The following is a 56,240-nucleotide window of genomic DNA, read 5'->3' as shown; positions in this document are numbered from 1 at the left end:
CGCAGCCGCACCGGATGGCCACCGGTCCGGCGCGCGGCACGCAACGTGGCGCGCAGGTCGACCGGCCCGTGGTGGCCGACCTGCGTGCGCCGGGTGCGGCGCGGTGGGCTGGCCAGCTTCAGCCGCCGCATGGCGACGGTGAGCTCCGCGAGCTCGTGGGGCGAGAGCTTCGCGAAGTCACGCCCGCCGAGTCGTTCGGTCGCCGTCGCTATCAGGGGATACGGGCTACGCGTGCCGGGTGCCGAAGGAGGCGGACCCGGTGGCCGGTCGCCGATCCCGGGCTGGCCGCCGGCCGCGGAGCCCGACCGGGGCGGCACGCCGCTGGAGCCCGGCTCCGGCTCACCGCCACGGGCCGTGGCGTCGTCGACGAGCCCGCCGAACACCAGGTCGAACGCCCGGTCGAAGGCGGGCCGGTCGCCCGGGTCGGCGAGCAGCGTGGCGGCGGCGCAGAAGTAGAGCGCCCGCGTCGTGGCCGGCCGGGTCAGCAGCACGGCACGCGCGAACCGCTCGCTGCGGTCGGGTCCGACCGTCACCCCGGCGTCGTGGAGCACCGCGCCGAACCGGGCCACCACGGTGGCGAGGTCGGGGGCAGCCAGATCAGTCATCGAACAAACCGCTGGCCCGTACCGTGGCCAGGTCCTCGTCGTATTTGACCACCGCCGCGACCGTCTGCCCGGCGGTGGCGGGCGACAGGGCTTGCACGCCCAGCACCCGCAGCGCCGTCGCCCAGTCGATCGCCTCGGCCACGCCGGGCGGCTTGTAGAGCTCGAGCCCGCGCAGCCGCCGCACCGCCTCGGCGACCTGGTCGGCGAGCGGGTCGCCGATGCCGGGCACCCGCCGGCGCACGATCGCCGCCACCCGTTGCGCCGAGGGGTACGGGATCCAGTGGTAGAGGCAGCGCCGCTTGAGCGCGTCGTGCAGGTCGCGGGTGCGGTTGGAGGTGAGCACCACGATCGGCGGCAGCAACGCGCGCCGGGTGCCCAGCTCGGGGATCGTCACCGTGTTCTCGGCGAGCAGTTCCAGCAGGAACGCCTCGAACTCGTCGTCGGCCCGGTCGACCTCGTCGAGCAGCAGCACCGCCGGGCGCGGCCCGGGATGCTCCAGCGCGGCGAGCAGCGGCCGGCGCAACAGGAACTCCGGTGTGAACAGGTCGGCCGAGGCGACCGTCTCGCCGGATGCCTCGGCCAGCCGGATCGCCAGCAGCTGCCGCGGGTAGTTCCACTCGTAGAGCGCCTCCGAGACGGTCAGCCCCTCGTAGCACTGCAACCGCACCAGCGGCGTGTCCAGCGCGGTCGCCAGCGCCTTGGCCGCCTCGGTCTTGCCGACGCCGGGCTCGCCTTCGAGCAGGATCGGCGCCGGCATCGCCGTTGCCAGGAACAGGGCCGTCGAGAGCGCGTCGTCGGCGAGGTAGCCGGTGCGGTCCAGCGCCGCCGTCAGCCCGCCGACGTCGCCGGGCAGGTCGCTGCTCATCCGCCCCACCGGGCGGGGTCGGCCGCGAACGCCTTGCGGCACCCGGCGGCGCAGAAGTACCAGGTGTGTCCATTGTGCTCGTAGGACAGCGCGCCCGGCTCGACGACCACGTCCATGCCGCAGACCGGGTCGACGGCGATCTCCGGGGCGCCGATCTTGACCAGCTCCGGTGTCGTCCTCGGTGTCGGAGCCGGCTTGGCCGCGGCCCGGGCCGCGACGACCTCGGCCAGGATCGAGACCGCGACATCACCGGGGGTACGCGCACCGAGGTCGAGCCCCGCCGGCGTCTTGACCCGCCCGGCCGGCACGCCCGCCTCGGCCAGCACCCCGGCGCCCCGCTTGGGCGAGGCCACCAGCGCCACGTAGGGCACGCCGGCCGCGACCGCCTCCCCCAGCACCCCGATCTCGTCGTGCCCGTGCGACGCCACCACCACGGCCAACGCGTCGGCCGGCACGGCACCGGGCAGGGCGGCGAGGCGGACCTCGTAGCCGGCCGCCTCACCGACCGCGACCAGCGCCCGCGCGATCGGGGTGTCGCCGTAGACCTGCAGCAGCGGTGCCGGCATGACCACCTCCAGGAACACATCGATGGTGCCACCGGACAGGCACGTGTTGTCGGCCACCACGAGCCCGGGTGTGTCGGAGGCGAAGCCCACCGGCCGCGTCGCGTCGCCGCCGGGCGTGATCCGCAGCAGCGTCGACTCGCCGGCCGCGAGCTGGCGCAGGCTCTGGATCCGCACGGTCGACTCGGCGCAGGAGCCGCCGACGAAGCCCTCGATCGTGCCGTCGGGACGGATCACCGCGCGGTCGCCCGGCTTCGCGGACGTGGGCCGCTCGGCGCGGACCACGACCGCGAGGACGAACGGGCTGCGCGCGGCGCGCAGCTCGTCCGCCCTCCGCTGCGTCGTGGAGGTCACGGGATCGCCAGGTCCGTCCGGATCGGCCGGCCCTGCATGGCTTCCCACACCGCGGCCGGTGTCAGCGGCATGTCCGCGTGCCGCACCCCGTAGGGCTTCAGCGCGTCCATGACGGCGTTGACCACCGCGCACGGCGAGCCGACGGTCGCCGACTCACCGACGCCCTTGGCGCCGATCGGGTGGTGCGGCGACGGGGTCACGGTCTCGCCGAGCTCCCAGGACGGGCACTCCAGCGCGGTCGGCAACAGGTAGTCCATGAAGGACGCGCCGAGGTGGTTGCCCTCCTCGTCGAACGCCATCACCTGCATCAGCGCCATGCCCACGCCGTCGGCGAGGCCGCCGTGCACCTGCCCCTCGACGATCATCGGGTTGATCCGCACGCCGCAGTCGTCGACCGCGATGAACCGCCGCACCTTGACCGCGCCGGTGCCGGGGTCGACGTCGACCACGCAGATGTACGCACCGAACGGGTAGGTCAGGTTGGGCGGGTTGTAGACGGTCGTCGCGTCGAGGTGGCCCTCGACGCCCTCGGGCAGCTCCAGCGTGGAGTGCGCGGCCAGGGCGATCTCCTGGATCGTCTTGCCCTGCTCCGGGTCGCCCTTGACGTGCCAGCGGTCGCCCGCCCACTCGAGGTCGTCGGGCGACACCTCGAGCATCGCGGACGCGACGATCCGCGCCTTGTCACGGATCTTGCGGGCCACCAGCGCGGTCGCGGCACCGGACACCGGCGTCGACCGGGAACCGTAGGTGCCCAGCCCGAACGGCGTCTGGTCGGTGTCGCCGTGCACGACCTCGATGTCGGCCGTGGGCAGGCCCAACTCGTTGCCGACGATCTGCGCGAACGTCGTCTCGTGGCCCTGGCCCTGTGTCTTCACCGAGATGCGCAGGACCGCCTTGCCGGTCGGGTGGATCCGCAGCTCGGCACCGTCGGCCATGCCCAGCCCGAGGATGTCCATGTGCTTGCGCGGGCCCGCGCCGACCGCCTCGGTGAAGAACGCGACGCCGATGCCCATCAGCTCGCCCCGCTCGCGCTTCTCCGCCTGCTCCTTGCGCAGCGCGTCGTAGCCGGCCATGTCCATCGCGAGCTGGAGCGCCTTCGGGTAGTTGCCGGAGTCGTACTCCCAGCCGGTCTGGGTCGTGTAGGGGAACTGGTCGGGTTTGAGCAGGTTCTTCATCCGCAGCTCGGCGGGGTCGGCCTTGAGCTCGTAGGCGAGCACGTCGACCATGCGCTCCACCAGGTAGACCGCCTCGGTGATGCGGAACGAGCAGGCGTACGCGACACCGCCGGGCGCCTTGTTGGTGTAGACGCCGGTCACCGTGCAGTGCGCCGCCTCAAGGTCGTAGGAGCCGGTGAACACGTGGAAGAAGCCGGCCGGGAACTTGGTCGGCTGCGCGGTCGCGTTGAACGCGCCGTGGTCGGCGATCACCTTGACCCGCAGGCCCAGGATCTTGCCGTCCTTGGTCGCCGCGATCTCGCCACGCATGTGGTAGTCGCGGGCGAACGCGGTGCTCATCAGGTGCTCGGCGCGGTCCTCGACCCACTTGACCGGCTTGCCCGTGACGATCGAGCCGACAATCGACATGACGTAGCCCGGGTAGATGCCGACCTTGTTGCCGAAGCCGCCGCCGATGTCCGGTGAGATGACCCGGATCTTGTGCTCGGGCAGGCCCGCGACCAGCGCGTACACCGTGCGGTGTGCGTGTGGTGCCTGGCTGGTCGTGTAGAGGGTCAGCTTGCCGGTGACCGGGTCCATGTCGGCGACCGAACCGCAGGTCTCCAGCGGCGCCGGGTGCACCCGCGGGTAGAGGACGTCCTGCTCGACCACGACCTCGGCGTTGGCGAACACCTCGTCGGTCTTCGCCGCGTCGCCGGCTTCCCAGTCGAAGATGTGGTTGGTGGTCTGGTCCTCCTTGTCGTCCCGGATCACCGGTGCGTCCGCTTCGAGGGCCTTCTTCGCGTCGACCACCGCGGGCAGCGGCTCGTAGTCGACGTCGATCAGCTCGACCGCGTCGCGCGCCGCGTAGTGGTCCTCGGCGATCACGAAGGCGACCTCCTGGCCCTGGAAGCGCACCTTGTCGGTGGCCAGCACCGCCTGCGTGTCGTAGGACAACGTGGGCATCCAGGCCAGGCCCAGGCCCTTGAGGGTCTCGCCGGTGATGACCGCCTTGACACCCGGGGCCGCCTCGGCCGCCGACGTGTCGATGGACAGGATCTTGGCGTGGGCGTACGGGCTGCGCAGCAGCGCGCCGTGCAGCATGCCGGGCAGGCGCACGTCGTCGACGTAGTTGCCCTTGCCCCGGACCAGCCGGACGTCCTCCTTGCGCAGCGTGCGACCGAAGCCGGTGTGCGGCCGCTCCTCCACCGTCGTCATGCCGTCACCTCCTCCGCCTCAGTGGCCTCCTTCTCCGCGGCCCAGCGCACCGAGCGCACGATGTTCTCGTAGCCCGTGCACCGGCAGAGCTGGCCCGAGATCGCCTCGCGGATCTCCGGCTCCGATGGGTCCGGGTTGCGGTCGAGCAGCGCCCGGGCGGTCATCAACATGCCCGGGGTGCAGAACCCGCACTGCAGGCCGTGGCACTCCATGAAGCCCTGCTGCACGGGGTCGAGCTGGCCGCCCTGCTCCAGGCCCTCGACCGTGCGCACCTCGCGCCCGTCAGCCATCGCGGCCAGGACCGTGCACGACTTGACCGGCTTGCCGTCGAGCCAGACCACGCACGTGCCGCAGTTGGACGTGTCGCAGCCCCAGTGGGTGCCGCGCAACCCTGCCTTCTCGCGGATGAAGTGGACCAGCAGCAGCCGAGGCTCGACGTCGTGTGTCTCGGGCGTGCCGTTCAGGTTGATCGTGACTTCCATGGGCTATGCCTCCTGGCCTCGGGCGCGGGCGGCCGCCCGGCGCAGCGCGCGGGTGGTCAGCTCGGCGGCGAGGTGACGCTTGTAGTCGACGGGACCGCGCTGGTCGGCGCTCGGGTTGCAGTGCTCGGCGGCGACCCGGCCGGCCGCCTGGAACGACTCCTCGGTCGCCGGCTGGCCGCGCAGCGCGGCCTCGGCCTCGGGTGCGGCGAAGTGCTCGGCGCCGACCGCGGTCAGCCCGATGCCGACCTCCCGCACGGTGTCGCCGTCGAGCCAGACCGCCGCGCCGGCCGCGGCCACCGGGTAGTCGCCGACCCGGCGCTCGACCTTCTCGTAGGCGCTGCCGCCGCCGGGCCGGATCGGCACCCGCAGCTCCAGCATCAGCTCGTCGGGCTCGAGCACCGTCTCGTAGGGACCGACGTGCAGCTCGCGGACCCGCACCTGGCGGACGCCGTCAGGGCCGCGCAGCACCGCCACGCCGTCGACGGCGGCGAACACGGCGGACAGGTCCTCCGCCGGGTCGGCCTGGCAGAGCGAACCGCCGACGGTGCCGAAGTTGCGCACCACCGGGTCCGCGATCACCTTCTCGGCGTCGTGGAAAATCTTGAAATGCTCACCGGCGACGGCGGACGCGAGCAGGTCGGCGTGCCGGGCCAGGGCGCCGATGACGAGCATGTCGGCGTCGACCCGGATCTGCGACAGCTCGCCGCCGAGGTCGTTGATGTCGACCAGCGCCTCGGGGCGCGCCAGCCGGAGCTTCATCATCGGAATCAGGCTGTGACCACCGGCGACGACCCGGGCCTCGGGGCCCAGTTGGCCGAGCAACGCGATCGCGTGCTCGACACTGGTCGCGCGTTCGTAGGTGAACGGAGCAGGGACTTGCATTAGCACCTCCGGGGAACGCTCGGGCGGGTTGTGGTGCGTTGGGGACCGGACGACAGGGTGTCGCCGGTAGCCTTGTCGGCGTGACCGGACGCCGTCTCGCGGAGACCCGACGTGCCTTGCACGGTGTCGCGGAGCTTTTGCTGGCGGGGCCGCAGTTTCGCCGCAGCGGCACGATCCGGCTGCGGGTTGTGCCCGGGGGGTTCGCCACCGTGAAGGCGCCGGATCTGCAGGTCGAGGGTGCCGAGCTGGTCGTGGGTGGGCAACGGATCGCGCTGGCGGGCAACACGCCGGCCGGGCTCGCCGCGGCGGTCGACGTCGACGCCGGCGTGCCGGACATCTACCACGACCATGCGGGGGTACGCGAGGACGAGGCGCTGGTCGTCGACGGCGAGATCGCGGCCTATCTGGGCGCCTGGTTCACGGCCGGCGACGAGGCGCTGCGGCGGGTGGTGCCCGATCAGCAGCCGGTGCTGTGGCCCGAGCACTTCGACGTCTCGGTCACCGAGCACGAGGTCAACTACGGCATCTCGCCCGGCGACACCTGGCACAACGAGCCGTACGCCTATGTCGGACCGTGGACGCCGCGCCAGGGCGAGTTCTGGAACGCCCCGTTCGGCGCGGCCCGGTCGATCGCCGATCTCCCTGACGCGGCGGCGATCGCGGCGTTCTTCGACGAGGGCCGCGCGAAGCTCTGACGGGCGCGCGGTGACCCACCGTCGGCGGCGTCTGCCGTCGGGCCGCCTCCACGCCGTGCCCGCCATATATCAACTATCCCTCGGATATGTTCTTGATCACTGCATTCCCCGGAAAACCTTTGCTCGCGATCCGTCTGGTGTTCCCTGTCCGGAATTCCGGTCATGTTGCCAAGATCCACCACGACCGAGCCGGTACGCGCGGGTTATGGCAGGGTGGTGGGCGTGTCGCTGACGCCCGTAGCCCCTGCCCTGCACCGGGCCGCCCGCGCCGAGGACGCCGTCCGCGGCATGATCGAACGCCGGATGCGCCGCCGAGGCTGGCGGGCGACGATCGTGCCGTACACCGGTTATGGAGCGCCGGGCTGGGTCCGGGTGATGGGCCGGGTGCTGCTGAGCCGCCCGGGTGAGGGCGAGACGCCGCCACCGGGCCCGGAGAGCACGGCCGAGCGTCCGAAGAAGGCGAAGATCGTGCGCGGCTGGCGCAGCTTCGCCACGGTGGCCGTCAACGACGCCGAAGTGGAGATCGAGGTCGGCGACCAGCGCCGGGTGCTGCGCACCGACCGGGGCGGCTTCGTCGACGCGCGGGTCGAGGCCGACCTGCCGCCGGGGTGGCAGACGGTGCGGATCCACACGGCGGGCGCCGAGCCGGTCGACGCTCCCGTTCGGATCGTCGACCCGTCGGTAACCTTCGGCGTCGTCTCGGACATCGACGACACGGTGATGGTCACGGCGCTGCCGCGCCCTCTGTTGGCGGCGTGGAACACATTCGTCCTGGACGAACACGCCCGCGCGGCGGTCCCGGGAATGGCGGTCCTCTACGAGCGCCTGTCCACGGCCCACCCCGGCGCCCCGGTCCTCTACCTGTCGACCGGCGCGTGGAACGTGGCCCCGACGCTGACCCGTTTCCTCTCGCGCCACCTCTACCCGGCGGGCCCGCTGCTGCTCACGGACTGGGGCCCGCAGAAGGACCGCTGGTTCCGCAGCGGCCAGGAACACAAACGCGCGACCCTGCACCGCCTGGCAACGGAGTTCCCGACAATCAAGTGGCTCCTGATCGGCGACGACGGCCAACACGACCCGGAAATCTACGCGGACTTCGCGAGCACCCACCCCAACAACGTCGCGGCGGTAGCGATCCGCCGCCTATCCCCGGCGCAGGCGGTCCTGGCCGGCGCCCTCCCGATCCACGACAACAGCCCCCGCGCCCGCGACACAGGCGCCCAACGCTGGCTCTGGGCCCCAGACGGCGCGGGCTTGTCCCGCCTGATGCGCGAGGCCGGCCTGCTGTAGCTCATTCATCGCGCATCCGGAATTCCACGACGGCGGGTTCCCTTTGTTCGTCACGTCGGGTCGGTCAGTCACTCGCCTTGTTCCACTCCGCAGCTATTTCACCCGAAGCCTGTCTCCACCCGCGGCGTGAGTGATTGCTTCAACGGGACTCGCTCTGACCGGGCAGCGCCCGAACGCCACGCCGAGGCGGCTGCGGCCGAGGTCTGTGACGGGCCGGGACGCCCATTGCCTGCTTGCCGAGCTGTCCCAGATGAGGCCGCCGCAGGACTTTCTCGCCGCAATTAATATGGCATGATCAAATGGCGATAAATGGATAGCGCGGGAGGACCATCGAGCGAGATAATTCTTTTATGCGGCAGCTCCAGTTGTTCACCTCTGGTGAACTCGCCGGAATGCGTGACCGGTCAGCGGCCCGCAACTATTCACCGGCGGGCGACCAGTTCCGCCACGAGCGTGCCCGCCACCGCACGTGGGGCTTGGCCCAACGCCACGCCGCCCGGCTGCGCCGAGCCCACGCAACAGCCGCAGAACCTCGCACGCCGGTCCCCAACGCGGATGGCGTTGCCAGCCAAATCCGCAATCCACCCCCGCCTGGTTCCCCCAAGGCCGTTCAAACACAGAACACGTCGGACGTCCGTCCGGACGACGCTCCCGGCGGACCCACCGCCGCCCGACGCAACGCGCCCGCGGCCCGGCCCGACGTGGTCCTGCTGGTCGGCGGCACCGACGGCGGCGACGCGGGCGGACCCGTCGCGCCGAGCGGCACGTTCGGTTCCCTCAATGGCCGCACCTCCATGACAAGACGTCCCTCGCCCTGCGAGCCCAACATGGCGTTGGGTCGCACCCGCGGATCGGTGCGAACCGACCGCGGGGCGTCTTTCCAACGCATGAGCCGCGTCGGCCTCACTCAACGGCCCGATCGGAACGAAGCGATCAACGCCGGACACGACCTCGTGGCACCGCGGACCGCTCCGATGGGCACCCCTGCCGGTCGCTTCGTCGCATTAGGCATGACGTCGCGACCCGCACGTCGGTTCGCCAGCGATTCGGCCGCGACCCAACGCATCGCGAGGACGCACCCCCGGCGACAACCACTGCAGGTGCCTCAGTGCGGCGGCGTCCACCAGGGCGACGTCGAGACCACGACGGCGCCCGCGGCAACACTCAACCCGGCGACGTCCACCTGCCCGACGACACCATCCGCTGCCCCGACCCGCCGACAACCCCAACCACAACATCCACCACCACGCCCGCGGCAACGGCCGAGCGACGGGGGTGACCGCCACCGCGACCGTCCCCACCGCCGCTCCCACCACAACCACCAGTGCAACGGACTTTGAGCGTGACGGACATCGAGGCGTCCCACTGGGGGCGGTGGTCTCGGTGGTGTCGAGATTTCGCGGCAGTGCGGAAGGCGGCGTCAGCGCTGGGTTCAGAGGTGGGGAATGCGGGCCTGGACCTTGGCCGCGGTGGTCTCGAGGGTTTCGCGGGCGTTCAGGCCGAGGCTTTCGATCGCTACCAGGGCCGTGATGACCACGTCGGCCAACTCGGCCGCCACGTCCTCTTTCGTGTGGGTGACGCCTTTGCGTGGGTTCTGGCCACGCAGGCCGATCCAGGCGCTGGCGGCCTCGCCGGCCTCCTCGGTCACCTTCAGCATCCGGCAACCGAGTTCCGCGTCGTCGCGGCCGTTGGCGGCGTCGAGCCAGCGGGTCGCGGCCGGGACCAGCGCCCAAATCGTGTCCGTCACGCAGAGAGTGTCGCGCATCGGCGATTGCCCATCGGGCAAAGGTTCTCGAAGCGACACCCGCGTTCGGGCGCGCCGGTAGCGTCGCTCGAAAGCGGCCGCCGGCACGAGGAGTCTCCATGTCTTCGACCACCGCCGCACGCTCGACCGAAGTTACCGTCGAGCTGCGGGTCAACGGGCGCACGTATCCCGCCCGGCTCGACAGCACCACCACCCTGCTCGACGCGTTGCGCGACGAGTTGCACCTGACCGGCACCAAGAAGGGTTGCGACCAAGGTGCCTGCGGCGCGTGCACCGTGCTGCGCGACGGCAAGCGGATCGTCTCGTGCCTCACGCTCGCCGCGCAGTGCGACGGGAGCGAGATCACCACCATCGAGGGGCTCGCCGACGACGGCGTGCCGCACCCGGTGCAGGAGGCGTTCGTCCGCCACGACGCCCTGCAGTGCGGCTACTGCACCGCGGGACAGGTGATGTCCGCGGTGGCCCTCCTGCGCGAAGGGCGGGCGCACACCGACGACGAGATCCGCGAGTTCATGAGCGGCAACCTGTGCCGCTGCGCGGCCTACCCGAACATCGTCGCCGCCATCCGCGAGGTGGCCGACTCATGACGAGGACGGGCATCGAGTATCTCCGCGCCAAAGACCAGGACAGCGCCGTCGCGCTCGTCGCCGAGGATCCCGACGCGGCGTTCCTCGCCGGTGGAACCACCGAGCTGGACCTGGCACTCAAGGACCGGGTCGTGCACCCGAGCCGGTTCGTCGACATCGGACGGTTGCCGCTGCGCGGCGTCACCCGCGACGGCGACCGGCTGCGGGTCGCCGCACTGACCACGATGGAGGAGCTGGCCGCCGACCCGACGGTGCGGGCCCGCCTGCCACTCGTCCGCGAGGCCCTCCTCCTCGGCGCCTCCACCCAGCTGCGCAACATGGCCACGATCGGCGGCAACCTGTTGCAGCGCACCCGTTGCCGCTACTTCCGCGACCCCGACGTGGCCGCCTGCAACAAGCGCGAGCCCGGCTCGGGCTGCGCGGCGATCGAAGGCGTCGCCCGGATGCACGCGATCCTCGGCGCCGGACCGTCCTGCATCGCCCTGCACGCCTCGGACCTCTGCGTGCCGCTGGTCGCGCTGGACGCCGTGGTCGAGCTGCTCGACGCCGACGGCCCACGCCGGGTGCCGCTGACCGACTTCTACCTGACGCCCGGCGACCGGCCCGACGTGGAGACCGTCCTGCGCCACGGCGAGCTGCTCACCCACGTCGAGATCCCGCTGCTGCCCGCCGGCACCCGGTCCGCCTACATCAAGGTCCGCGACCGCACGTCGTACGAGTTCGGGCTCACCACGGCCGGCGCCGCCGTCCAGGTCGACGACGGCACGATCACCATGGCCCGGGTCGGGCTCGGCGGGGTCGGCACGGTGCCCTGGCGGTCCTGGGAGGCGGAGCGCGTGCTGGTCGGCTCGCCGGCCAACGAGCGCACGTTCGCCGCCGCGGCGCAGGCCGCGATCCGGGACCCCTTCACGGTGCCCGGCACCGAGTTCAAGGTGGAGCTGGCCAAGCGCACGATCGTCCGGATCCTGCGGACGGTGACGTCATGACGACGACGCTCACGAAGCAGAGCCTGCTCGGCCGGCCCATCGACCGGATCGACGGTCGGCGCAAGGTGGCGGGCGCGGCGCCGTACCCGTCCGACTTCGACCTGCCCGGCCAGGCGCACGCGGCGCTGGTCTCGTCGACGATCGCCAACGGTCGGATCACCCGGATCGACCGGTCCGCGGCCGAGGCCGCGCCCGGCGTGCTGCTCGTGCTGACCCGGGACAACGCGCCGGCGGTGGCCGACCCGCCGATGAGCAACCTCGGCTCGACCATGCGCTGGTACTTCCGGGACGACCGGATCCTGCACTACGGGCAGCACATCGGCATCGTGGTGGCCGGCACCCGGGCACAGGCGCAGGCCGCCGCGCGGCTGGTCGAGGTCGAGTACGCGGCCGAGGAGCCGGTGCTCGACCTCGACGACCCGCGCGCGACGATCGAGGAGAACCCGTACGGGTTGGACAGCAGCCGCGGCGACGCGGCCGCCGCGCTCGACGCGGCCGACGTGACCGTGGACTCCACGTACACGATCGGGGCCGAGATCAACAGCCCGATGGGCCTGTTCACCACCGTGGCGAGCTGGCAGGGCGGACGCCTGGTCGTACACGACACCACGCAGTTCCCGTCGATGGTGCGCGCCTCGCTCGCGGCCATGTTCGGCGTGCCGGAGCGGGACGTCCGCGTGCTGATCCCGTTCCTCGGCGGCGGCTTCGGCGCCGGGCTGCGGCTGTGGAGCCACACCGTGCTGACCACGATGGCCGCCCGGGAGCTGGACCGACCGGTCAAGCTGGTGCTCACCCGGCCGCAGATGTTCAGCTCGACCGGCCACCGGGCCGCCAGCCGCCAACGGATGCGGCTGGGCGCGACCCAGGACGGCCGGCTCGTCGCGATCGACCACGACGCCGTGGCGGCCAACGGCATCGGCGACATGCTGCCAGCGCCCATCGAGATGGGCACACCGATGGCGTACGCCTGCGACAACGTGGCCACCCACGAACGCCGCGCCCATCTCAACATCGCGTTCACGGGATTCATGCGGGCGCCGGGTTCGGTCGAGCTGCACTTCGCCCTGGAGTCGGCGCTCGACGAGCTGGCCGGCAAGCTCGGGATCGACCCGGTCGAGCTGCGGCTGCGCAACTACGCCGAGGTGCACCCGGAGTCCGGGAAGCCGTGGTCGAGCAAGGCGCTGCGGGAGTGCCTGACGGTCGGCGCGGACCGGTTCGGCTGGTCCGGCCGCGACCCGTCGCCCCGGTCGACGCGCGACGGCGACCTGCTGGTCGGCCAGGGCATGGCGGAGGCGTCGTTCGACTTCTACGCCCAACCCTGCACGGTGCGGCTGTCCGTCGACCGGGGCGGGAACGCCCTCGTGCGCACCGGCGCGACCGACATCGGCACGGGCACCTACACGATCACGGCCCAGCTCACGGCGGACCTGCTCGGCATCGAGGTCGACCAGGTGCGGGTCGAGCTCGGCGACACCGACCTCCCACCGGCACCGCAGTCGGGCGGTTCGGGTCTGGCCGGCGCGCTGGGCGCCGCGGTCAAGGACGCCGCCGCCGCGTTGGGTGAACGGCTCGCGCGCCTGGACGGCCGACCCGGCGAGACGATCGCGTCCCTGCTGGACCGGCACGGTCTGGACGAGCTGTCGGCGACCGGCCACTCGGACCTGCCCGCCGCCGCGGCCACCACCGACCTGGCCGTGGCCGGCCCATTCGCCGCGACGTTCGCCGAGGTGGGCGTCGACGAGGAGCTAGGCGTGGTACGCGTCCGCCGGCTGGTCTCCGTGATCGACGGCGGCCGGCTATACAACGAGAAGACGGCCCGGAGCCAGATCATCGGCGGCACCGTCATGGGCATCGGCGCGGCGCTGCTGGAGGAGGCGGCCTACGACCCGCACACCGGCCGGGTCGCCAACGGCACGTTCGGCGACTACCTGATGGCCGTCAACGCCGACGTGCCCGACCTCGACATCACGTTCGTCGGCGGTCCGGACGCCTTCAACCCGGTCGGCACCAAGGGACTCGGCGAGATCGGCATCGTCGCCGTCGCACCGGCCATCGCCAACGCGGTGCACCACGCGACCGGCCGCCGGATCCGCGACCTGCCGATCACCCTCGACAAGCTGTTGTGACCGACGGGGGCTTGACGCACACTATTCGCTGAATGAATAGTGTGCGTCATGTCGACCGCGCACGTGCTCCTCGGGCTGCTCGCCGGCGGCCCGCTGCACGGCTACGAGCTGAAGCGGTCGCACGACCAGCGCCTGCCGCTGGCCAAGCCGGTCGCGTTCGGCCAGGTCTACGCGACCCTCGGCCGGCTGCAGCGCGACGGCCTGGTGACCACCGCCGGCCAGGGCCAGGACGGCGGGCCGGAGCGCACGAGCTTCGCCATCACCGACGCGGGCCGCGCGCGGCTCGACGGTTGGCTCGCCGAGATCGAGCCGCCGGCGCCGCACGTGACCAGCACGCTGTTCGCCAAGGTCGCGGTCGCGGTGCTGGTCGACGGCGCCGAACGGGCCCGCGACTACCTGATCGCGCAGCGGACCGCGCACATGGACCGCCTGCGCGAGCTGACCTCGGTCAAGACCGACCCGGCCAGCACGCTCGGCGACGTGATCGCCGCCGACTTCGCGATTCTCCACCTCGACGCCGACCTGCGCTGGGTGACCAACACCCTGGAGCGCGTCGCCGACCTGCATCGGGAGGTGCATCCATGACGATCCTGCGCGCCCGGGGCGTGGTGAAGTCCTACGGCCCGACGCCCGCCCTGCGCGGCGTCACCGTCGACGTGGCCGAGGGCGAGATCCTCGCCGTCACCGGCCCGAGCGGCTGCGGCAAGTCCACGCTGCTGCACTGCCTCGCCGGCATCCTGCGGCCCGACGCCGGCGAGGTGAGCTACGGCGAGCACCGGCTCGACACCTGGTCGGAGCGCATGCGGGCGCGGCTGCGCCGCACCGAGTTCGGTGTGCTGTTCCAGTTCGGGCAGCTCGTCGCCGAGCTGACCGCGGCGGAGAACGTCGCACTGCCACTGCTTCTCGCCGGCACGGGGCGGCGAGAGGCACGGACCGCGGCGGTGGGGTGGCTCGACCGGCTGGGTGTCGCGGAGCTCGCCGACACCCGGCCGGGCGAGATGTCCGGCGGCCAGCAGCAGCGCTGCGCCGCGGCCCGCGCGCTGGTCACCGAGCCGCGGGTGCTGTTCGCCGACGAGCCGACCGGCGCGCTCGACTCGCGCACGAGCGAGCAACTCCTCGGCGAGCTGGTCCGGGTGGTCCGCGACCAGCGCACCACGGTGCTGCTGGTCACCCACGACGTCCAGGTCGCCGCGTACGCCGACCGCGAGGTGGCCCTCCGCGACGGCGCGGTCGACGCGTCGGGGCTGGGCCTGACGGCGGTCAGCGGGAAGCACGTGCGGTGAAGCCCACCACGCTCCTGCGCCTGGCCCTGGCCGGCAGCCGCACCGACGGGATCCGCGTGGCGCTCACGGCGTTCAGCGCGCTGCTGGCCACGCTCGCGATCCTGGCCGCGCTCACCGTGATCGCCATCCCCGAGATCGGCAACCGGGTCAACGACCACTACGTCAACCCACTGCTCGACGAGCACGGCCTGCGCGGCGGCACGGCGTTCACCCTCGTGCTGCTGTGCATCCCGATCCTCGCGCTGGCGGGACAGTGCGCGCGGCTGGGCGCGCCGGCCCGCGACCGGCGGTTGGCCGGGTTCCGGCTCGCCGGCGCCACCCCTGGCCAGGCGACGCTGGTCGCGGTGGCCGAGACCGGCGTCGCCGCGCTGCTCGGGGTCGCGGCGGGCCTCGGTGCGTACTTCGCCGCCCGCCCGTTGCTGGACCGCCCGGACGCGCGCGGTCTCCGTCCACTCCCGACGGACGTCCTGCCCGAGCCGTGGCAGATCGCCGCCGTCGCCGTCGCGCTGCCCCTGCTGGCCGCCCTGACCGCGGCCATCATGCTGCGGCGCGTCGTGGTCGGCCCCCTCGGCGTCGTGCGCCGGGCCCGCCGCGACCGGGCGCCCAGGCCCTGGCCCGGCGCGCTGATCGTGCTCGGCCTCGCCGGCTTCGCCGGCGTCGTCCCGTTGGCCCGGTCCTACGAAGCGCGGGCTCAGGAGCCGCCGTTCTGGCTGGTCACCCTCCTGGGTGCCGGTGGCGCCATCGCGGCGACGATCGGCGTCATCCTCGGCACCGGCTGGATCTCGTACCGGATGGGCGGGCTCCTGAACCGGCTGTCGCACCGACCCGCCGCCCTGCTGGCCGCCCGCCGGCTGACGACCGACCCGTGGCAGGGCGCCCGCACGTTCGCCGCACTGCTCGCGTGCGTCATCGTCGGCGCCGGGGCGGCGGAGATGCGCGGATATTTCCGGATCCTCCGTGACCTCGAGGCGCGCGCCGCGGCCCGGGGCGGCTACGAGCCACAGCGGAACAGCTTCTATCTCAGCTCCATGAACCTGGTCGACGTCGCGATCGTGGTGGCCGTGGTGATCGCCGCCGCCGGGCTGATCGTCGCGGTGGGCGAGGGCATCGCGTCGCGCCGCCGGACGTACGCGGCCCTGGTCGCCTCCGGTGTGTCGCGCGGCGTGCTGGCCCGCTCGATCCTGCTGCAGGCGCTGGTGCCGATCGTGCCCTCGGTCGTGCTGGCGTTGTTCGTCGGCATGCGGCTGGTCGGCCCGCTCACCGGCGACGAGGTGTTCAACTACGGCGAGTCGGCGCCGTTCGTGCACCCCTGGGACACGATCGGCGCCTACGGAGCGCTGGCGGTCGGCGCGGTGCTCGTGACCGTCACCATCGGCCTGCTGTTCCTGCGCGGCAGCACGGCGGTGGAAGAGCTGCGCACCGGCTGATTGACTGAACGGATGCGCCCGGCCGACCACGAGGTGTTGCACTTCTCCGAGGACCCGACGATCACCCGGTTCGTCCCGCACGTCGCGCCCACCGCGGCGGAACCGCAGGCATACGTCTGGGCCGTCGGCTTCGACCGGGCGCCCGACTACTGGTTCCCCCGCGACACCCCACGCGCGATGGCCTGGGTCGAGCCGGACACGACGGCCGACGACCGCGACCGGATCATCGGCGCGGGCTCGGGCGCCAGGGTGCACGCCGTGGAATACCGCGCGCTCGAAGCGATGCGCACGGTCCGGCTGTACGGCTATCGCCTACCGGCCGGGCCCTTCCGGCTGATCGGCGAGCACGGCCACGCGCTGGTCGCCACCGTGCCCGTCGAACCGCTCGGCCCGCCCGAGCCCGTCGGCGACCTGTTCGCGTTGCACGAGGCCGCCGGCATCCAGCTCCGCGTGCTGCCCAACCTGTGGCCGTTCTGGGCCGAGGTCGTGCGCAGCTCGCTCGGTTTCAGCGGCATCAGGCTGCGGCACGCCGCTGCGCCCGCAGCTCCTCCAGCAGATAGAGCCAGATCTCGCTGATCGTCGGGAAGCTCGCGACCGCGTGCCGCAGCGCGCTGGTCGGTACCTTGCCGATCACCGCGACCGTGGCGGCGTGCAGCAGCTCGCTGACGCCCGACCCGACGAACGTGGCGCCGACCAGCGTGTCGCGGGCGTTGTCCACGACCAGCTTGGCCCGGCCGACGTAGTGCTCCCGCGCCAGCCGCGCGCCGTCGATCCCGACGAAGTCACGCTCCACGACCTCGACCGGGAGCTCCCGGTCGAGCGCCTCCGCCTCGGTGAGCCCGACCGAGGCCACCTCCGGGTCGCAGAACACCACCTGCGGCGCGCCGTCCTGGTCGGCGATGTCGGTGAAGGGGTTGTACGGCCGCTCGTCCAGCGGTCGCCCGGCCGCCCGCGCCGCGATCACCTCGCCGGCGACCCGCGCGTGGTACTTGCCCATGTGCGTGAGCAGTGCCCGGCCGTTCAGGTCGCCGAGCACGTAGAGCCAGTCCGTGCCGGGCACGGTCAAATGGTCGTCGACCTCGACGAAACCGCGGCTCGTCGGCTCCACACCGACGGTCTCCAGCCCGATCTCCCGGCTGTTGGGCACCCGGCCGGTGGCGACCAGCACCTCGTCGGCCACGATCTGCTCGCCCTCGCCGACCGTCACGGTGACCTCGCCACCGTGCACCCGCCCGATGCCCCGGTCGTCGACCCGCTCCCGGCTGACCCCGGTGACCGGCGTGCCGGTGCGCACCTTGATCCCGTCGGCCGTGAACGCGTCGTACACCAGCTCGCCGGCGAACGGCTCCTTCATGCCCAGCAGCCGCTCGCCCGGGAACACCAGCGTCAACTCCTCGACGCCCAGGCCGCGCAGCCAGGTCGCCGCCTCGCAGGCGACCACGCCGCCGCCGATCACCACGACCCGCTGCGGCACCTCGTGCATGTTGGTGACGTCCCGCGACCGCCACGGCTTCGCCTCGGCCAGGCCGGGGATCGGCGGCACGGCCGCGTCCGTGCCGGGCGAGAGCACGACGGCCCTGCGGGCGGTGATCTCCCGCGTCCGGCCGTTGTCGGAGACCTCGACGGTGCGCGGGCCGACCAGCCGGGCGCGCCCCCGGATGACGTCGACGTCGTGGCTCAGCATGAGGTCGACGGACTGTTTGTCGTCGTGGTTGTAGGTGATCTCGTCACGCCGCATCAACACCGCCTCGGCGTCGACCCGGCGGTCGTTCACGAGCTGCTTCATGCCCGGCGTGTCGACCGCGAGGTTGCGCACCTGCACCGGCAGCAGCATCGCCTTGCTCGGCATGCACGCCCAGAACAGGCACTCGCCGCCGACCCGGTCCTGCTCGACCAGCGCGACCGAGAGCCCGGCCTGGCTGCTGTAGAGAGAGATCGTCTCGCCGGGTGGCGCTCCCCCGACGACGACGACGTCCCATTCCGATCGGGCCGGGTTGATCGATCCGGTCATCGCTGCCTCCTCGGGTTCACCACCACCCAGCGAAGCACGGAGACTCGCGGCTACTGGCCGGTAATCGGGCTCCTGCGCAGTGCGCAAACCTCAAGCGGCCACCGGCACCGGCTCGGCGGGCATCCGGTGCGGGCGGGCGACCAGGAGCAGCGCGGACGTCGCGGCGACCATGCCGCCCGCGACCACGACCGCCATCGCCACGCTGTCGTTGCCGAGGACACCGACCAGCGGCGCCGCGAGGGCACCCGTGCCGAACTGCACCGCGCCCAGCAACGCGGCCGCGGTGCCGGCGGCCTCGCCGTGCCGGGTCATCGCGACCGCCGACGCGTTCGGCATCGCCAGGCCGCCGGCGAACAGCACCAGCCAGAGCGCGGCCAGCAGCGTCGCCAGGCCGCCGAAGCCGGTGGCGGCGAACGCGATCAGCAGGGCGCCCGCGGCGGTGCCGCCGGCCAGCGCGACGACCAGCACGCGCTGCGGCGTGTGGCGGCGGAGCAGGCGGACGTTGAGCTGCGTGGCCGCGATCAGCCCGACCGCGCCGGCGCCGAACGCGATGCCGAACTGCCGCTCGTCGAGGCCGTACTGGTCCTGGAAGACGAACGACGACCCGGCCACGTACGAGAAGACGGCCGCCATCCCGAACCCGGCGACCAGCACCATGCCGACGAACACCCGGTCGGTCAGCAGGCTGCCGTAGGTGCGCACGGTGTCGACCACGCCACCGACCCGGCGCCGCGACGGCGGCAGCGTCTCGCGCAGGGCCACCAGCGCGGTGATGGTGAGCAGCACCCCGAAGGCGCCGAGCACGACGAAGACGCCGCGCCAGTTGGTCGCCTCGAGCACCGCGCTGCCGACCGTCGGCGCGAGGATCGGCGCGAGACCCATCACCAGCATCAGCCGGGAGAACAGCCGGGCGAACGCGGTGCCGCTGAACAGGTCGCGGACCACCGCCATCGCCACGACGGTGGTCGCCGCGACGCCCAGGCCCTGGATCACCCGCAGCACACCGAGGACGCCGATCGACGGCGCCACGACGCACAGGGCCGAGGCCACCACGTGCAGCGCGAGGCCGGCGAGCAGCGGGCGGCGGCGGCCGTACGCGTCGGCAAGCGGTCCGATCACGAGTTGCCCCAGCGCCAGCCCGACCAGCGTGCCGGTCAGCGTGAGCTGCACGGCGGTCGACGTGGTCTCGAGGTCGTCGGTGAGTGCGGGCAGCGCCGGCAGGTACATGTCGATGGTCAGCGGACCGACGGCGATCAGCGAGCCGAGCACCACCACCAGGCGGACGCGTTGGCGGAGGGTCATCAGCTCACCGGGCAGAACGGCGGGGGACTCGATCACACCACCCGCAAATCCGCCGGCGCACGGGCCATTCCCGGGATCCGTGGTGTTTCAGCTCACAGGTCACTTTCGGCGTACGTCTCAAAGAAATCCATCGATGTCTTGTTCGCACCGAAGTGGATGGCGACCATACGCGCCATGCGGATTTCCCGAACCATCCCGATCCTGCTGACCGCGGCGATCACCGTCGCCATGACCGCCACCACCTTCGCGAGTCCGGCCGCGGCCGCCGTCCCCGGGCCCAACATCTCGCTGGCCAACGTGAAGGCACACCTGACACAGCTGCAGAGCATCGCCACCGCCAACGGCGGCAACCGGGCGCACGGCCAGCCCGGCTACCTCGCCTCGGTCAACTGGGTGCGCGGCCGGCTCGACGCGGTCGGCTACACCACGGCCGTGCAGTCGTTCAGCTACGGGGGCGCGACCGGCTACAACCTGATCGCCGACTGGCCGGGCGGCGACACCACCAACACCGTGATGGTCGGCTCCCACCTCGACAGCGTGACCGCGGGTCCCGGCATCAACGACAACGGCTCCGGTTCCGCGGCGATCCTGGAGGTCGCGCTCGAGGTCGCCCGGCAGGGCATCACACCGAGCCGGCACCTGCGGTTCGCCTGGTGGGGCGCCGAGGAGCGCGGCCTGATCGGTTCGGACTTCTACGTCGACAGCCTGAGCGCCGCGGCCCGCGCCAACATCGAGGCGTACTACAACTTCGACATGGTCGGCTCACCCAACGCCGGCTATTTCGTCTACGACGGCGACAACTCCGACGGTACGGGCGCCGGGCCCGGCCCCGCCGGCTCGGCCGCGCTCGAGGCCACGCTGATCGAGTACTTCACCAGCATCGGCGTGCCGACCGAGGGCACCGACTTCGACGGCCGCAGCGACTACGGCCCGTTCATCGCGGCCGGCATCCCGGCCGGCGGCACGTTCACCGGCGCCGAGGGGCGCAAGACGGCGGCGCAGGCGACCAAGTGGGGCGGCACGTCCGGCACGGCGTTCGACGTCTGCTACCACCGGTCCTGCGACACCACGGCGAACATCAACGACACCGCGCTGGACCGCAACGCCGACGCGATCGCGTACGCGGTCTGGAACGTCGCCGTCAGCCCGCCCGCGCCGCCTGCCACGGTCTACAGCGACACGTTCGAGACCGCGACCGGCTGGACCACCAACCCGGCCGGCACCGACACCGCGACCCTCGGGCTCTGGGAGCGCGGTGACCCGGCCGCCACCACGTCCAGCGGCGCCAAGCAGCTCGGCACCACCGTCAGCGGCGTCAACGACCTCGTCACGGGCCGGCTGGCCGGCGCGTCCGCGGGCGACTACGACGTCGACGGCGGCACGACCACGATCCAGTCGCCGGCGATCACCCTGCCCGCGAGCGGCTCGCTGACGCTGTCGTTCTCCTGGTACCTCGCGCACGGCAGCAACTCGAGCAGCGCCGACTCGTTCTCCGCGGCCGTCGTCCACAGCGGCGGCACGACGACGCTGTTCACGCAGGCGGGCGCGGCCAGCAACCGCAACGGCGCCTGGGCGACCCGCACGGCGAGCCTGACGCCGTACGCGGGACAGTCGGTCCGGATCCTGTTCCGGGCGGTCGACGCGAGCACCGCGAGCCTCGTCGAGGCCGGCGTCGACGACGTGCGCATCACGCAGGGCTGACGCCCCGCGCGGCCGGCACCCTAGCCTGGAACGCTGACGACCTTGATGTTCCTCAGGTCGCTGTAGGCGAGGTGCCGGCCGTCGGGCGCGAACGTCGGCTCGGCCAGACCCTTCTCCGACGAGAGCAGCTCCCGCGACTCGCCGTCCTTCAGGTCGACCAGCAGGAGCCGCGAGCGGCCGAACCGGGTGGCCGTCACCGCGGCCTGGTGCTCGTCCGGCGAGAGGTCGAGGTCGGGCAGCCCTTGGAAGGTCGGCCCGATGCCCTTGAACGGCACACCCGCGAAACCCGCCAGGTGTACGGACCACCGCCGGGTATCCGTCCCCTCGGTGCGCTCCCGGTCCCGCGTGGCCGCGAAGACCAGCCCGCCCCAGCGCGTGAGCACGGGCGAGCGGGCCGACGCGCCGGCGGCGCAGGTGAGCTCGGGCAGCGTCGGCGCGAGCTCGCCCTGCGGCAGGCCGATCGTCGACAGCGACCAGCAGCGGTCGCTGACGCCGGCGCTGTAGCCGCGGGACAGGTCGCCGCTCAGCGTCACCTGGGCCACCCGCGAGCGCAGGTCGCCGAGCCGGTCGAAGGTCCGCGCCGCGGGGTCGAAGGCGAGCAGCCGGGTGGAGTCGCAGTCGAGCGCCACGCCGAGCCGGCCGTCGGGCAGGCGGAACAGCTCGTCCATGCCGCCGCAGGGATCCGGGAGATCCTCGTGCGAGGCCACGTAGCGCTCGCGCGCGGCGCCTTCGGGGTCGCGGGCCCACAGCTCGATCGGGTCCGAGCCGCTCTGCCGCAGGAAGTAGATCGCGTCGTCGGCCAGCCAGACCGGTGAGGTGCGCAGCACGGGGTCGGCGCGCGGCACGGCGCACCCGCCCAGTGCCATCACGAGCCACGCCACCAGCAGGCTCGCCGCAGGCTTCCCTCGGTTCACTCCGGCCCCAGTCTTGTCGCGACGAGGCACGACAGTACAGCCCCCGGGCGATGCGGTATATCAGGGCCGCGCCCGGGTATGTGCCCACGCATGAATGATGAACGGCGGGAGCCGACCTGGCAGCCGCGCACCGGAGCCGAGCAGCCCTGGGACCCGGAGGACCTCGCCGCGGCCGAGGGCAAGGACCCCACACCCCGCAACGTCGCGCGCGCCAAGGAGGAGCTCGACGAGGACGGCCCGGCCGCGATCGACCGGACCGTCCCCTAGCGTCAGACCGCGTTGCGGCGGATGACGTCGCGGAACCAGAGTGCGCTGTCCTTGGGCACCCGGGCCTGGGTGGCGTAGTCGACGTAGACCAGGCCGAAGCGCTTGTCGTAGCCGTACGCCCACTCGAAGTTGTCGAGCAGCGACCACGCGAGGTAGCCGCGCATGTCGGCGCCCCGGCGGATCGCGTCGTGCACCGCGCGCACGTGGCCGTCGAAGTACTCGATCCGGGCCGCGTCGGCCACCCGCCCGTCGACCAGAGTGTCCACGTAGGACGCACCGTTCTCCGTGACGATCAGCGGCGTGCCCGGATAGTCGACCGACAGCCGGACCAGCAGGTCGCCCAGTCCGGTCGGGTCGACCGGCCAGTCCATCGCGGTCACCGGGGTGTCCTGCGCCGGGTAGATCACGCCTTCGCTGCCCGGGTAGCAGGGGTTGGGCGGCGCACCGACCTGGGCGGCCACCAGTGACGGCTGGTAGTAGTTGACGCCCAGCAGGTCGATCGGCGCGGCGATGGCGGCCTGGTCGCCGTCGTGGATGACCCCGGCGGCCCCGAACCGGTCGAACAGCGCCCGCATGTCGTCGGGGTAGCCACCCTTGAGCACCGGGTCCAGGAAGATCCGGTTCTGCAGCCCGTCCACCAGCTCGGCCGCCGCCACGTCGTGCCGGTCGGCCGGGTCGCGTGGCGTCACCCGGGTCAGGTTGAGCGTGAGCGCCACCTCCCGCGCTCCACCGGCCCGCAGCGCCGTGACGCCGAGGCCGTGTGCCAGCAGCAGGTGGTGGGTGGCCTCGAAGGCCGACCGCGGGTCGCGCCGGCCGGGCGCGTGCGCGCCGCTGGCGTAGCCCAGGAACGCCGAGCACCACGGCTCGTTGAGCGTGGTCCACGTGCCGACCCGGTCGCCGAGCCGGGCCACCGTCGCGGCGGCCAGCTCGGCGAAGTGGTAGGCGGTGTCGCGGTTGGTCCAGCCGCCCCGGTCCTCCAGCACCTGCGGCAGGTCCCAGTGGTAGAGCGTGGCCATCGGCTCGATGCCGGCGGCCAGCAGGGCGTCCACGAGCCGGTCGTAGAAGTCGAGGCCGCGGGGGTTGACCGGGCCGCTGCCGTCCGGCTTGATCCGCGGCCACGCGACCGAGAACCGGTAGGTGCCCAGGCCCAGCTCGGCCATCAGCGCGACGTCGTCGGCGAACCGGTGGTAGTGGTCGCAGGCGACGTCCCCGCTGTGTCCGGCGTCGACCTTGCCGGGCGTACGCGCGAAGGTGTCCCAGATGGACGGTGAGCGCCCGTCGGCCTGTGCCGCGCCCTCGATCTGGTAGGCCGCGGTGGCCGCACCCCACCGGAACCCCTCCGGGAACCGCAGCAGATGGGCGTCGGTGGCTTCCTCGACGATGGTCATCCCTTGACGGCTCCTTGCATGATGCCTCCGATGATCTGTTTGCCGAGCAGGACGAAGACGACGAGCAGCGGCAGGATCGCGATCAGGGCGCCGGTCAGCGACAGCGAGTAGTCCGTGATCCGGCCGGCGGACAGCGTGGAGAGCACGACCTGGACGGTCGGATCCTCCGGCGTCAGCACGACCAGTGGCCAGAAGAAGTCGTTCCAGGCGGTGAGGAACGTCAGCATGCCGAGCACCGCCGCCGCCGGCCGTGCCGCCGGCAGCACCACGTGCCAGAACAGCCGGATCGTCGAGCAACCGTCGACGCGGCCGGCCTCCAGCAGCTCGGTGGGTACGGCTTCGGACAGGTACTGCGTCATGAAGAAGACGCCGAAGCCGTTGACCATCGCCGGGACGATGACCGCGTAGATCGTGCCCGTCCACTCGATCTTCGCCATCAGCATGTAGAGCGGGATGATGCCGAGGGTGGTCGGGACCATCATCGTCGCGATGATGCTCAGCAGCAGGATGTTGCGGCCGCGGAAGCGCAGCTTGGCGAACGCGAAGCCGGCCAGCGTCGAGAAGAGCACCACGCTGATCGTGATGGCGCCGGAGACGATGAACGAGTTGATCAGCGCCTGCTCGAACGGGACCATCGTGAACGCCCGCTTGAGGTTGAACCAGAGGTTGCCGCCGAGCAGCATCGGCGGCGGCACCTTGCCGAGCGCGCTGTTGTCCTGTGAGGCGACGACCACCGACCAGTAGAGCGGGAAGAACGAGAAGAACGCGATCGCCGTCAGCATCAGGTAGGTGAGCTTGCCCGGCCGGCGGCGGAACGAGCGGCGCAGCCGCCGCCGGCGGGGGCTCGACGTGTGGCTGACCCGGTGGGGCGGCGGTGCGAGGGTAGTGGCCATCAGCTCCTCCGAAGCCGGCTGGTCAGCGCGAAGTTGATCGCCGCGACGATGACGATGATCAGGAACATGACCCAGGAGCTGGCGGACGCGTAGCCGAAGTCGAACCGGCCGAACGCGACCTCGTAGAGGTAGAGCGCGAGGGTCTGGAACTGGCGGTCGGAGCCGCCGGTCAACCCGTTGCCGCCGAACAGCAGCGGTTCGGCGAGCACCTGCATGCCGCCGATCGACGAGATGATGACCGTGAAGATGATCGTCGGCCGGATCGCCGGCACCGTGATCTTGCGGAGCTGCTGGAAGCTGGTCGCGCCGTCGAGGGACGCCGAGTCGTAGAGCTCCTTGGGCACCGCCTGCATCGCGGCCAGGTAGATCAGCGCGTTGTAGCCGGTCCACCGCCAGATGATCATCAGCGACACGGCGAGGTGCGAGCTCCACGAGTTCGCGGTCCAGTCCACCTTGTCGATGCCGAACACACCGAGCACCCAGTTGATCAGCCCGTAGTCGCGGCCGAAGAGCTGGCTGAAGATGATGGCCACGGCCGCGACGCTGGTGATGTTGGGAACCAGCGCGCTCATCCGCCAGAACGTCTGCCCGCGCAGCCGCTGGTTGAGGATGTGCGCCAGGACCAGCGCCATCAGCAGCTGCGGCACCGTGGAGAGCACCCAGATCGACGCGGTGTTCCAGAGTGCGTTCCAGAACGCCGGGTCCGCCCAGAGCGCGGTGTAGTTGCCGAAGCCGATCCACGGGTGCTCGTCGGAGAGCAGGCTCCACTCGTGCAGCGAGACCCAGGCCGTGAAGATCAGCGGGAAGACGCCGAACCCCAGGAAGAGCAGGAAGAACGGCGCGATGTACAGGTAGGGCGAGCCCTTGACGTCGAGGCGGTGCAGCAGGCTCCGGCGCGGCGACAACCGCTCACCCGCCGACCCGTCCGTCACCAGCTGGGTCATCCCCGTCACCTCCGATTTGCTTGGGTGCGCGCCGTGGTCCCGGGCGCGGGAGCGCACCGGGACCAGGCGAGCGGGGATCTGGTTTACAGGAGCGCCTTGACGTCGGTCAGGACCTGCTGCCAGGACTGGTCAGGGTTCTGCTTGCCCTGCTCGATCCGGGTCAGGCCGTTGATGATCTGGGTGTTGATGTCGCCGGCCTTCGGGCCCAGGTACTGCGGCTTCATCGTCGACACCGACTTGGAGAAGATCTGGCCGACCGGAGCGTTGTTGAAGTACGGGTTCACGAAGTCCTTGATCACCGCGTCCTCGTAGAGGGTCACGGTCGACGGGAAGTTGCCGTACTTCTGGAAGACCTTGGCCTGCTGCTCGGGCGCGGTCAGCCACTTGGCCAGCTCGTACGCCTGCTTCTGGTGCTTGCTCTGCTTGGGCACGGTCAGCCAGGAGCCGCCCCAGTTGCCGCCACCACCGGGAACGTCGGCGATGTCCCACTTGCCCGAGGCGTCCTTCGCCTGGGTCTGGATGTAGGCCATCATCCACGAGGGGCAGCCCAGCGTGGCGAACGTGCCCTTGGCGAAGCCGGCGTTCCAGGCCGGGGTCCACGCCTCGGCGCGGGCCGACAGGCCGGAGGTCACGGCCAGCGCGGAAAGGTCGAACGCCTTCTTCACCTCGGGGTTGCTGTCGACCACGACGTTGTCGCCGTCGTAGAGGCCGACCGGCGCCTGGCCGAGGATCGACCGGTACATGACCGTCGGGCCGTCGAAGAAGTGCGCGCCCGGCACCTTGGCCGCCTCGAACTTCTTGCCGGTCTCGATGTACTGGTCCCACGTGGGCCAGAGCTTCGAGACCTCGGCGCGGTCGGTGGGCAGGCCGGCCTTCTTGAACAGGTCGACGCGGTAGCACATGGCCATGCCGCCGACGTCGGTGCCGAGACCGATCGTCTTGCCGTCCTTGGACGTCGCGACGTTCCACTTCCACTCGGGCCACTGCGACTTGATGTCGCCGGCGCCGAGCTCGTTGAGGTCGACGAACTTGGACGCGTTGGCGGTGAACTGCCCGATCCAGCCCTCTTCCAGCGCCTCGATGTCGGCGGCGCCGGTGTTGGTGGCGAGGTGGGCGGCCAGGTTCTTGTGATGGTCCTCGGTCTTGGTGATCCGCTCGGTGATCTTCACGTTCGGGTGGAGCTTCTGGTACTCGTCGTAGAGCTCCTTGTATCCGAACTCGCCGAACGTCGCGATGGTCAGACTGACCGGACCGTCGTCGGCAGCTTGGTTGTCGCCGTCATCGCTCCCGCACGCCGCCGCCGCAAGGGCGACAACCATGATCGGAACGATCGCGGTGAACCTGCGCATGGACTCCTCCAGGCGATCGGTTGTGAGGGCAGGGCTTGGAGAGCGCTCTCCACGGCAGGTGTCGCGATCGGCGGCCACGGGGTGGATCTGAGTCTGGGACGTGGTGTGGTGATGGGGGTGCGGGTCGCCGGATGAGAGAGAGCGCTCTCACTTGGTTCCCGACCATCGAGGAACGTGAGCGCCATGTCAAGGATCCGTTGCGGTTTCGTTACATGCTGCAAGACCCGGTTCGGAGAGCGCTTCCCTAACCGTGCCCGGGTCGGCGGACACAGTCAATAGATCGAGGTTCGCGAATCAGCCCAGGTTCGCCGCCATACGCCATCGACGTTCGTCAGCCATTGACACGCTCTGGGTGACCCGTCAGAGTGTCCGGCCAAGAGAGCGCTTTCTTTACGTCCCGTCCCACGTAAAGGAGACCTACATGAGTCGGGTCCTGCCCGGCCGACGATGGCGCCTGGCCGCAGCCGGCGGCGCCGCCCTCGCGCTGTTAGCCGGATTCCTGGTGGTCACCGGGGTGACCGCGGCGGCCGCCGATCCCCTGATCTCGCAGGGTGCGCCGGCGACCGCCTCCTCGACCGAGAACGCCGGCACCCCGGCGTCCGCCGCCGTCGACGGCAACACCGGCACCCGCTGGTCGAGCACGTTCAACGTGCCGCAGTGGGTGCAGGTCGACCTCGGCGCCACCGCCACGATCAGCCGGGTCGTGCTCAACTGGGAGGCCGCGTACGCGACCGCGTTCACGGTGCAGACCTCCGCCAACGGCACGACCTGGACCGTCGTACACACCACGACCAACGGCACGGGTGGCGTGCAGGACCTCACGGTCAGCGGCAGCGGCCGCTACGTGCGGGTCAACGCCACCGCCAAGGCCACCGGATACGGTGTCTCGCTCTGGGAGTTCCAGGTGTACGGCAGCACCGGCGCGACCGGCGGCTGCGGCACCGCGAACGCCGCACTCGGCCGGCCCGCCACCGCCTCGTCCACACAGAGCGCGACGTTCCCGGCCAGCTCCGCGGTCGACGGCAACGCCGGCACCCGCTGGTCCAGCGCCGCCTCCGACCCGCAGTGGCTGTCGGTCGACCTCGGCTCCACCCAGTCGATCTGCGGTGTCACGCTGCAGTGGGAGGCCGCCTACGGGCGGGCGTTCCAGGTGCAGACCTCGGTCGACGGCACCACCTGGACCTCGGTCTACTCCACGACCACGGGCGCCGGTGGCACGCAGACGCTGACGGTTTCCGGCTCCGGGCGCTACGTGCGGGTCTACGGCACCGCGCGGGGCACCGCCTGGGGCTACTCGCTCTGGGAGTTCCAGGTCCGTACCGGTAGCGGCGGACCGACCAACCCGCCAACGGACCCGCCGCCCACCGACCCGCCGCCGAGCGGTGACGTGCGGCTGCTGTCCTACAACAAGCCCGCGGTCGCCAGCACCTACCAGAACGACGGCGCCTGCTGGGAGTGCACGCCGGCGCGGGCGTTCGACAACGACCCGGCCAGCCGCTGGGCCACCAGCGCACCCGCGGGGTGGGTCGACCCCGGCTGGATCTACGTCGACCTGGGCGCCACGGCCGGCATCACGCAGGTCGTGCTGCAGTGGGATCCCGCGTTCGCGCGGGCGTACCAGATCCAGGTCTCGCCGAACGCCACCACCTGGACCACCATCTACTCGACCACCACCGGCGCCGGCTTCAAGGAGACGCTCAACGTCACCGGCACCGGCCGCTACGTCCGGATGTACGGCACCGCCCGGTCCAGCACCTACGGCTACTCGCTGTGGGAGTTCAAGGTGTACGGCACCGGCGGCAACCCGACCGCGCCGCCCGCCATGCCGCCGGACCCGACGTTCCCCGCCAACCGTCTGGTGTGGAGCGACGAGTTCAACGGCGCGGCCGGCACCAAGCCCGATCCTGCCAAGTGGACGATCGACCCGGGTACCGGGCAGAACAACGAGATCCAGTACTACACGAACAACAACAACGCCAACATGGACGGTGCCGGGTCGCTGGTCATCGAGGCGCGGCGGGAGACCGCCGGCGGCCGCGACTACACCTCGCACCGGATGAACACCGGCAACAAGTTCCACGTCCAGTACGGCCGGATCGAGGCCCGGGTCAAGGTGCCCAAGGGCAACGGCCTGTGGCCGGCGTTCTGGATGATGGGCGCCGACTTCCTCACCGGGCGCCCGTGGCCCTACAACGGCGAGATCGACATCATGGAGGTCCTCGGCCGCAACACGCTCGAGGGCTACTCGACCCTGCACGCGCCGGCCTACAACGGCGGCGCCGGCTACGGCCAGAAGTACACCGCGCCCGGCGGTGTCGACCTGGCCAACGACTTCCACGTCTGGGCGGTCGAGTGGGACAGCAAGGGCATGACGTTCAAGCTCGACGGGACCACGGTGTTCGTGGCCAGCAAGGCGACCGTCGAGGCGACCCGCGGACCGTGGGTCTTCGACCACCCCTTCTACGTGATCCTCAACCTCGCGGTCGGCGGCGACTTCCCTGGTCCCGTCGACGGCACGACCCCGTTCCCGTCCCGGATGCTCGTCGACTACGTCCGGGTCTACCAGAACTAGGAGCTGCCATGCGACGAACAGGAAGCTTCGCCGCCGTGCTCGTGCTGCTGCTCGGTGGCTACCTGGTGGCCGCCGCGGGCGACGCGGTCGCGGCCGACCCGCTCATCTCACAGGGCCGCGCGGCCAGCGCGTCCTCGACCGAGAACGGCGGCACGCCCGCCGCCAACGCGGTCGACGGCAACAACGGCACCCGCTGGGCGAGCGCGTTCAGCGACCCGCAGTGGCTGCAGGTCGACCTCGGTGCCAGCGCCACGATCAGCCGGGTGGTGCTGCGCTGGGAGGCCGCATACGCCACGGCGTACACCATCGCGACCTCGGCCACCGGCACGAGCTGGACGACCGTCTACAGCACCACCACCGCCACCGGCGGCAACCAGGACCTGACGGTCTCGGGCAGCGGCCGCTACGTGCGGATCAACACCACCCGGCGGGCCACCCAGTGGGGCGTCTCGCTCTGGGAGTTCCAGGTGTACGGGGTCGGCGGCGCGGCACCACCGCCGCCACCGACCGGGCCGATCGTCCGGGTGTCCGAGTTCCTCGCGGACTGCCCGTTCTCGCACCGGCTCCCCGACGACCCGATCGTCTTCCCGGGCCTGCCGGGCGCCTCGCACATGCACAGCTTCTTCGGCGCCCGCAACGTCAACGCCTACACCAACCTCGGCGACCTGCAGTCCGGCACCAGCAACTGCAACCCGAGCATCGACCTGTCGTCCTACTGGGTGCCCACGCTCTACTGGGACAACCAGCCGGTCGAGCCGGTCACCGGCATCTTCTACTACCTCGGCGAGGGCGTGCGGCCCGACGTGACCGCCCGCATCCAGTCGTTGCCGCTGGGCCTGCGGATCGTCGCGGGCAACGCGCAGGCGACCGCGCCGGACGCGACCACCATCTCCCGGTGGTCGTGCCTGCACCACAACGAGGTGGGTGCCGGCAAGGACTTCGTCACCTGCCCGGCCGGCAGCATGCTGGAGTCCTATCTGGACTTCCCGCAGTGCTGGAACGGCGTCGACCTGGACTCGCCGAACCACAAGAGCCACATGGCGTACCCGGTCAACGGCGACTGCCCGAGCACCCACCCGGTGCCCGTGCCGAAGCTGCGGCAGGTGCTGCGGTACCCGGTCAACGGTGACCCGGCCCGGATCCGGCTCGCGTCCGGTCGCGGGTTCACCATGCACGGCGACTTCTTCAACGCCTGGCCCGTTGAGGAGATGGAGCGCCGCGTGCGGGACTGCATCCGGCCCATCATCAAGTGCGGCGTCAACGGAACGCCGTGACCCGAACCCACCGACCCCGCCGGCCCGGACGACCCGAGCCGGCGGGGTCACCCGCCAGCCGCCGGATAAACGGAACTTCCGGAAATCCTTCCGGTGCTATAACTGGTGCCGTGACGCCCCGCCACGCCGAACCGGCGCGCCCGCCGACCTTGGACGAGGTGGCGGTCGCGGCCGGGGTCTCGCGGGCCACCGTGTCCCGGGTGATCAACGACGTCCCGACCGTCGACCCCCGGATGCGGGCCGCGGTCGAGCGGGCCATCCAGGAGACCGGATACGTGCCCAACCTGGCCGCGCGCTCCCTGGTGACCCGGCGCACCGACTCGGTCGCCCTGGTGATCAGCGAGCCGCCGAACCATTTGGAATACGCGGCGCCGTTCCTCAACCGGGTGTTCACCGATCCCTACTTCGGCCGGATCACCGCCGGCGCGCAGGAGGTGCTGCGCCCCGAGGGCATCCACCTGGTGATCATCCCGGCCGACCCGCCGGCCCGCGACCAGGTGCTGCGCTACCTGCGCCAGGGTCACGTCGACGGCGTTCTGCTGATCTCCAGCCACGCGGCCGACCCGTTCCCCGGCCAGCTCGCCGAGATGTCCGTGGCCACCGTGCTCTCCGCCCGGCCCGGGCGGCCCGTGCCGCTCAGCTACGTCGACGTCGACCAGCCCGCGGGCGTGCGGCTGGCCGCCGACCACCTGGTCGCCCGCGGCCGGCGGCGGCTCGCCACGATCGCGGGCCCGCAGGACATGCCGGCCGGTCAGGACCGGCTCTCCGGCTTCCGGGACGCGCTCGCCCGCCAGGGTCTGCCGGCGCCGCCCGTGGTCGAGGGCGACTTCACCCGGGCCAGCGGCGAGGCGGCCGCGCGGGCCCTGCTCGACGCCCACCCCGACCTCGACGGCCTGTTCGTCGCCAACGACCTGATGGCCGAGGGCGCCGTGCGGGCGCTGCAGGAGGCCGGCCGGGACGTGCCCGGCGACGTCTCGGTGGTCGGCTTCGACGACAGCAGCGCCGCCCTCGAGGCCCGGCCACAGCTCACCACGGTCCGCCAGCCGGTCGAGGAGATGGCCGGCGAGATGGCCCGCCTGCTGCTCGCCGGCCTCCGCGAGCCCGGCCGCTCCCCGCGCACGGTCATCTTCAGCCCGACGCTGGTGGTGCGGGACTCGACCTAGTGCTCCGGCTCAGGGTCACGCAGACCGACCGTGTCGGTGATCCAGAACGCCTCGGGATAGATCAGCCGGCCGACCATCCACGGCTGGTGCGACGACAGCAGCGCCACCTGGAACCCCGGGTCCGGGATGCGGGTCGAGGGCCGGTCGAACCCAAGAGCGGAGGCGGAACTGAACCCGCGGCGTCCGTAGTAGCTCGGGCTGCCCTCGAGGAAAACGGCCGGCGCGCCACGATCTTCGGCGGTCTCCAGCGCCGCCGTGACCAACGCGGTGCCGACGCTGCGGCGCTGGAGGTCCGGACGCACCGACAGCGGCGAGAGCACCATCACCTCGACCAGCTCCCGTCGAGCGTCCACCCAGCCGCGCGAGAGACCGACGTGCCCGACCAACTCCTCGTCGACGACGGCGACCAGACTCGCCCGAGCTGCTCCGCTGGCCCGCAACGCTCGCATCATCCGCACGACGCGCCCGTCCGGTGGCTCGCCGAATGCCGCCGCGACGACCCCCTCGGCGGCCAACTCTTCGGCCGGCAGCACACCACGGATCTCCATGCCGCGACCCTAGTGTCAGTGGCCGGCCGGCGCACCGGAGTATCAGATGGGCGAGTGGGCCGGTGGTGGACCGTCCGCGTTGGACAGTGGGAGCCAGAGGACGAACGTGCTGCCCTGGCCCGGTGTCGAGTGCAGCGCCACCTGGCCGCCGTGTGACTCGGCGATCTGGCGGACGATCGCGAGACCCAGGCCGGTGCGCCGGTCGCGGCCGCCGCCGTTGCCGGGCGCACGCCAGAAGCGGTCGAAGACCCGGGCCTGGTCGCCGGCCGCGATGCCGGGGCCGTGGTCGGCGACCGCGATCCAGAGCCAGCCCGGCGCGGACCCGGCGGCGACGGTGACCGTGCCGCCCTCCGGCGAGAGGCGCACCGCGTTGGAGAGCAGGTTGCCGACCGCTCGCCGCAGCGCGTCGTGGTCGCCGATGTAGACGAGCCCCGGCCGCACGTCGTAGGCCAGGAACACCTGGCTGGCGGCGGCGACCGCGGCGTACTCCTCCCCCGCCTCGCGGGCCACGGCGCCGAGGTCGACGTCGGTGTCGGCCAGCCCGTCGGCGTCGCGGCGGGCGGTGGCGAGCAGGTCCTCGACGAGCCGGGACATCCGCGTGGCGGCCCGGTCGATCACCGCGACCGCGCGGACGCGCTCCTCCTCGGTGGCCTCGGGCGCCTCGATCAGCGACGCGTCGAGGTTGGCCCGGATCACGGCGAGCGGGCTGCGCAGCTCGTGCGAGGCGTCGTCGATCAGCTCGCGCTGGGCGCGGAACGCGTCGTCGAGCCGGTCGAGCATCGAGTCGATCGTGTCGGCCAGGTCGCGCAGCTCGTCGCGGGCGCCGCCGAGCCGGATGCGCCGGGACAGGTCGGTCGCCTGGATCTCCCTGGTGGTGCGGGCGATCGCGCCGACCGGGCGCAGCGCCCGGCCCGAGAGCACCCAGCCGATGCCGAGGCTGGCGACGAACAGGCCGGCCAGCGCGTACAACGAGTAGTTCCGCATGGTCTGCAGGGTGCCGAAGTTGACGGCCGACTCGATCTGGTCGACCTCGGCCACCTCCAGCGTGCCGATGGTGACGCCGTGCTTCACGAGGTCGGCCTCGAACTGCTTGGTGACCGGCTTGGGGTCGGTGGCCCGCTCGACCGCGACGTAGGTGATGCCGAGCGCGGTCGCGGCGAGCGCGAAGAGCAGCGTCGAGTAGAGCACCGTGAGGCGGAACCTGATCGACTGCGTGAGCCGCTTCATCAGCCCTCCTTGAGCCGGTAGCCGCGGCCGACGACCGTCTCGATCGCCTCGCCGCCGAGCTTGCGGCGCAGCGTGCCCACGGTGACGCGGACGGTCTCGGTGAACGGGTCGGCGTTCTCGTCCCAGACGTGCTCGAGCAGCTCCTCGGCCGGCACGACCCGCCCGGGGCGGGTCATCAGGTATTCCAGCACGCCGAACTCCTTGTTGGTCAGCGCTAGCGGCGCGCCGTCGCGGGTCGCCGCGTGCCGGGCCGCGTCCAGCGTCAGCGGGCCGACCGTGAGCACCGCGCCCGCTCCGCCGGTGTCGCGCCGCAGCAGCGCCCGCACCCGGGCCAGCAACTCGGCCAGCGCGAACGGCTTGACCAGGTAGTCGTCGGCGCCCTCGTCGAGGCCGCGGACCCGGTCGCGCAGGGCGCCGCGCGCGGTGAGCATCAGGATCCGCAGCTCACCGGCGCCCTCGACCGGCACCTCGCCGCGGCGGATCGCCCGGCACATCGCGAAGCCGTCGGAGTCCGGCAGGTTGACGTCGAGGAGCATCAGGTCATAGGCCGTGTACGAGAGCCGGTCGTACGCGGCCGCGGCGTCCGTCGCGACGTCGACCGCGTAGCCGGCCCGGGTCAGGCCCAGCCGGACCGCCGTCGCGAGGTCCTCCTCGTCTTCCACCACCAGCAAGCGCATGACCCGACGCTATCCACCGCTGCTGATGATCTGCTGTGCCGCGGCGCGGGCCCGCTCGACCGGGATCGCGAACCCGATGCCGATGTTGCCCCCGCCCTCCAGCGTCGCGATCGCCGTGTTGACGCCGACCACCTCGCCGCGCGTGTTGACCAGCGGACCGCCCGAGTTGCCCGGGTTGATCGAGGCGTCGGTCTGGATGGCCGCCCGCCGGCCGCCCTCGCCGAGGCGCACCTGACGGTCGAGGGCGCTGACGATGCCGGCCGTGACGGTCCCCGACAGGCCCAGCGGCGAGCCGACGGCCAGCACGGCCTCGCCGACCCGCGGTGATCCGGCCGCGAACGCCAGCGGCCGCAACCCGTCGGTCGACGCGACGCGCAGCACGGCGATGTCGCTGCTCGGGTCGCGGCCGACCACCTCGGCGGACCGCCGGCGCCCGTCGGCACCGACCACGGACACGGTCGACGCGTTGGCGACCACGTGGTTGTTGGTGATGATGTGTCCACTCTGGTCGGTCAGGAAGCCGGAGCCGCCGGCCGCGCCGGCCCGCACCTGCACGACGCCAGGCAGCGCGGTGGCAGCCGCGCCGACCAGGTCGCCGGGCACGGTGCCGGCCGGTGCCGGCGCGCCGGTGGCCGGCGGCGGCGCGGCTGTCGCCGGTGGCGGGTCGCCCGCGGCCCGGTCGCCGGCCCAGCCGCCGGCCAGCGCGCCGGTGGCCGCCGAGACGCCGACCGTCGCGAGGCCGGCGACCAGCCATCGGGAACGTCCCCGGCCGGACCCTCCCGCCGGACCGGCGAGGGCGGGAGGGTCCGTGGGGACCCCGGGTTCGAGTTGGGGGGAAACGAACCCGGGGCCGCGTGGGGTGGTGCCGAGGCCGCTCATGGTGTGCTCCTTCAGGGGCTCTGCTTACTTAGGGGAGCCGCGCGAACCAGACCATCGAGGCGATCGCGGCGAGGGCCGCGAGGGCCAATGCGATGCCGATGAACCGGGCCGACACGTCCTGGATCTGGGTGGTGTAGCCGACCGTGGTGTTGATGTCGTCGTAGACCGCACGCAACTCGCCCGCGCTGGCCGCCTCGTGGTAGCTGCCGGCCGCCTGCTCGGCGACCGCCCGCAGCGTCTCGCCGTCGACCGGCACCGCCTGCCCGCCGCCAGGCCCGCTGATCGTGCCCTCGGCCGTGCCGAAGGCGATCGTGTCGACCGGCACGCCGGCCCCGAGCGCCGCTGCCGCCGCCTCGTCCGGATCGCGGCCCGCGGTGTTCGAGCCGTCCGAGAGGATGACGATGCGGGCCGGTGGTGGGTCGGCCGGGTCGACGCCGGCCGCCGCGTCCAACGAGGCGTAGATGGCCTCGCCGATGGCGGTGCCCTGCCGGCCCGTGCCGCCGTCGGCGAGCCGCTCGATGCCGGCGTCCAGCACGCCGCGGTCGGTGACCGGTGCCACGACCACCGAGGCGCTGCCCGCGAAGCCGACCAGGCCGACGCTGAACGTCTCGGGCAGCCCGTCGACGAAGCCGCGGGCCGCGTCCTTGGCCGCCGCGAGCCGGTCGGGTGCCACGTCGGTCGCGGTCATCGACAGCGACACGTCGACGGCGACCATGACGACCGCGCGTTCGCGGGGCACCCGCACCTCGTCGGTCGGCCGGGCGAAGCCGACCACCAGCAGGGCGAGCATCGCGAGGAACAGGCTGGCCGGCACGTGCCGCCGCCACGCGGGGCGGTCCGGTGCGACCTTGTCGAGCAGGCGCAGGTTGGTGAACCGCACGGCGTACCGGCTGCGCCGGCGGCGCATCAGCACGTACGTGACGAGCAGGGCGGCGACGGCGATCAGGAGAAGCAGTCGCCACGGGCTCTGGAAGGTCACGCCGCACCTCCGCGTCGCGGTGCCGCGGCGAGCCGCCGTTGCAGCAGGACGTGCCGCACGATGTCGGCCATCCAGTCCCGGTCCGTCCGCAGTGGAAGGTGGGTGGCCCGGGCCTGCCGGATCGCGGTGCGGACCTCGGCCCGCTGCGCCTGCGCCGCCTCCGCGTAGTCGGCGCGCAACCGCCGGCTCGCCGTCGACACCTCGCGCCGGCGCCCGGTCTCGGTGTCCACGAGCGTGATCAGGCCGACGTCCGGCAGCTCCAGCTCGCGCGGGTCCGCGACCTCGACCGCGAGCACCTGGTGCCGTGCGGCGAGCCGGCGCAGCTCGGCGGACCACGGCGACTCGTCGAGGAAGTCCGAGACCACCACGACGAGACCGCGGCGCTGGGCGGCCTTGGCCACGCCGGACATCGCGGACGCCAGCGTCGGCGGATCGCCGGCCGGCACCCGTGGCGCCTCGAGCAGGGCCCGGAGCACGGCGCGCAGGTGGGTGCGGCCGGTCCGCGCCGGGAACACCCGCCGCGACCCGCCGATCACGTGCGCGCCGAGCCGATTGCCGATGCCGGCGGTGAGGAAGCCGACCGCGGCCACCGCGGCCACGGCCAGCTCCCGCTTCTCGATCTCCGCGGTGCCGAAGTCCATGCTGGCCGAGCCGTCGACCAGGATCCAGGTGGTCAGCTCCCGGTCCGCGTCGACCTCGCGCACGTGTGGCACGTTGGTGCGGGCGGTGACGGCCCAGTCCATCCAGCGGACCTCGTCCTCACCGGGCCGATACTCGCGCGAGCCCGCGAACTCCGAACCGGGGCCTGGCAGCAGGCCGAGATACTGGCCCTGCAGCAGACCGTCGAGCCGCCGAGTGACGAGCAGCTCCAACCGGCGGAGCCGACGTTCGGGCGCCAGCTGATGAAGCGTCATGCCGCCACCGCCCGTTCCCCCTCGTACGGCGCGATCTTCGGCGGTGGCACCGCCGTCAGCAGACGCTCCACGATGGACTCCTGGGTGACCTCGTCGGCGACCGCGTCGAAGGAGAGCACCAGGCGGTGTGCGAGCACGTCGACCGCGAGGTCCGTGACGTCGGCCGGCAGCACGTAGTCCCGGCCCCGCAGCAGGGCCAGCGCCCGGGCCGCGGCGACCAGGCCGAGGGTGGCCCGTGGGCTCGCGCCGTACGCCAGGCGGGGTGCGACGTCCGTCGCGCCGAACCGGGCGGGGTCGCGGGTCGCCACGACGAGGCGGACCACGTACTCCGCCAGCGCGTGGTGCACGAACACGTCGCGCGCCTGCGCCTGCAACTCGCGCAGCCGGGCCGGGTCCAGCACCCGCTTGGGTTCCGGGCGCTCCCCGCTCATCCGGTAGAGGATGCCCAGCTCCTCGTCGTCGGTCGGGTAGCCGACGATGATCCGCATCAGGAACCGGTCCCGCTGCGCCTCGGGCAGGTGGTAGACGCCCTCCGACTCGATCGGGTTCTGCGTGGCCAGCACCAGGAACGGCCTCGGCACGGGGAAGGTCCGCCCGCCGATCGAGACCTGCCGCTCGGCCATCGCTTCCAGCAGCGCCGACTGCACCTTGGCCGGCGCCCGGTTGATCTCGTCGGCCAGCAGCAGGTTCGCCATCACCGGACCGAGCTCCACGTCGAACGACTCCGTCGACGCCCGGTAGATCCTGGTGCCCACGATGTCCGAGGGCACCAGGTCCGGCGTGAACTGGACCCGGCTGAACGTGCCCCCGACCGTCTCGGCCAGGGTCTGCGCGGCCAGCGTCTTGGCCACGCCGGGCACGCCCTCCAACAGGCAGTGCCCGTCGGCCAGCAGGGCGACCGCGAGCCGCTCCACCAGCCGGTCCTGGCCGACGATCACCCGCTTGACCGCGAACAGCACCTCCTCGAGCTCCGCGTGCGCCTCGGTCACAGGTCAGCCTCGGCCGTGCCGGTCTTCTCCGGGCAGTCCGTCTCCTGCACCTGCTCGTAGCTGATCCGCAGGTCGGCGCCGTCGGCGTCGTCGTTCGCGTACGCGACGCCGCCGGCCAGTGCCGCACCGGCCGCTGCGGCGGCGAACGTGACCCCCAACGCGATCCGCTTGTTCATCGCAACCCCTCCGGTTGTTGTCGGTGAGGTCCATGGGACCAAGCGGGACCGAAAGCCGACCGAACGTCGCACGCCGTGCTGGCAGGGCCGTGCCAGCGCCGTGTGCGCGCCGTGCCAGCGGGCCCCGGCACGGTGATGGCGTGAAAGACGACCAAGGGGGAACGCGATGAGCCTCGCTTTCCAGGCGGAGGGCCTGGTCAAGCGCTTCGGGAAGACCACGGCCCTGGCCGGCATCGATCTGGCCGCCGAGCAGGGCACCGTGCTGGGCGTGCTCGGGCCCAACGGCGCCGGCAAGACCACCGCCGTGCGCATCCTGGCGACGCTGCTGCGGGCCGACGAGGGCCGGGCCACCGTCGGGGGGTACGACGTGGTCCGCGACGCCGGTGACGTGCGCCGGCTGATCGGGCTGACCGGGCAGTACGCGTCGGTCGACGAGGACCTGACCGGCACACAGAACCTGGTGCTGATCGGCGAGCTGCTCGACCTGCGGCGCCGGGACGCCAAGGCCCGCGCGGCCGAGCTGCTGGAGTGGTTCGACCTGACCGAGGCGGCCAACCGGCCCGCGAAGACGTACTCGGGTGGCATGCGCCGCCGGCTCGACCTGGCCGCGAGCCTGGTCGGCCGCCCGGCGGTGATCTACCTGGACGAGCCGACAACGGGGCTAGACCCGGCCAAGCGCGAGGACATGTGGGGCGTGGTCCGCTCGCTGGTCAACGACGGCTCGACGGTGCTGCTCACCACGCAGTACCTCGACGAGGCCGACGCGCTGGCCGACGACATCTCGGTGATCGACCACGGCAAGGTCATCGCGCACGGCACGCCGGCGCAGCTCAAGCAGATCGCCGGCGGGCAGACGATCCTCGTCCGGCCGCTGGATCCGGCCCGGCTGCCCGAGGTCGCGACGATCCTCGGCACGGTCGCGGGGCGCGAGCCCGAGTCGCCGGGCCGCGGTGTGGTCACGGTGCCGGTCGACGACGACCGGGCCTTCCCGACCGTCGTGCGCCGGATCGAGGACGCCGGGATCGGCGTGATGGAGCTGTCCCTGCGCCTGCCCAGCCTCGACGAGGTCTTCTTCACCCTGACCGGCAAGCCCGCTGTGGAGGTGGCGGCATGACTACGACCATCGAGCGCAATCCCGCCGTCACCGGCACCGCGCCGTCCGGCCAGCCGCCGGCCCGGACCTTCCGCCTCGCCCGGCACAGCCTCGCGCTGGCCCGGCGCAGCCTGATCAAGACCATCCGGACGCCGGAGCAACTGCTGGACGTGACCCTGCAGCCGGTGATGTTCGTGGTGATCTTCGTGTACCTGCTCGGTGGGGCGATCTCCGGCTCGCAGAGCGCGTACCTGAAGTTCCTGCTCCCGGCGATCATGGTGCAGTCCGTGATGTTCGCGGCGGTGGCGACCGGCTTCTCGCTCAACACCGACGTCAAGAAGGGCGTATTCGACCGCTTCCGCAGCCTGCCGATCGCCCGGTCCGCGCCGCTGATCGGCTCGGTGCTGGGCGACCTCGCCCGGTTCGTGGTCTCGATCGCGGTGCTGCTCGGCTTCGGCTACGCCATCGGCTTCCGGATCGGCACGAACCCGCTCGAGGCGCTCGCCGCCTGCCTGCTGGTGATCTTCTTCGCGTCCGCGATCACCTGGATCTTCGTGCTGTTCGGCGTGATCATGCGGGAGCCGGGCGCGGTGCAGGGCACGGCGTTCCTGGTGCTGTTCCCGCTGACCTTCGGCACCAACATGATGGTGCCGACCGACACGCTGCCGGGCTGGCTGCAGGCCTGGGTGAAGATCAACCCGGTGTCCGACGTGATGGACGCGGCCCGGGCGTTGATGACCGGCGGCCCGGTCGGCGACACGGTCGTCAAATCGCTGCTCTGGTCGGTGGGGATCATCGTGGTGTTCGCACCGCTCGCGGTCAGGTTCTATCGCCGCCGGGTGTGAGGGGGTCGTGGGCCGGGTCGACGAGCGCGAGCGCGTCGGCCCGGCTCAGGGCGCGTCCGCGGGCGTACGCGGCGTCGTAGGCCTCGTCGCCCAGCCGCGCGCGCAGCGTCTCGGCCAGCCGTTTCGCGTCGCCGTTGGACAGGTCGGGGCTGCCGCGCAGCGAGTCCGAGGCGCCGAGCGTCTCGGCCGCGCTCACGTCCTCGCCCAGGGCGGCTCGCAGCGCCACGGTGGCCACCGAGATCATCGCGATGACCGGCATGTCCTTGCCCTGCATACCGAGCCGGATGCCCTCGCTCACCAGCGGCCGGGCATCGGCGAGCCGGCCCTCGGCGATCGCGAGGTGCGCCTCGAAACCTTGCAGCATGCCCTCGAACTGCGGCGCGATCAGCGGCGCCATCCGCTGCCGGTCACGGGCTTGTGCGTACCGGCGCCGGGCGCTGTCGTAGTCGCCCTCCTGGCGGTCGTACTCGCCGAGCATCATCACCGCGAACGCCAGCGTGCGGCCCGCGAACCCGGCGTCGGTCGACTCCTCGATCAGGCGCTCGATGTCGGCCCGGGCCCAGGCGATGTCACCCGCCTGAGCCCGCAGGTTGGCTAGCCAGATCCGCTGGTAGCCGACGTCCTCCTTGGCGTTGAGCTCGCGGGCCAGCCGCCCCGACTCCTCGAGGGCGGCGGTCGCGCCGGGGAGGTCGCCCCGTTTGACCAGCGCGTCGGCGAGCGAGCCGAGCGTCATGCCGAGGCTCCACCGTTCGCCGATCCCGCGCTGGATCTCGGCCGCCGCGGTCAGGTCCGCCAGCATGCCTTCGGCGTCGCCGTCGTTCTCCTTGATGCTGCCGCGCAGCGAGAGCAGCAGGCCCTTGGTGAACGGGTCGGCGGTGTCCAGTTCGGCGGCGACCGCCGCGAGCCCCTTCTCCGTGTCGTCGGTGAAGAGCGTCAGGATCGGCACGATCACCGGCAGGAACGGGTGCGACCCTCGGGGCGCCGCGGCGGCCAACGCGGTCACCTCGTCCGCGGCCTGCTCACCGGGCCACTCGCCGCTGAAGATCCGGTTGAGCAGGTAGAGCGTGGTCACCACGGCCCGGTGCCCGATCGGCGCCGGACCCTTGGCCGCGAGTGCCCGGCCGAGCAGCACCACCGCCTGCTCGTTGTCGCCCCTGATCGTCAGCGTCATGCTCAGCGCCGCCGCCAACCGGATCGCCGTCGCGGCGTCGTCGACCTCCGCGGCGTAGTGCAGCGCGCCGATCATGTTGGCCCGGTCCGCGTCGAACGCGTCGAGCCAGACGAGCTGGTCCCGGGTGCGCACCTGTGGCTCCATCAGCTCGGCCCGCGCCAGGAAGTAGGCCGCGTGCGAAGACCGGTAGCGGGTCGCCTCGCCGGACTCGATCAGCCGCTCCAGGCCGTACTCCCGGATGGTTTCGAGCATCCGGAACCGGCCGTCGCCGACGAGCTGCAGCAGCGACTTGTCGACCAGCGCGGCGAGCAGGTCGGCGACCGCGTCGACCGGCGCCTCGGGCGCGGCGACGCCGGCCGCGCTCTCGGCGGTGATCGTCGACGGGAACACCGAGATCCGCTCGGCGAGCCGGCGTTCGTCGCTGGTGAGCAGCTCCCAGCTCCACGCCACCACGGCCCGCAGCGTGCGATGGCGTTCGAGCGCGGTGCGGCTGCCGCCGGTCAGCAACCGGAACCGGTCGTCGAGCCGGGCCGCCACCTGGGCCGTCGAGAGGGTGCGCAGCCGCGCGGCCGCCAGCTCGATCGCCAGCGGCAGGCCGTCGAGCCGGCGGCAGATCTCGACCACGTCGGCGACGTTGCCGGCCGTCAGCGCGAAGTCGGGCCGCACGGCCGCGGCGCGGTCACGGAAGAGCTGGATCGACGGGTACGCCGCGACGAGCGCGAGGTCGACCGGCGTGCCGTCGCGCGGCGCCTCGGGCAGGCCGAGCGGTGGCAGCGGGCACAGCGCCTCGCCGGTGATGCCCAGCGGCTCCCGCGAGGTGGCCAGGATGCGCAGCCGCGGGCAGCGGGCGAGCAGCTCGTCGGCGAGCCGGGCGGCCTCGTCGATCACGTGCTCGCAGTTGTCGAGCACGACCAGCGCCTCGATCGGTGCGAGCGCCTCGACCAGCCGGGACAGCGCGTCCCGGTTGCCCGGGCGGCTGCGGTCGACGAACCCGAGCCGCCCGCTGATCGTGACCAGGGCGGCCTGGGGCACGTCGGCCGGATCGGTGACCGGTGCCAGCTCGACCATCCACGCGGCGTCGAGCCCCTTGTCGGCCTGCGCCGCGGCCGCGACGGTGGCGAGCCGGGTCTTCCCGGCGCCGCCGGGACCGACGAGCGTGACGAGCCGGGCGTCGGCGAGCAGCCGGTCGACCCGGTCGAGCTCGTCGGCGCGGCCGACGAAGCTGGTGAGCGCGGCGCGCAGGTTGCCACGGGCGCGCGCCTTGGGCCGGGGCGCCTCGTCGCCGCGCAACACGGCCAGGTGGGCCTCGCGCAGCTCGGTCGACGGGTCGGCGCCGAGCTCGTCGGCGAGCCGCTGCCGGAACTCCTCGTAGGCCGCGAGCGCCTCGGCGGGCCGCCCCGCGGCGGCCAGCGCCCGCAGCCGCAGCGCCCAGACCCGCTCCCGCAGCGGATGCGCCGCGGCCAGCTCGTCCAGCTCGGCGACCAGGTGCGCCGGGCCCGCCAACCGCAGCTCGGCGTCGATGCGGTCCTCGACGGCGGCGAGCCGCAGCTCCTCGAGCCGGGCCGTGGGCGCGGCCGCCGCCGTGGCCTCGGTCAGGTCGGCGAGCGCCGCACCGCGCCAGAGCGCGAGCCCGTCCCGCAGCAGCCCGGCCGCCTTCTCCGGATCGCCGGCGCGCAGCGCGTCGCGGCCGTCGCGGGCGAGGCTGGTGAACCGTTCCGCGTCGACGGCGTCGGTCGGGAGGTCGAGCCGGTAACCGCCGGGGCCGAGCAACACCGGGATCCCGGGCACCGTGCGCCGCAGCCGTGACACCAGCGACTGCAGCGCGTTGGCCAGGTCGGCCGGCTGGGCGTCGCCCCAGACGGCGTCGGCCAGCGCCTCGGTGCCGACCGGCCGGCCGGGGTCGAGCGCCAACCGGGTCAGCAGGGCACGCAGTCGCGCGCCACCGACCTCGACGGGCCGCCCGTCGTCGGTCACGGCCAGCGGCCCGAGGATCCCGACGTGCACGCTTCTACTCTCTCAGGGTCGTCGCCTCGCGGGCGAGCCGCTCGATCCGGTCCCAGTCGTGGCCCCGGACGGCGTCGGCCGGGGTCAGCCAGGAGCCGCCGACGCATCCCACGTTAGGCAGCGCGAGCCAGTCGGCGGCCGAGCCGGCGCCGATGCCGCCGGTGGGGCAGAACGCCAGGTCCGGGAGCGGGCCGGCCACCGAGGACAGGTAGGCCCGGCCGCCGCTGGCCTCGGCCGGGAAGAACTTGAGCGCGTCGAGCCCGCGCTCCCGCAGCGCGAGCATCTCGCTCACGGTGCCGGCGCCGGGCAGGAACGGCAGGCCCGACGCCAGCGCGGCGTCGACGAGCGCGCCGGTCGCGCCCGGGCTGACCAGGAACGTGGCGCCGGCCGCGCGTGCGGCCTCGACCTGCTCGGGGGTGGTGACGGTGCCGGCGCCGACCCGCATCCCCGGCACGGCCTTGGCGACGGCCGCGACCGCGGCGAGGGCGTCGGGCGTACGCAGGGTGATCTCGATGATCCCCACCCCGCCGCGCAGCAGCGCCTCCGCGAGAGGCACGGCGTCGGCCGCGTCGCCGACGACCACGACCGGCACCACCGGACTGATCGCGAACAGGTCCCGGCTCATGGCTGCTCCTCGGGCGTCGACGGGTCCTTCGCATACTGTCACTCGGCATGGACATCATCGCGATCGGTGAACCGCTCCTGGAGTTCAGCGCCGTCGGGCACGAGCCGTTGGACAGCGCCGGCACCTTCACGTCGGGCTTCGGCGGCGACACCTCCAACTTCCTGGTGGCCGCGGCCCGCTCGGGCGCTCGGTCGTCCTATGTGTCCAGAGTCGGCGCGGACCCGTTCGGCGACGCCTTTCTGCGCCTCTGGCAGGCGGAAGGCATCGACACGACGCATGTCCGGCGGGCGGAGGGGGAACGCACGGGCGTGTACTTCATCTCCCGGGACCCGGCCCGCAGCGTCTTCACCTACTACCGCGCCGACTCGGCGGCCAGCCGCCTGTCGCCGGCGGACGTTCCGGACGCCGCCATCGCCGCGGCCCGCGCCGTGCATGTGTCCGGCATCACACAGGCGATCAGCCTCTCGTCCTGCGACGCGGCCTTCCACGCGATGGCCGTGGCTCGGGCGTCCGGCACGCTGGTCAGCTACGACCCGAACTACCGACCGCAGCTCTGGCCGCTGGAACGCGCCCGCGCGGTGGTGGCCCGCAGCATCGAGCTGTGCGACGTGGCCTTCCCGAACATCGAGGAGGGCCGGCTCCTCACGGGCATCGACGACCCGCACGCGGTGCTCGACTGGTACGCCGCCCGCGGCCCGCGCACGGTGGTCCTGAAGCTGGGCGCCGACGGCGCCCTGCTCTGGCACGAGGGCACGCGCTCGGAGGTCAAACCGCACCCGTGCACCCCGGTCGACAGCACCGGGGCCGGCGACGCCTTCGACGGTGCCTTCATGGCCAGCCTGGTGGGTGGCGCCACACCGGCGGAGGCCGCACACCACGCCGCGATCGCCGGCGCCCTGACGACCCAGGGCCACGGCGCGGTCGGCCCGATCCCGACCCGGGCGACCATCCTGGCCTCAGCGTGACGCGGCCTGCCCGGGTCACCCCGACCCGGGCAGGCCGCTTCGTAGGAGTCGGTCAGCCGACGATGGAGAGCGTGAAGGTGTCGGCGTTGTCCGCCGGCGTCCGGTCGACGATCTGCTGGCCGTCCCAGTAGGCGCTCACCTCTGCGACGACTTGGCCGTAGTCGCCCGGCCGGGTCTCCGCCGGCGCCCCGATCAGCAGGTCGAACGTGCGCGTCTCACCCTGCATCATCGGGCTGGCGAACGTCCCGTAGTCCGGGTCGGTGCCTTCCACCCAGATGCCGGACGGAAGCTTGGCGTCCAGGAACACGTACTCGTGTGCGACATCGCCCTTCCACGTCACCGTGACCGGCAGCCTGCCGTGGAACGAGCCGTCCTCGCCGCGGGTGAGCGTCACGCTCGCACCGACGGTTACGGACGCGTTCGACTCGGTGTCGCGGACGTACGGCCGCGGGTTGGCCAGCGACCCGTCGGTCGACCGGAAACGGGTGTTGTAGGTGTCGGCATCGGTCTGGGTCCAGGTGCCGGTCATGACGTCGGTGACGCCCACCGTGATCGGTGCGGCCGGCAGCGACATGGCGAACGTGCGGGTCTTCGTCAGCACCTCGAACGTGGCGTCGAGGACGCGCGTCTCGCCCGGCTGGAACTCACCGTCGATGTGGCAGATGCCGATCCGGCGGCCGTCGTCGGTGTAGTGGTACAGACAGGGCGCGCCGAGCTCCAGGTCCTTCCACGAACCCTGGACCGGCTCGGTGATCCGCACCGTCAGGTGCGCCGGCTCGGCGCCCCGGTATCGGACGGTGACCGGCATGGTGCCGGTGTAGCCGCGGCTGCCCGGCTCGAGCACCAGGCGGTCGGCCGACACCGAGGCGGTCGGCGCCGGAGCCGCGTGGGCCGCCGCCGCGGGCAGCAGCATCAGCCCGGCACCGGCTACGCCGGCCAGGATGCGATGAGCGATTGACATGTGGGTGTTCCTCCCCGTGGTGGTCAATGTGGATGACACGCGAAGACCACGGAACGGGTTGCGGTCCGAATCGGATTCTTTTTCGGCGTCCGTCTGCGACGGTGGGGGTGAGGTTGGGAGGTCGTTATGCGGATTCCCACACACCGGATGCCGCCGCCTACGCCTTGGGAGCCCGCGGCCGCACGCGGGCCGGCTCGGCCCCGCGGCGGGCGGCTCGTGCACCGCACCGAGGTCGCGGCCGAGGTGCGCTGGGCCGCTGGTTTCGCCACCGTCGACGCCGTGGCCCGGCTGGCCACCGAGCAGGAACTGCTGCGCCACCTCGCCCTGACCGTGACGCTCGACGGGGGCGACGTCGTGCTCGTGGCGCGGATCAAGGATCCCGCCGACACCGCCGGACGGGATCGACTGGCGACGCTGCTCGCACAGCTCCAGGACCCCGATAACGGCTGAATCGGAACTTACTTCGCGATTCCGAAAATCGTGCCACCATGAGGGGGCCATACGTCCGAGCATCGGAGGGACACGATGACGCGGGATACGTCTAGCAGGCAGCTGTGGGCGGCGAGCGGTGCGATCTTCGCCGCGGTCGTGCTGCTGATGATGGGTCTCTGGCAGCTCGTGATGGGCATCGTCGCGGTCGTCCGGGGCTCGTTCTTCGTCGTGACGCAGAACTACCTCTACAGCTTCAGCACCACCGGGTGGGGCATCCTGCACATCATCCTGGGTGCGCTGGCCGCGCTGGCCGGTCTCGCGCTGTTCACGGGCTCGACCTGGGCACGCGCGGTCGGCATCTTCTTCGCCGTGCTGTCGGCGACGGCCAACTTCTTCTTCATTCCCTACTACCCGTTCTGGTCGCTGCTGGAGATCGCGATGGCGGTCTTCGTGATCTGGGCGCTCGCCGTCTGGCGGCCGCGGATCGAGGGCAGCATGGGCACCTCGCCCGACGACACCACCGACCTGCGCGGCACCGCTCAGATGCGCTGACGGCCGACACTGGAGGCCCGGGTGACCAGCACGAAGCCGGACAGCACCGAGCCGGCCGGTGGCGCCGAGACCGCCGCCGCGATCGCCGGCGCGAGCGGGCTGGTCGTGGGCAGCGTGCCGGACATCCGGGCCGCCAGTGGTTGGGTGCGGCAGAGCGCGGTGCGCTCGCCGTTCCCGCCGATCGAGGACTACGCCTTCCTCTCCAACTGCCACACCGGCGCGCTGGTCGCCTCGGACGGGTCGATCGACTGGCTGTGCGTGCCCCGGTTCGACTCCCCCAGCATCTTCGGCAGCCTGCTCGATCGCGAGGCCGGCATGTTCCGGCTCGGGCCCTACGGGATCAACCATCCGACGGCCCGCGACTACGAGCCCGGCACCAACGTGCTGATCACCACCTGGCGCACGCTGACCGGTTGGATCCTCGTGCGGGACGCGCTGACCATCGGGCCGGCCAACGGGCCCGACCAGGTCACCCCGCACACGCGCCCGCCCTACGACGACGACGCCGACCACCTGTTCGTGCGTACCGTCGAATGTCTCGAAGGGCACGTCGACGTCGAGATGATCTGCGAGCCGGCGTTCGACTACGGGCGCACGCCGGCGACCTGGACCTTCGTCGACGAGAAGCAACACGTGGCCGACGGGTCCGGTGCCGGCACGACCGTGCGGCTGCGGTCCGACATGGCGATGGGCATCGAGGGCAACCGGATCCGGGGCCGGCGCCGGCTCAAGCGCGGCCAGACCGCGTACTGCGTGCTCTCCTGGGCCGATCAGCTGGCCACACCGGCGAGCTGCGACGAGGCGATGGCCTGCATCGAGAACACCACCGCCTACTGGCGCAACTGGCTGGCCGGTGCCCGGATCCCGGACCACCGCTGGCGGGACGCGCTGCAGCGGTCGGCGATCACGGTCAAGGGGCTCACCTACATGCCGACCGGCGCGACCGTCGCGGCGCTGACCACCTCGCTGCCGGAGACGCCGCACGGTGAGCGCAACTGGGACTACCGGTTCACCTGGATGCGGGACAGCTCGTTCACGATGCAGGCCCTGCATTACCTGAACCTCGACTGGGAAGCCGACGAGTTCATGCAGTTCGTCGCGGACATCGATACGAACCACGACGGCACGCTGCAGATCATGTACGGCATCGACGGGCGCCGGGACCTGACCGAGAAGACCCGGGACGACCTTTCCGGGTACGGCGGCGCGCGGCCGGTGCGGGTCGGCAACAGCGCCTTCGGCCAGAAGCAGAACGACGTGTTCGGCGCCGTGCTCGACTCGGTGCTGCTGCACACCCGCCGCAGCCAGCGGATGCCGCGCCGGCTCTGGCCGATCGTGACCAGCCAGGCCGACGCGGCCGCCAAGGTGTGGAAGCACCCCGACCAGGGCATCTGGGAGGCGCGCGGCGACCCGCAGCACTACGTCTCGTCGAAGCTGATGTGCTGGATCGCGATGGACCGGGCGGCCCGGCTGGCCGAGATCCGGGGTCATCCCGACGCGAAGAAGCGCTGGGCGGGCGTGGCGAAGGAGATCCACGACGACATCCTGGCCAACGGTGTACGCGAGGACGGCGTCCTGCGCCAGCACTACGGCACGGACGCGCTGGACGCCTCGACGCTGCTCGCGGTGCTCTACAACTTCCTGCCGCCCAGTGACGAGCGGATGCACAACACGGTCGAGGCGATCGCCAAGGACCTGACCGAGGACGGTTTCGTGCTGCGGTACCGCACCGAGGAGACCGACGACGGGCTCTCCGGCAAGGAGGGCTCGTTCCTGATCTGCTCGTTCTGGCTGGTGTCGGCGCTGACCGCGACCGGGCAGGTGGAGCGCGGTGTGGAGATGATGGAACGGCTGCTGAAGGTCGGCTCGCCGCTGAACCTGTTCGCGGAGGAGTTCCAGGTGCGCACCGGCCGGCACCTGGGCAACTTCCCACAGGCCTTCTCCCACCTGGCGCTGATCCAGGCGGCGTCGCGGATCATCCTGGCCGAGCGCCTGGCCGAAGTGGCCTGAGGCTCCGAATCAATGGCCGAGGTGTCCTGAGGCTGGGATCATCGATCTCATGGCCGAGCGCGTGCTGCTGGACACCGACATCGGCAACGACATCGACGACGCGGTCTGCCTGGCCTACCTGCTGGCCCAACCGTCGTGCGATCTGCTCGGCATCACCACGGTCACCGCCGCACCTGTCGACCGTGCCTCGCTGGCGAGCGTGCTGTGCCGGGTCGCCGGCCGGTCGGTGCCGATCCTGCCGGGCGCGGGAGTCCCGCTGGTGGGTCCGCCCGTGCAGGCGCCGCCGTCCCAGGCCGCCGCGCTGGCCCGCTGGCCGCACGACACGGTGTTCCCGGTCGGCGAGGCCGTGGAGTTCATGCGCCGCACGATCCGCGCCCATCCCGGCGAGGTCACGCTGCTCACCATCGGCCCGCTGACCAACGTGGCGCTGCTGTTCGCGGTCGATCCGGTGATCCCGTCGTTGCTGCGCCGGCTCGTGCTGATGGGCGGCGCGTTCACGGTCGGGTTCGGCCCCGAGTGGAACATCCACAACGACCCGTACGCCGCGGCCCGGGTCTACGCGGCCTCCGCGCGCACGCACCGGTCCGTGGGTCTCGACGTCACGACGCGCGTACGCATGAACGCCGCGGACTTCCTGGCCCGGTGCGACCATCCCCTGCTGCACCCGGTGGCCGACATGGCCTCGTCGTGGTTCGCGGAACGGCCGCACGTGACCTTCCACGACCCGCTCGCGGCGGCGACGATCTTCGCGCCGGACCTGTGCGGCTTCGCCCGCGGCGAGGTCACCGTCGACACCCGCACCGGCGCGACGGGTTGGCGGGCGAGGGCCGACGGACCGCACGAGGTGGCCGACACGGTTAACCCGGACGCGTTCATCAGCCACTACTTCGCGACAGTTTTCGGCGGCGGGTAACGGGTAAAATCAAGGACGCCGGTGACTTCCCCTTCGGCCGGCGGGGGCAGAGTTGTCCTACGTAGAAGGGGAAGAGTGTGTCTCAAGGTCTCTGGACCAACCGAGTTGACACAACCCGCGATGTGCGCACGCGCTGGGCGGTCCGCCTCGACTGGCCCGCCGGCGACCACGAGTTCGGTTGCCCGCGCGGTGACGAGGCGGCGGCCCGACGCGAGTTGGAACGGGTCAGGTCATTCTGGTCACGCGGGCCGATGCGCCCCCGGCTTCGCCTGGCCCGGATCAGCGCGCACGACTTCGACCTGCACGCGTCCGCCCGCCGGGGGTGCAAGGCACCGGACTGCCCCTAGGTCTTAGCGGGCCGCCCAGAGGAGGCCGCGCTCGGTGAGCGTGCGGACGTCCGGGTGGTCGAGGTCGTCCAGCTTGTGCCCGACGGTGGAGATGAAGATCTTGCCCTGCCCCCACTGCCGGGTCCACACCGCCGGCACGACCACGTCGGCGCGCCAGTCGGTCGCCTCGGTCGCCCGGAACCGGGTGGTCGCGAGCACGTCGCTGAGCGGGTCGGTGAGCATCCAGTACTGCTCGGTGTGCAGCGACCACTTCGCCGGCAGGCCGGCCACGATCGGGTGGCCGGCCCGCTCGGGGACCACCTCGACCTCGTAGTCGACGAAACCGCCCGGGTGCTCGGCGAACTGGCCGCCGGTCATCTGCAGGTAGCGGGTCGAGAGGCGGAACGCGTCGACGATGCCGCCGTGCCAGCCCGCGAAGCCGGTGCCGGAGCGGACGGCGCCGATCAGGCCGTCGATCTCGGCGTCGGTGGCGCTGCCCATGCTCCAGCACTGCACGATCAGGTCGAGGTCGGCCATCGCCGCCTGGTCCGCGTACACGTCGAGGGTTTCGCTGGTCTTGACCTGGAAGCCGTTGTCGCGGAGGAACGGGATGAACCGGTCGGTGGCCTCCACCGGCACGTGCCCGTCCCAGCCACCGCGGACCACCAGGGCGCGGCGTTCGTCACTCGTTGCCATGCGGCGAGCCTCGCATGCCGAACAGGAAACGGGTGACCCGGGTGCGGCGGACCAGGAACTCGTAGGCGGCGAGGGTGAGGGCCAGCGACGGCACGACGATGGCCAGATATTTGACGAGGATCGGGGCGTTCCAGCGGACCACGCCGTAGGCGACGGCGACCACGATCGGCTGGTGCAGCACGTAGATCGGGAGCGCGGCGCCGGCGAGGTAGCGGTATATCCCGCTCCTGGGGGTGCCGCTGCCGCGATCGGTGTTGGGGCGGTCGAGGAGGCCGAGGATCGCCACCACCACGCACCAGCCGGCCAAGCCGAACAAGGCTCGGGCCACGATCGCGTGCGTGGTCATCGCGGTGAACGGGTCGTCGCCGGCGGTCAGCAGCACCGGGCCCGTCACGAGGAACACCGCTCCGCCGACGATGGCCGCCAGCAGGCCGTCGCGGCGCATGGCCAGGCGGAAGCGCTCGTCGGAGGCGAGCAGGAAACCGCAGAGGAAGAACAGCAGGTACGCCCAGCGGCTCCAGCCGGCGAACGCCTCCTCCATGCCGATGCCGGCGCAGATGGCCGAGGTGGCCAGCGCGGGCAGCAGCACCACGCCGCGCCGGGCGGCCGTGGCGCGGGCCAGCGTCTCCCTCGGGAACCCTTTTCTCACCGCCAGTGCGAGCAGCAGGGAGAAGGTCAGCAGCAGGACGACGAACCAGAGGTGTCCGGTCTCGAAGTAGTCGCCGCGCAGCACGAACGGGAAGTCCTTCAGGTCCAGGTGGACCGTGTAGAACTTCGGGAGGAAGGCGAGATAGCTCTCGTGGTAACTGGGGTCGGCGGCCTTGAGGCGCAGCCACACCGGCACCGGCAGGAACGTGAGGATCGCGAACAGCAACGGGACGCCGAGTCGTCTCAGTCGTTCGCGGGCGAAGCCGCCCGGGCCGCGGCGGGCCATCGAGTGCCAGGAACCGAAGCCGGCGATGAGGAACAGGGCCGGCATCGCCCACACCACCGCGAACCCGGCGATGACGGTCGTGACGCCGGTCGTGTCCGCGTTCTTGACGTAGAAGTCGTCGTTCTCGTCGAACACCAGGGCGGCGTGGAAGAAGACCAGACCGACGACCACGAGGGTACGGATGGCGTCGAGCTCCGGTCGTCTGTCTACTGTGGGCCGTCGCTCGGTGTCCGTCACGCGCTTCAGGATGGCAGCCCCGGCCCGCTCCGTCAGCCCCGCTGGGCCTCGAGCCAGGTCTCGAACGTCGTCCCGGCGATGTGGGCGTCGTCGCCGGGCAGCCGGACGTCGCCGGCCATCTCCACGCCGAACGGGCTGTCCTGCCACCGCGCGATCAGCCGGACCTCGTCGCCGCGCGCGGTGAGTGTGCGCCGGGCCATGTCGACCAGGTCGTGCGTCTCCGGGCCGGCGATCTCGACGACCCGGCCCAGCGGCTTGCGGACCGCGACCTCGGCCAGCAGGTCGGCCACGTCGGCGACCGCGACCGGCTGCACCAGCAGCGGCGGGACGACCGCGCCGGCGTCGGTGCGGGTCCAGTCGACCACCTTGCCGGCGAAGTCGAAGAACTCGGTCGCGGCGACGATGGTCCACGGGATGGCACCGTCGGTGACCATGGCTTCCTGCACCCGCTTGCCCGCGTAGTGGGCGTTGCCCTCGACCCGGTCGATGCCGACGATCGACAGCAGCACGTGGTGGCCGACGCCGGCGCGCTGCTCCGCGACGAGCAGGTTCTCGGTCTCGGTCGCGAAGAACTGCTCGGCGGCGACCCGGTCCGTCGACTCGTTGCTCACCACGTCGACCACGGCGGCGACACCGTCGAGCGCGTCGGCCAGGCCCGCGCCCGTGGTGACGTCGACGCCCGTGCCGCGCGAGACGACGACCGGTTCGTGGCCCTTCGCCCGCAGCGCGCCGACCGTGTGCCGCCCGACCAGTCCGGTGCCACCGATGACCGCTACTCGCATGCGCGTACCCCCCGCTCTCCGTCCTCGATTTTCCACCGCTTGTCCGCGAACCGGGGCCGTTCATGGTTTGATCGGGCATGATCAAGTCGCTCGCACAGCGGATCTACGAGGGGCGGCTGCGCCGCGGGCTGACCGTCGTGCCGCGGCACGTCGCGATCGTCACCGACGGCAACCGGCGGTGGGCGCGACAGATGGGGTACGCGGAGGCGGCCACCGGCCACCGGCACGGAGCCGCGCACCTCGACCGGGTGCTGGGCTGGTGCGACGAGGTCGGCATCTCCTGCGTGACGGTGTACGCGGCGTCCGCCGACAACCTGCGCAAGCGCTCTTCGGGCGAGGTCGACCACCTCTTGGCGCTGATCGAGGAGGCCTGCCGGGAGCGGCTGTCGCGGCCGTCGTCGCGCTGGTCGGTGCGGACGGCGGGGCGGGTCGACATGCTGCCGGACTCGACCCGGGCGGCGCTGAAATCGGCCGTGGAGGCGACTCTGGACCGGCCGTCGACGCTGACGGTCGCGATTGGCTACGACGGCCGCGAAGAGGTGGTGGAGGCCGTCCGGCGGCACCTTTTCTCGGCGGCGGCGCTGGGCGAGTCGCCGGCGTCGCTGGCCGCCCGGTTCGCGCCGGCCGACATCGACGGGCACCTTTACACGAGCGGGCTGCCCGATCCCGACCTGGTCATCCGGACCAGCGGCGAGCAGCGGATGTCCGGTTTCCTGCTGTGGCAGGCCGCGTTCTCCGAGCTGTACTTCTGTGACGTCTACTGGCCGGGCTTCCGCAAGATCGATTTCCTGCGGGCACTCCGGGCGTACGCCGTGCGGATGGGCGCCACCGACTGAGCGGGCGCGCGGTCCGGCGGCTTCAGGGTCACGACATCGAGGTCGGCCGGGCCCGCGCGGGCCCTTGATGTCCAGCGACGCGTGACCGCCGACCGAGCCCTGGTTTTGTCGTACCCGCCCGCTAGTGTCGTGGTGTTCGTCCGATGCTGTTCATGGGGGCCATCATGTCCACGACCGTCGATCCCGCGCACGCCGCGGCCTTCGACTCGCGCGCCGACTACACGGCGGCGGTCGAGCGGGTCCGGGCTGCCGCCAGCGACTACTACTCGGGTTCCAACCTAGCCATGGACGACGCGGTCTACGACGCCCTGATGGCCCGCATCGCGGCCACCGAGGCGGCGCGTCCGGAGTGGACGGTCGAGGAGTCGCCGACCGAGACGGTCGGCGCCGGCGGCGGCGTGGTCGGCGACGTCCCGCACACGACGCCGATGCTCAGCCTCGACAACGTCTTCGACGCCGACGGCCTGCGCAAGTGGGCGGCCCGGCTCGACCGCATCCTGACCCGGCCGGCGGCCGGCTACACGGTGGAGCCCAAGATCGACGGGCTGGCCATCTCGGCCCGCTACGTGGCCGGCGACCTGACCCAGGTGATCACCCGAGGCGACGGCCGCGCGGGCGAAGACGTCACGGGCCAGGCCCGCCGTGCGGTCGGCCTCCCCCACCGGCTGACCTCGCCGGTCACGCTGGAGGTCCGCGGCGAGGTCTTCATGACGGAGGCCGACTTCGCGCTGGCCAACGAGCTACGCACGGGCCATGGCGAGCCGCCGTTCGCCCACCCCCGCAGCGCCGCGGCCGGCACGCTGCGCGCGGTCGACCGGGCCTACGCGGCGCCGCTGTCGTTCTTCGCCTACGCGGTGCACGGCCTCGACCCGGCCGAGCACCTGTCACATTCGGGCGCGATGGCCTACGTGGCGTCACTCGGCGTGACCACCACCGCGGAGTCAGGCGCCGGCATGCCGCTCTGCGCGACGATCGACGAGGTGGTCGCCGCGATCGACACCCTCAACGAGGGCCGCCTGACGCTCGGCTTCGGCGTCGACGGCGCGGTGGTCAAGGCCGACACCGACGCCGACCGGGTCGACGCGGGCTCGTCGAGCCGGGCGCCACGCTGGGGCATCGCCTTCAAGTTCCCGGCCGACACCCGCACGACCACGCTGCTGAGCATCGAGGTCCAGGTCGGCCGCACGGGCGTGATCACCCCGGTCGCGGTCCTCGAGCCGGTCCAGATCAGCGGGGTCACGGTCACGTCGGCCACGCTGCACAACTTCGACGACCTGGAGCGCCGCAACGTCCGCGCGGGCGACACGGTCTTCGTCCGCCGAGCCGGCGACGTGATCCCGGAGGTCACAGGCGCGAAACTCGACGAACGCCCGGAGACGTCGGAGCTCTTCACCCCACCCACGGAATGCCCGCGCTGCGGCGGCGAGATCGACCGCTCCCAGAAACGCTGGCGCTGCACCCGCGGGCGCGCCTGCGGCGCCCACGAGTCGCTGGCCTACTACACGGCCCGCACGTCGATGGACATCGAGGGCCTGGGCGACAAAATCATCGACCTCCTGGTCCGCGCGGGCCTGGTCACGGACCCGGCGGACCTCTACGACCTCGACGTCACGACCCTGAAGCCCCTGGACCGCATGGGCGACGTCTCAGCGGGCAAACTGGTGGCCAGCATCCAGGCTTCGAAAGCCCAGCCCCTGTCCCGGGTGGTCACCGGCCTGGGCCTGCGCATGACGGGCCGCTCGATGTCCCGCCGCCTGGCCCGCCACTTCACGACCATGGACGCCCTCCTCGCGGCCACGATCGAAGACCTGCAAACGGTGGAGGGCGTGGGCCCGGAGCGAGCGGTCACGATCGCCGCGGAGCTGGTCGAGCTACGCCCGATCATCGACAAACTGACGGCCCGCGGCGTCAACATGACCGAGCCAACTGACCCGACCGCCGCGTCCACGACCTCACCGTCGGACGCGGAGACAGCGGCGCCATTGCGGAAGCCAGACGGCAAGCCCATGACCGTCGTGGTCACGGGTGCGGTCCCGGGCCTAACCCGCGACGAGGGCAACGAGGCAGTCGAACGCCTGGGCGGCAAATCAGCGGGCTCGGTCTCCAAACGCACAGACCTCGTCGTGGTAGGCGAGGGCGCGGGCTCCAAGGCCACAAAGGCCGAAGACCTGGGCATCCCTATCATGCCGGCGGAACGCTTCGCCGCCCTCCTCACGGCCCACAACGACGGCGACACGGTCCAGGTGGCCGCCCTCTTGGAGGAATCCCTACCCACGCCGGCATAGCCCGCTGCCTTAAGGCAGTCGTGGGATCAGCCTCAAACGCCGGGCCTCGACACCAAAGCCGCCGGCCGGCATCGCACATGCCGGCACCGCGACCGGGACCAGCCACAAACCTGAGCCGGGCAAC

General features: G+C 72.1%; 52 protein-coding genes (1 of these 52 running past the window's edge). 24 read left to right on the top strand and 28 right to left on the bottom strand.

Going from position 1 to position 56,240, the window contains the following annotated elements:
- The 6 genes in view from Air01nite_RS23780 to Air01nite_RS23755 are tightly spaced (at most 3 nt apart) and all read right to left on the bottom strand, a layout consistent with a single transcriptional unit that may run on beyond the window.
- Positions 1-605: the 5' portion of a vWA domain-containing protein gene (locus Air01nite_RS23780; RefSeq protein WP_203705333.1), read on the bottom strand. Its footprint begins 592 nt before the window's first position; the window shows 605 of its 1,197 coding nt (coding positions 1-605); its start codon is at positions 603-605; its stop codon lies beyond the left edge, outside the window.
- Positions 598-1,470 carry an AAA family ATPase gene (locus Air01nite_RS23775; RefSeq protein ID WP_203705331.1) on the bottom strand — a complete coding sequence of 291 codons (873 nt, stop codon included), beginning with the start codon at positions 1,468-1,470 and terminating at the stop codon, positions 598-600. The genes Air01nite_RS23780 and Air01nite_RS23775 overlap by 8 nt, the downstream gene beginning before the upstream one ends.
- Positions 1,467-2,387, bottom strand: a complete 921-nt coding sequence (locus tag Air01nite_RS23770; protein ID WP_203705329.1) for an XdhC family protein — start codon at positions 2,385-2,387, stop codon at positions 1,467-1,469. The genes Air01nite_RS23775 and Air01nite_RS23770 overlap by 4 nt, the downstream gene beginning before the upstream one ends.
- Positions 2,384-4,759, bottom strand: coding sequence for an aerobic carbon-monoxide dehydrogenase large subunit (locus Air01nite_RS23765; RefSeq protein WP_203705327.1), 2,376 nt, complete (start codon positions 4,757-4,759; stop codon positions 2,384-2,386). Before Air01nite_RS23765 ends, Air01nite_RS23770 begins: the two co-directional genes overlap by 4 nt.
- Positions 4,756-5,241, bottom strand: a complete 486-nt coding sequence (locus tag Air01nite_RS23760) for a (2Fe-2S)-binding protein (protein ID WP_203705325.1) — start codon at positions 5,239-5,241, stop codon at positions 4,756-4,758. Before Air01nite_RS23760 ends, Air01nite_RS23765 begins: the two co-directional genes overlap by 4 nt.
- 3 nt (positions 5,242-5,244) lie before the next feature.
- The gene (locus tag Air01nite_RS23755) at positions 5,245-6,123 is read right to left on the bottom strand and encodes an FAD binding domain-containing protein (protein ID WP_203705323.1); all 879 of its coding nucleotides are present in this window, start codon (positions 6,121-6,123) and stop codon (positions 5,245-5,247) included.
- 80 nt (positions 6,124-6,203) lie between these two features.
- On the opposite strand from Air01nite_RS23755, the gene Air01nite_RS23750 reads away from it, so the two are divergent.
- Both Air01nite_RS23750 and Air01nite_RS23745 read left to right on the top strand, forming a co-directional pair.
- On the top strand, positions 6,204-6,818 hold the full coding sequence (locus Air01nite_RS23750; protein WP_203705321.1) for a beta-N-acetylhexosaminidase family protein: 615 nt from the start codon (positions 6,204-6,206) through the stop codon (positions 6,816-6,818).
- A 162-nt stretch (positions 6,819-6,980) separates the two neighbouring features.
- Positions 6,981-8,108: an App1 family protein phosphatidate phosphatase gene (locus Air01nite_RS23745; RefSeq protein WP_203705320.1), complete on the top strand. Its 1,128-nt coding sequence runs from the start codon at positions 6,981-6,983 to the stop codon at positions 8,106-8,108.
- A 1,432-nt stretch (positions 8,109-9,540) separates the two neighbouring features.
- Here Air01nite_RS23745 and Air01nite_RS23740 read toward each other — a convergent pair.
- Positions 9,541-9,855 carry a MazG-like family protein gene (locus Air01nite_RS23740; protein ID WP_239090912.1) on the bottom strand — a complete coding sequence of 105 codons (315 nt, stop codon included), beginning with the start codon at positions 9,853-9,855 and terminating at the stop codon, positions 9,541-9,543.
- 116 nt (positions 9,856-9,971) lie between these two features.
- Between Air01nite_RS23740 and Air01nite_RS23735 the strand changes: the two genes are divergently transcribed.
- Genes Air01nite_RS23735 through Air01nite_RS23705 form a run of 7 tightly spaced genes read left to right on the top strand, consistent with a single transcriptional unit; the run spans position 9,972 to position 16,858 of the window.
- Positions 9,972-10,460 (top strand): (2Fe-2S)-binding protein, encoded by a 489-nt coding sequence (locus Air01nite_RS23735; RefSeq protein ID WP_203705319.1) that lies wholly within the window; start codon positions 9,972-9,974, stop codon positions 10,458-10,460.
- Positions 10,457-11,446, top strand: coding sequence for an FAD binding domain-containing protein (locus tag Air01nite_RS23730; RefSeq protein WP_203705318.1), 990 nt, complete (start codon positions 10,457-10,459; stop codon positions 11,444-11,446). Before Air01nite_RS23735 ends, Air01nite_RS23730 begins: the two co-directional genes overlap by 4 nt.
- A complete protein-coding gene (locus tag Air01nite_RS23725; protein ID WP_203705317.1) occupies positions 11,443-13,572 on the top strand; it encodes a xanthine dehydrogenase family protein molybdopterin-binding subunit in 2,130 nt (709 codons plus the stop codon). The genes Air01nite_RS23730 and Air01nite_RS23725 overlap by 4 nt, the downstream gene beginning before the upstream one ends.
- 48 nt (positions 13,573-13,620) lie before the next feature.
- On the top strand, positions 13,621-14,157 hold the full coding sequence (locus tag Air01nite_RS23720) for a PadR family transcriptional regulator (protein WP_203705316.1): 537 nt from the start codon (positions 13,621-13,623) through the stop codon (positions 14,155-14,157).
- Positions 14,154-14,855 (top strand): ABC transporter ATP-binding protein, encoded by a 702-nt coding sequence (locus Air01nite_RS23715; RefSeq protein WP_203705315.1) that lies wholly within the window; start codon positions 14,154-14,156, stop codon positions 14,853-14,855. Before Air01nite_RS23720 ends, Air01nite_RS23715 begins: the two co-directional genes overlap by 4 nt.
- Complete coding sequence (locus Air01nite_RS23710; protein ID WP_203705313.1) at positions 14,852-16,282, top strand: ABC transporter permease; 1,431 nt, start codon at positions 14,852-14,854, stop codon at positions 16,280-16,282. The genes Air01nite_RS23715 and Air01nite_RS23710 overlap by 4 nt, the downstream gene beginning before the upstream one ends.
- Before the next feature lie 12 nt (positions 16,283-16,294).
- Complete coding sequence (locus Air01nite_RS23705; RefSeq protein WP_203705311.1) at positions 16,295-16,858, top strand: DUF6886 family protein; 564 nt, start codon at positions 16,295-16,297, stop codon at positions 16,856-16,858.
- Here the strand turns inward: Air01nite_RS23705 and Air01nite_RS23700 are convergent.
- A complete protein-coding gene (locus tag Air01nite_RS23700; protein WP_203705309.1) occupies positions 16,797-18,293 on the bottom strand; it encodes a dihydrolipoyl dehydrogenase family protein in 1,497 nt (498 codons plus the stop codon). The two genes, Air01nite_RS23705 and Air01nite_RS23700, sit on opposite strands and share 62 nt — an antisense overlap.
- 90 nt (positions 18,294-18,383) lie before the next feature.
- A complete protein-coding gene (locus tag Air01nite_RS23695) occupies positions 18,384-19,595 on the bottom strand; it encodes a multidrug effflux MFS transporter (protein WP_203705395.1) in 1,212 nt (403 codons plus the stop codon).
- Between the two features lie 174 nt (positions 19,596-19,769).
- On the opposite strand from Air01nite_RS23695, the gene Air01nite_RS23690 reads away from it, so the two are divergent.
- Positions 19,770-21,296 (top strand): M28 family metallopeptidase, encoded by a 1,527-nt coding sequence (locus Air01nite_RS23690; protein WP_203705307.1) that lies wholly within the window; start codon positions 19,770-19,772, stop codon positions 21,294-21,296.
- A 20-nt stretch (positions 21,297-21,316) separates the two neighbouring features.
- On the opposite strand, the gene Air01nite_RS23685 is transcribed toward Air01nite_RS23690, so the two are convergent.
- Complete coding sequence (locus Air01nite_RS23685; RefSeq protein ID WP_203705305.1) at positions 21,317-22,177, bottom strand: hypothetical protein; 861 nt, start codon at positions 22,175-22,177, stop codon at positions 21,317-21,319.
- A gap of 123 nt (positions 22,178-22,300) precedes the next feature.
- Between Air01nite_RS23685 and Air01nite_RS23680 the strand changes: the two genes are divergently transcribed.
- Positions 22,301-22,477, top strand: coding sequence for a hypothetical protein (locus Air01nite_RS23680; protein WP_203705303.1), 177 nt, complete (start codon positions 22,301-22,303; stop codon positions 22,475-22,477).
- A gap of 2 nt (positions 22,478-22,479) precedes the next feature.
- Here Air01nite_RS23680 and Air01nite_RS23675 read toward each other — a convergent pair whose 3' ends face one another.
- From Air01nite_RS23675 to Air01nite_RS23660, 4 genes are all read right to left on the bottom strand, one after another.
- A complete protein-coding gene (locus tag Air01nite_RS23675; RefSeq protein ID WP_203705300.1) occupies positions 22,480-23,865 on the bottom strand; it encodes a GH1 family beta-glucosidase in 1,386 nt (461 codons plus the stop codon).
- The gene (locus Air01nite_RS23670) at positions 23,862-24,692 is read right to left on the bottom strand and encodes a carbohydrate ABC transporter permease (RefSeq protein ID WP_373310451.1); all 831 of its coding nucleotides are present in this window, start codon (positions 24,690-24,692) and stop codon (positions 23,862-23,864) included. The genes Air01nite_RS23675 and Air01nite_RS23670 overlap by 4 nt, the downstream gene beginning before the upstream one ends.
- A gap of 65 nt (positions 24,693-24,757) precedes the next feature.
- Entirely contained in the window at positions 24,758-25,702 is a 945-nt protein-coding gene (locus tag Air01nite_RS23665; RefSeq protein WP_203705298.1) for a carbohydrate ABC transporter permease, read from the bottom strand.
- A gap of 83 nt (positions 25,703-25,785) precedes the next feature.
- On the bottom strand, positions 25,786-27,021 hold the full coding sequence (locus tag Air01nite_RS23660; protein ID WP_239090911.1) for an ABC transporter substrate-binding protein: 1,236 nt from the start codon (positions 27,019-27,021) through the stop codon (positions 25,786-25,788).
- Positions 27,022-27,472: 451 nt separating this feature from the next.
- Here Air01nite_RS23660 and Air01nite_RS23655 point away from each other — a divergent pair, with 451 nt between their 5' ends.
- From Air01nite_RS23655 to Air01nite_RS23645, 3 genes are all read left to right on the top strand, one after another.
- Positions 27,473-29,623: a discoidin domain-containing protein gene (locus Air01nite_RS23655; RefSeq protein ID WP_203705296.1), complete on the top strand. Its 2,151-nt coding sequence runs from the start codon at positions 27,473-27,475 to the stop codon at positions 29,621-29,623.
- Positions 29,624-29,631: 8 nt separating this feature from the next.
- Positions 29,632-30,897 carry a DUF1996 domain-containing protein gene (locus Air01nite_RS23650; RefSeq protein WP_239090910.1) on the top strand — a complete coding sequence of 422 codons (1,266 nt, stop codon included), beginning with the start codon at positions 29,632-29,634 and terminating at the stop codon, positions 30,895-30,897.
- A gap of 110 nt (positions 30,898-31,007) precedes the next feature.
- A complete protein-coding gene (locus Air01nite_RS23645; protein ID WP_239090909.1) occupies positions 31,008-32,060 on the top strand; it encodes a LacI family DNA-binding transcriptional regulator in 1,053 nt (350 codons plus the stop codon).
- Here the strand turns inward: Air01nite_RS23645 and Air01nite_RS23640 are convergent.
- Genes Air01nite_RS23640 through Air01nite_RS23605 form a run of 8 tightly spaced genes read right to left on the bottom strand, consistent with a single transcriptional unit; the run spans position 32,057 to position 38,449 of the window.
- Positions 32,057-32,608 (bottom strand): GNAT family N-acetyltransferase, encoded by a 552-nt coding sequence (locus Air01nite_RS23640; protein WP_203705295.1) that lies wholly within the window; start codon positions 32,606-32,608, stop codon positions 32,057-32,059. The two genes, Air01nite_RS23645 and Air01nite_RS23640, sit on opposite strands and share 4 nt — an antisense overlap.
- A 42-nt stretch (positions 32,609-32,650) precedes the next feature.
- Positions 32,651-33,835 (bottom strand): sensor histidine kinase, encoded by a 1,185-nt coding sequence (locus Air01nite_RS23635; protein WP_203705294.1) that lies wholly within the window; start codon positions 33,833-33,835, stop codon positions 32,651-32,653.
- Positions 33,835-34,512 (bottom strand): response regulator transcription factor, encoded by a 678-nt coding sequence (locus tag Air01nite_RS23630; RefSeq protein ID WP_203705292.1) that lies wholly within the window; start codon positions 34,510-34,512, stop codon positions 33,835-33,837. Before Air01nite_RS23630 ends, Air01nite_RS23635 begins: the two co-directional genes overlap by 1 nt.
- Before the next feature lie 9 nt (positions 34,513-34,521).
- Positions 34,522-35,391, bottom strand: a complete 870-nt coding sequence (locus tag Air01nite_RS23625; protein ID WP_203705289.1) for a S1C family serine protease — start codon at positions 35,389-35,391, stop codon at positions 34,522-34,524.
- Between the two features lie 28 nt (positions 35,392-35,419).
- Positions 35,420-36,370: a VWA domain-containing protein gene (locus tag Air01nite_RS23620; protein WP_203705286.1), complete on the bottom strand. Its 951-nt coding sequence runs from the start codon at positions 36,368-36,370 to the stop codon at positions 35,420-35,422.
- Positions 36,367-37,284: a DUF58 domain-containing protein gene (locus tag Air01nite_RS23615; RefSeq protein WP_203705283.1), complete on the bottom strand. Its 918-nt coding sequence runs from the start codon at positions 37,282-37,284 to the stop codon at positions 36,367-36,369. The genes Air01nite_RS23620 and Air01nite_RS23615 overlap by 4 nt, the downstream gene beginning before the upstream one ends.
- Positions 37,281-38,273 (bottom strand): AAA family ATPase, encoded by a 993-nt coding sequence (locus Air01nite_RS23610; RefSeq protein WP_203705282.1) that lies wholly within the window; start codon positions 38,271-38,273, stop codon positions 37,281-37,283. The genes Air01nite_RS23615 and Air01nite_RS23610 overlap by 4 nt, the downstream gene beginning before the upstream one ends.
- A complete protein-coding gene (locus Air01nite_RS23605; protein WP_203705281.1) occupies positions 38,270-38,449 on the bottom strand; it encodes a hypothetical protein in 180 nt (59 codons plus the stop codon). The genes Air01nite_RS23610 and Air01nite_RS23605 overlap by 4 nt, the downstream gene beginning before the upstream one ends.
- 166 nt (positions 38,450-38,615) lie before the next feature.
- On the opposite strand from Air01nite_RS23605, the gene Air01nite_RS23600 reads away from it, so the two are divergent.
- The gene (locus tag Air01nite_RS23600; RefSeq protein ID WP_203705280.1) at positions 38,616-39,563 is read left to right on the top strand and encodes an ATP-binding cassette domain-containing protein; all 948 of its coding nucleotides are present in this window, start codon (positions 38,616-38,618) and stop codon (positions 39,561-39,563) included.
- A complete protein-coding gene (locus Air01nite_RS23595) occupies positions 39,560-40,387 on the top strand; it encodes an ABC transporter permease (protein ID WP_203705279.1) in 828 nt (275 codons plus the stop codon). The genes Air01nite_RS23600 and Air01nite_RS23595 overlap by 4 nt, the downstream gene beginning before the upstream one ends.
- On the opposite strand, the gene Air01nite_RS23590 is transcribed toward Air01nite_RS23595, so the two are convergent.
- Complete coding sequence (locus tag Air01nite_RS23590; protein WP_203705278.1) at positions 40,362-43,562, bottom strand: AfsR/SARP family transcriptional regulator; 3,201 nt, start codon at positions 43,560-43,562, stop codon at positions 40,362-40,364. The genes Air01nite_RS23595 and Air01nite_RS23590 overlap by 26 nt on opposite strands.
- A gap of 4 nt (positions 43,563-43,566) precedes the next feature.
- Positions 43,567-44,187: a bifunctional 4-hydroxy-2-oxoglutarate aldolase/2-dehydro-3-deoxy-phosphogluconate aldolase gene (gene eda / locus Air01nite_RS23585; RefSeq protein WP_203705276.1), complete on the bottom strand. Its 621-nt coding sequence runs from the start codon at positions 44,185-44,187 to the stop codon at positions 43,567-43,569.
- Between the two features lie 47 nt (positions 44,188-44,234).
- On the opposite strand from eda, the gene Air01nite_RS23580 reads away from it, so the two are divergent.
- A complete protein-coding gene (locus Air01nite_RS23580) occupies positions 44,235-45,152 on the top strand; it encodes a sugar kinase (protein WP_203705274.1) in 918 nt (305 codons plus the stop codon).
- A gap of 52 nt (positions 45,153-45,204) precedes the next feature.
- On the opposite strand, the gene Air01nite_RS23575 is transcribed toward Air01nite_RS23580, so the two are convergent.
- Positions 45,205-46,113 carry a hypothetical protein gene (locus Air01nite_RS23575; RefSeq protein WP_203705271.1) on the bottom strand — a complete coding sequence of 303 codons (909 nt, stop codon included), beginning with the start codon at positions 46,111-46,113 and terminating at the stop codon, positions 45,205-45,207.
- Positions 46,114-46,239: 126 nt separating this feature from the next.
- On the opposite strand from Air01nite_RS23575, the gene Air01nite_RS23570 reads away from it, so the two are divergent.
- The 5 genes from Air01nite_RS23570 (at position 46,240) to Air01nite_RS23550 (ending at position 50,367) form a co-directional block, all read left to right on the top strand.
- Positions 46,240-46,563: a hypothetical protein gene (locus Air01nite_RS23570; protein ID WP_203705269.1), complete on the top strand. Its 324-nt coding sequence runs from the start codon at positions 46,240-46,242 to the stop codon at positions 46,561-46,563.
- Between the two features lie 75 nt (positions 46,564-46,638).
- Positions 46,639-47,097, top strand: coding sequence for a DUF7144 family membrane protein (locus tag Air01nite_RS23565; protein WP_203705267.1), 459 nt, complete (start codon positions 46,639-46,641; stop codon positions 47,095-47,097).
- A 21-nt stretch (positions 47,098-47,118) separates the two neighbouring features.
- Entirely contained in the window at positions 47,119-49,107 is a 1,989-nt protein-coding gene (locus Air01nite_RS23560) for a glycoside hydrolase family 15 protein (protein WP_239090908.1), read from the top strand.
- 49 nt (positions 49,108-49,156) lie between these two features.
- Positions 49,157-50,020, top strand: coding sequence for a nucleoside hydrolase (locus Air01nite_RS23555; protein WP_203705265.1), 864 nt, complete (start codon positions 49,157-49,159; stop codon positions 50,018-50,020).
- Between the two features lie 122 nt (positions 50,021-50,142).
- Positions 50,143-50,367 (top strand): hypothetical protein, encoded by a 225-nt coding sequence (locus tag Air01nite_RS23550; RefSeq protein ID WP_203705263.1) that lies wholly within the window; start codon positions 50,143-50,145, stop codon positions 50,365-50,367.
- 3 nt (positions 50,368-50,370) lie between these two features.
- Here the strand turns inward: Air01nite_RS23550 and Air01nite_RS23545 are convergent, their stop codons facing one another.
- From Air01nite_RS23545 to Air01nite_RS23535, 3 genes are read right to left on the bottom strand one after another with little or no spacing between them, the layout of a single operon-like run.
- A complete protein-coding gene (locus Air01nite_RS23545; protein WP_203705261.1) occupies positions 50,371-51,042 on the bottom strand; it encodes a ThuA domain-containing protein in 672 nt (223 codons plus the stop codon).
- On the bottom strand, positions 51,029-52,213 hold the full coding sequence (locus Air01nite_RS23540; protein ID WP_203705259.1) for an acyltransferase family protein: 1,185 nt from the start codon (positions 52,211-52,213) through the stop codon (positions 51,029-51,031). The genes Air01nite_RS23545 and Air01nite_RS23540 overlap by 14 nt, the downstream gene beginning before the upstream one ends.
- Before the next feature lie 32 nt (positions 52,214-52,245).
- Positions 52,246-52,995, bottom strand: a complete 750-nt coding sequence (locus tag Air01nite_RS23535; protein ID WP_203705257.1) for an SDR family oxidoreductase — start codon at positions 52,993-52,995, stop codon at positions 52,246-52,248.
- A gap of 77 nt (positions 52,996-53,072) precedes the next feature.
- Here Air01nite_RS23535 and uppS point away from each other — a divergent pair, with 77 nt between their 5' ends.
- Entirely contained in the window at positions 53,073-53,831 is a 759-nt protein-coding gene (uppS, locus tag Air01nite_RS23530) for a polyprenyl diphosphate synthase (protein ID WP_203705254.1), read from the top strand.
- A 164-nt stretch (positions 53,832-53,995) separates the two neighbouring features.
- Positions 53,996-56,116, top strand: a complete 2,121-nt coding sequence (gene ligA, locus Air01nite_RS23525) for an NAD-dependent DNA ligase LigA (protein WP_239090907.1) — start codon at positions 53,996-53,998, stop codon at positions 56,114-56,116.
- The last annotated feature ends 124 nt before the right edge of the window (positions 56,117-56,240 follow it).

This window comes from Asanoa iriomotensis (genome assembly GCF_016862515.1).
GTDB lineage: Bacteria > Actinomycetota > Actinomycetes > Mycobacteriales > Micromonosporaceae > Asanoa > Asanoa iriomotensis.
The sequence above is the reverse complement of the archived record's forward strand: the minus strand, read 5'-3'. Positions and strand labels throughout refer to the sequence as shown.

Bases quoted from the DNA above. Each gene is read 5' to 3' on its own strand.
- Air01nite_RS23700 (WP_203705309.1), bottom strand. From the start codon at position 18,293: ATGACCGGATCGATCAACCCGGCCCGATCGGAATGGGACGTCGTCGTC.
- Air01nite_RS23720 (WP_203705316.1), top strand. From the start codon at position 13,621: ATGTCGACCGCGCACGTGCTCCTCGGGCTGCTCGCCGGCGGCCCGCTG.
- Air01nite_RS23565 (WP_203705267.1), top strand. From the start codon at position 46,639: ATGACGCGGGATACGTCTAGCAGGCAGCTGTGGGCGGCGAGCGGTGCG.
- Air01nite_RS23660 (WP_239090911.1), bottom strand. From the start codon at position 27,021: ATGGTTGTCGCCCTTGCGGCGGCGGCGTGCGGGAGCGATGACGGCGAC.
- Air01nite_RS23635 (WP_203705294.1), bottom strand. From the start codon at position 33,835: ATGAAGCGGCTCACGCAGTCGATCAGGTTCCGCCTCACGGTGCTCTAC.
- Air01nite_RS23545 (WP_203705261.1), bottom strand. From the start codon at position 51,042: ATGGCAACGAGTGACGAACGCCGCGCCCTGGTGGTCCGCGGTGGCTGG.
- Air01nite_RS23735 (WP_203705319.1), top strand. From the start codon at position 9,972: ATGTCTTCGACCACCGCCGCACGCTCGACCGAAGTTACCGTCGAGCTG.
- Air01nite_RS23595 (WP_203705279.1), top strand. From the start codon at position 39,560: ATGACTACGACCATCGAGCGCAATCCCGCCGTCACCGGCACCGCGCCG.
- Air01nite_RS23675 (WP_203705300.1), bottom strand. From the start codon at position 23,865: ATGACCATCGTCGAGGAAGCCACCGACGCCCATCTGCTGCGGTTCCCG.
- Air01nite_RS23605 (WP_203705281.1), bottom strand. From the start codon at position 38,449: ATGAACAAGCGGATCGCGTTGGGGGTCACGTTCGCCGCCGCAGCGGCC.
- Air01nite_RS23575 (WP_203705271.1), bottom strand. From the start codon at position 46,113: ATGTCAATCGCTCATCGCATCCTGGCCGGCGTAGCCGGTGCCGGGCTG.
- Air01nite_RS23725 (WP_203705317.1), top strand. From the start codon at position 11,443: ATGACGACGACGCTCACGAAGCAGAGCCTGCTCGGCCGGCCCATCGAC.
- Air01nite_RS23745 (WP_203705320.1), top strand. From the start codon at position 6,981: ATGTTGCCAAGATCCACCACGACCGAGCCGGTACGCGCGGGTTATGGC.
- Air01nite_RS23765 (WP_203705327.1), bottom strand. From the start codon at position 4,759: ATGACGACGGTGGAGGAGCGGCCGCACACCGGCTTCGGTCGCACGCTG.
- Air01nite_RS23600 (WP_203705280.1), top strand. From the start codon at position 38,616: ATGAGCCTCGCTTTCCAGGCGGAGGGCCTGGTCAAGCGCTTCGGGAAG.
- Air01nite_RS23615 (WP_203705283.1), bottom strand. From the start codon at position 37,284: ATGACGCTTCATCAGCTGGCGCCCGAACGTCGGCTCCGCCGGTTGGAG.
- Air01nite_RS23655 (WP_203705296.1), top strand. From the start codon at position 27,473: ATGAGTCGGGTCCTGCCCGGCCGACGATGGCGCCTGGCCGCAGCCGGC.
- Air01nite_RS23650 (WP_239090910.1), top strand. From the start codon at position 29,632: ATGCGACGAACAGGAAGCTTCGCCGCCGTGCTCGTGCTGCTGCTCGGT.
- Air01nite_RS23555 (WP_203705265.1), top strand. From the start codon at position 49,157: ATGGCCGAGCGCGTGCTGCTGGACACCGACATCGGCAACGACATCGAC.
- Air01nite_RS23630 (WP_203705292.1), bottom strand. From the start codon at position 34,512: ATGCGCTTGCTGGTGGTGGAAGACGAGGAGGACCTCGCGACGGCGGTC.
- Air01nite_RS23755 (WP_203705323.1), bottom strand. From the start codon at position 6,123: ATGCAAGTCCCTGCTCCGTTCACCTACGAACGCGCGACCAGTGTCGAG.
- Air01nite_RS23570 (WP_203705269.1), top strand. From the start codon at position 46,240: ATGCGGATTCCCACACACCGGATGCCGCCGCCTACGCCTTGGGAGCCC.
- Air01nite_RS23760 (WP_203705325.1), bottom strand. From the start codon at position 5,241: ATGGAAGTCACGATCAACCTGAACGGCACGCCCGAGACACACGACGTC.
- Air01nite_RS23705 (WP_203705311.1), top strand. From the start codon at position 16,295: ATGCGCCCGGCCGACCACGAGGTGTTGCACTTCTCCGAGGACCCGACG.
- ligA (WP_239090907.1), top strand. From the start codon at position 53,996: ATGTCCACGACCGTCGATCCCGCGCACGCCGCGGCCTTCGACTCGCGC.
- uppS (WP_203705254.1), top strand. From the start codon at position 53,073: ATGATCAAGTCGCTCGCACAGCGGATCTACGAGGGGCGGCTGCGCCGC.
- Air01nite_RS23690 (WP_203705307.1), top strand. From the start codon at position 19,770: ATGCGGATTTCCCGAACCATCCCGATCCTGCTGACCGCGGCGATCACC.
- Air01nite_RS23535 (WP_203705257.1), bottom strand. From the start codon at position 52,995: ATGCGAGTAGCGGTCATCGGTGGCACCGGACTGGTCGGGCGGCACACG.
- Air01nite_RS23695 (WP_203705395.1), bottom strand. From the start codon at position 19,595: ATGACCCTCCGCCAACGCGTCCGCCTGGTGGTGGTGCTCGGCTCGCTG.
- Air01nite_RS23715 (WP_203705315.1), top strand. From the start codon at position 14,154: ATGACGATCCTGCGCGCCCGGGGCGTGGTGAAGTCCTACGGCCCGACG.
- Air01nite_RS23730 (WP_203705318.1), top strand. From the start codon at position 10,457: ATGACGAGGACGGGCATCGAGTATCTCCGCGCCAAAGACCAGGACAGC.
- Air01nite_RS23580 (WP_203705274.1), top strand. From the start codon at position 44,235: ATGGACATCATCGCGATCGGTGAACCGCTCCTGGAGTTCAGCGCCGTC.
- Air01nite_RS23680 (WP_203705303.1), top strand. From the start codon at position 22,301: ATGAATGATGAACGGCGGGAGCCGACCTGGCAGCCGCGCACCGGAGCC.
- Air01nite_RS23640 (WP_203705295.1), bottom strand. From the start codon at position 32,608: ATGGAGATCCGTGGTGTGCTGCCGGCCGAAGAGTTGGCCGCCGAGGGG.
- Air01nite_RS23665 (WP_203705298.1), bottom strand. From the start codon at position 25,702: ATGACCCAGCTGGTGACGGACGGGTCGGCGGGTGAGCGGTTGTCGCCG.
- Air01nite_RS23625 (WP_203705289.1), bottom strand. From the start codon at position 35,391: ATGAGCGGCCTCGGCACCACCCCACGCGGCCCCGGGTTCGTTTCCCCC.
- eda (WP_203705276.1), bottom strand. From the start codon at position 44,187: ATGAGCCGGGACCTGTTCGCGATCAGTCCGGTGGTGCCGGTCGTGGTC.
- Air01nite_RS23775 (WP_203705331.1), bottom strand. From the start codon at position 1,470: ATGAGCAGCGACCTGCCCGGCGACGTCGGCGGGCTGACGGCGGCGCTG.